Source organism: Pseudomonas sp. HLMP, from assembly GCF_046365545.1.
In the GTDB taxonomy this organism is placed as follows: domain Bacteria; phylum Pseudomonadota; class Gammaproteobacteria; order Pseudomonadales; family Pseudomonadaceae; genus Aquipseudomonas; species Aquipseudomonas guariconensis_B.
Map to the genome: position 1 here is coordinate 4,723,763 of NZ_JBDLLR010000001.1, position 56,233 is coordinate 4,779,995.

General features: G+C 56.8%; 54 protein-coding genes and 3 pseudogenes (1 of these 57 only partly in view). 34 read left to right on the top strand and 23 right to left on the bottom strand.

Features of this window, described 5'->3' with window-relative positions:
• Positions 1-138: 138 nt before the first annotated feature.
• Positions 139-392 (bottom strand): annotated as a pseudogene (locus ABFA30_RS21825) (transposase); the annotation flags it as partial.
• 368 nt (positions 393-760) lie between these two features.
• On the opposite strand from ABFA30_RS21825, the gene ABFA30_RS21830 reads away from it, so the two are divergent.
• Positions 761-964: a hypothetical protein gene (locus ABFA30_RS21830; RefSeq protein WP_410045915.1), complete on the top strand. Its 204-nt coding sequence runs from the start codon at positions 761-763 to the stop codon at positions 962-964.
• A gap of 255 nt (positions 965-1,219) precedes the next feature.
• Here ABFA30_RS21830 and ABFA30_RS21835 read toward each other — a convergent pair whose 3' ends face one another.
• Complete coding sequence (locus ABFA30_RS21835; RefSeq protein ID WP_410045916.1) at positions 1,220-2,113, bottom strand: NAD(P)-dependent oxidoreductase; 894 nt, start codon at positions 2,111-2,113, stop codon at positions 1,220-1,222.
• A gap of 397 nt (positions 2,114-2,510) precedes the next feature.
• On the opposite strand from ABFA30_RS21835, the gene ABFA30_RS21840 reads away from it, so the two are divergent.
• Entirely contained in the window at positions 2,511-2,825 is a 315-nt protein-coding gene (locus ABFA30_RS21840) for a c-type cytochrome (protein WP_410045917.1), read from the top strand.
• A gap of 327 nt (positions 2,826-3,152) precedes the next feature.
• Here the strand turns inward: ABFA30_RS21840 and ABFA30_RS21845 are convergent, their stop codons facing one another.
• Both ABFA30_RS21845 and ABFA30_RS21850 read right to left on the bottom strand, forming a co-directional pair.
• Positions 3,153-4,088, bottom strand: a complete 936-nt coding sequence (locus ABFA30_RS21845; protein ID WP_283725569.1) for an AraC family transcriptional regulator — start codon at positions 4,086-4,088, stop codon at positions 3,153-3,155.
• Between the two features lie 137 nt (positions 4,089-4,225).
• The gene (locus tag ABFA30_RS21850) at positions 4,226-4,603 is read right to left on the bottom strand and encodes a PaaI family thioesterase (RefSeq protein WP_410045918.1); all 378 of its coding nucleotides are present in this window, start codon (positions 4,601-4,603) and stop codon (positions 4,226-4,228) included.
• A 484-nt stretch (positions 4,604-5,087) separates the two neighbouring features.
• Here ABFA30_RS21850 and ABFA30_RS21855 point away from each other — a divergent pair, with 484 nt between their 5' ends.
• The 13 genes from ABFA30_RS21855 to ABFA30_RS21915 all read left to right on the top strand — a co-directional run bounded on the left by ABFA30_RS21855 (position 5,088) and on the right by ABFA30_RS21915 (position 18,985).
• A complete protein-coding gene (locus tag ABFA30_RS21855) occupies positions 5,088-6,155 on the top strand; it encodes an NAD(P)-dependent alcohol dehydrogenase (protein WP_283725567.1) in 1,068 nt (355 codons plus the stop codon).
• 83 nt (positions 6,156-6,238) lie between these two features.
• Positions 6,239-6,760: a nuclear transport factor 2 family protein gene (locus ABFA30_RS21860; protein ID WP_283725566.1), complete on the top strand. Its 522-nt coding sequence runs from the start codon at positions 6,239-6,241 to the stop codon at positions 6,758-6,760.
• Positions 6,761-6,815: 55 nt separating this feature from the next.
• Complete coding sequence (locus tag ABFA30_RS21865; RefSeq protein ID WP_283725565.1) at positions 6,816-7,652, top strand: oxidoreductase; 837 nt, start codon at positions 6,816-6,818, stop codon at positions 7,650-7,652.
• 90 nt (positions 7,653-7,742) lie between these two features.
• Positions 7,743-8,675, top strand: coding sequence for a DMT family transporter (locus tag ABFA30_RS21870; protein ID WP_283725564.1), 933 nt, complete (start codon positions 7,743-7,745; stop codon positions 8,673-8,675).
• A gap of 377 nt (positions 8,676-9,052) precedes the next feature.
• Entirely contained in the window at positions 9,053-10,273 is a 1,221-nt protein-coding gene (locus ABFA30_RS21875; protein ID WP_283725578.1) for an OprD family porin, read from the top strand.
• A 313-nt stretch (positions 10,274-10,586) separates the two neighbouring features.
• Positions 10,587-11,492, top strand: coding sequence for a LysR substrate-binding domain-containing protein (locus ABFA30_RS21880; RefSeq protein ID WP_410045919.1), 906 nt, complete (start codon positions 10,587-10,589; stop codon positions 11,490-11,492).
• 215 nt (positions 11,493-11,707) lie between these two features.
• Positions 11,708-12,193, top strand: a complete 486-nt coding sequence (locus ABFA30_RS21885) for a (2Fe-2S)-binding protein (protein ID WP_410045920.1) — start codon at positions 11,708-11,710, stop codon at positions 12,191-12,193.
• On the top strand, positions 12,190-14,379 hold the full coding sequence (locus ABFA30_RS21890; protein WP_410045921.1) for a molybdopterin cofactor-binding domain-containing protein: 2,190 nt from the start codon (positions 12,190-12,192) through the stop codon (positions 14,377-14,379). Before ABFA30_RS21885 ends, ABFA30_RS21890 begins: the two co-directional genes overlap by 4 nt.
• A 247-nt stretch (positions 14,380-14,626) precedes the next feature.
• Positions 14,627-14,977 carry a Zn-ribbon domain-containing OB-fold protein gene (locus ABFA30_RS21895; RefSeq protein WP_410045922.1) on the top strand — a complete coding sequence of 117 codons (351 nt, stop codon included), beginning with the start codon at positions 14,627-14,629 and terminating at the stop codon, positions 14,975-14,977.
• Positions 14,974-16,119 carry a thiolase family protein gene (locus ABFA30_RS21900; RefSeq protein WP_410045923.1) on the top strand — a complete coding sequence of 382 codons (1,146 nt, stop codon included), beginning with the start codon at positions 14,974-14,976 and terminating at the stop codon, positions 16,117-16,119. The genes ABFA30_RS21895 and ABFA30_RS21900 overlap by 4 nt, the downstream gene beginning before the upstream one ends.
• 1 nt (position 16,120) lies before the next feature.
• Positions 16,121-16,885, top strand: coding sequence for an SDR family NAD(P)-dependent oxidoreductase (locus tag ABFA30_RS21905; protein WP_410045924.1), 765 nt, complete (start codon positions 16,121-16,123; stop codon positions 16,883-16,885).
• Between the two features lie 11 nt (positions 16,886-16,896).
• Positions 16,897-17,703, top strand: a complete 807-nt coding sequence (locus ABFA30_RS21910; RefSeq protein ID WP_410045925.1) for an enoyl-CoA hydratase/isomerase family protein — start codon at positions 16,897-16,899, stop codon at positions 17,701-17,703.
• Between the two features lie 61 nt (positions 17,704-17,764).
• Complete coding sequence (locus ABFA30_RS21915; protein WP_410045926.1) at positions 17,765-18,985, top strand: CaiB/BaiF CoA transferase family protein; 1,221 nt, start codon at positions 17,765-17,767, stop codon at positions 18,983-18,985.
• 30 nt (positions 18,986-19,015) lie between these two features.
• Here ABFA30_RS21915 and gcvA read toward each other — a convergent pair whose 3' ends face one another.
• Positions 19,016-19,924, bottom strand: a complete 909-nt coding sequence (gcvA, locus tag ABFA30_RS21920; RefSeq protein WP_283725555.1) for a transcriptional regulator GcvA — start codon at positions 19,922-19,924, stop codon at positions 19,016-19,018.
• 136 nt (positions 19,925-20,060) lie between these two features.
• Positions 20,061-21,494 carry an aldehyde dehydrogenase family protein gene (locus tag ABFA30_RS21925; protein ID WP_410045927.1) on the bottom strand — a complete coding sequence of 478 codons (1,434 nt, stop codon included), beginning with the start codon at positions 21,492-21,494 and terminating at the stop codon, positions 20,061-20,063.
• A 333-nt stretch (positions 21,495-21,827) separates the two neighbouring features.
• Between ABFA30_RS21925 and ABFA30_RS21930 the strand changes: the two genes are divergently transcribed.
• Together ABFA30_RS21930 and ABFA30_RS21935 are read left to right on the top strand one after the other, a co-directional pair.
• On the top strand, positions 21,828-23,135 hold the full coding sequence (locus ABFA30_RS21930) for an MFS transporter (protein ID WP_410046065.1): 1,308 nt from the start codon (positions 21,828-21,830) through the stop codon (positions 23,133-23,135).
• 286 nt (positions 23,136-23,421) lie between these two features.
• Positions 23,422-25,131, top strand: a complete 1,710-nt coding sequence (locus ABFA30_RS21935) for an ABC transporter ATP-binding protein (protein WP_410045928.1) — start codon at positions 23,422-23,424, stop codon at positions 25,129-25,131.
• Between the two features lie 7 nt (positions 25,132-25,138).
• On the opposite strand, the gene ABFA30_RS21940 is transcribed toward ABFA30_RS21935, so the two are convergent.
• Both ABFA30_RS21940 and ABFA30_RS21945 read right to left on the bottom strand, forming a co-directional pair.
• Positions 25,139-26,062, bottom strand: coding sequence for a LysR family transcriptional regulator (locus tag ABFA30_RS21940; RefSeq protein WP_410045929.1), 924 nt, complete (start codon positions 26,060-26,062; stop codon positions 25,139-25,141).
• Positions 26,063-26,193: 131 nt separating this feature from the next.
• Entirely contained in the window at positions 26,194-27,093 is a 900-nt protein-coding gene (locus ABFA30_RS21945) for a LysR family transcriptional regulator (RefSeq protein WP_410045930.1), read from the bottom strand.
• 131 nt (positions 27,094-27,224) lie between these two features.
• Here ABFA30_RS21945 and ABFA30_RS21950 point away from each other — a divergent pair, with 131 nt between their 5' ends.
• The gene (locus ABFA30_RS21950) at positions 27,225-28,055 is read left to right on the top strand and encodes an oxidoreductase (RefSeq protein WP_410045931.1); all 831 of its coding nucleotides are present in this window, start codon (positions 27,225-27,227) and stop codon (positions 28,053-28,055) included.
• A gap of 32 nt (positions 28,056-28,087) precedes the next feature.
• Positions 28,088-28,372, top strand: a complete 285-nt coding sequence (locus tag ABFA30_RS21955) for a DUF2790 domain-containing protein (protein ID WP_283725612.1) — start codon at positions 28,088-28,090, stop codon at positions 28,370-28,372.
• A gap of 311 nt (positions 28,373-28,683) precedes the next feature.
• Here the strand turns inward: ABFA30_RS21955 and ABFA30_RS21960 are convergent, their stop codons facing one another.
• Together ABFA30_RS21960 and ABFA30_RS21965 are read right to left on the bottom strand one after the other, a co-directional pair.
• Entirely contained in the window at positions 28,684-29,061 is a 378-nt protein-coding gene (locus ABFA30_RS21960; RefSeq protein WP_410045932.1) for a hypothetical protein, read from the bottom strand.
• 100 nt (positions 29,062-29,161) lie between these two features.
• A complete protein-coding gene (locus ABFA30_RS21965; RefSeq protein WP_410045933.1) occupies positions 29,162-30,130 on the bottom strand; it encodes a toll/interleukin-1 receptor domain-containing protein in 969 nt (322 codons plus the stop codon).
• Between the two features lie 345 nt (positions 30,131-30,475).
• On the opposite strand from ABFA30_RS21965, the gene ABFA30_RS21970 reads away from it, so the two are divergent.
• Complete coding sequence (locus ABFA30_RS21970) at positions 30,476-31,306, top strand: oxidoreductase (RefSeq protein WP_410045934.1); 831 nt, start codon at positions 30,476-30,478, stop codon at positions 31,304-31,306.
• 163 nt (positions 31,307-31,469) lie between these two features.
• Complete coding sequence (locus tag ABFA30_RS21975) at positions 31,470-32,504, top strand: phenylacetaldoxime dehydratase family protein (RefSeq protein ID WP_410045935.1); 1,035 nt, start codon at positions 31,470-31,472, stop codon at positions 32,502-32,504.
• Between the two features lie 60 nt (positions 32,505-32,564).
• On the opposite strand, the pseudogene ABFA30_RS21980 reads toward ABFA30_RS21975, so the two are convergent.
• The 5 genes and pseudogenes from ABFA30_RS21980 to metC all read right to left on the bottom strand — a co-directional run.
• Positions 32,565-32,849 (bottom strand): annotated as a pseudogene (locus ABFA30_RS21980) (alcohol dehydrogenase); the annotation flags it as partial.
• A gap of 132 nt (positions 32,850-32,981) precedes the next feature.
• The gene (locus ABFA30_RS21985) at positions 32,982-33,740 is read right to left on the bottom strand and encodes an amino acid ABC transporter ATP-binding protein (RefSeq protein ID WP_283724213.1); all 759 of its coding nucleotides are present in this window, start codon (positions 33,738-33,740) and stop codon (positions 32,982-32,984) included.
• Positions 33,737-34,387, bottom strand: coding sequence for an amino acid ABC transporter permease (locus tag ABFA30_RS21990; RefSeq protein ID WP_410045936.1), 651 nt, complete (start codon positions 34,385-34,387; stop codon positions 33,737-33,739). The genes ABFA30_RS21985 and ABFA30_RS21990 overlap by 4 nt, the downstream gene beginning before the upstream one ends.
• A 3-nt stretch (positions 34,388-34,390) precedes the next feature.
• Positions 34,391-35,212 carry a transporter substrate-binding domain-containing protein gene (locus ABFA30_RS21995; protein ID WP_283724211.1) on the bottom strand — a complete coding sequence of 274 codons (822 nt, stop codon included), beginning with the start codon at positions 35,210-35,212 and terminating at the stop codon, positions 34,391-34,393.
• Positions 35,213-35,321: 109 nt separating this feature from the next.
• Complete coding sequence (gene metC / locus ABFA30_RS22000) at positions 35,322-36,488, bottom strand: cystathionine beta-lyase (RefSeq protein WP_410045937.1); 1,167 nt, start codon at positions 36,486-36,488, stop codon at positions 35,322-35,324.
• Positions 36,489-36,606: 118 nt separating this feature from the next.
• Here metC and ABFA30_RS22005 point away from each other — a divergent pair, with 118 nt between their 5' ends.
• Entirely contained in the window at positions 36,607-37,518 is a 912-nt protein-coding gene (locus ABFA30_RS22005) for a LysR substrate-binding domain-containing protein (protein ID WP_410045938.1), read from the top strand.
• A gap of 314 nt (positions 37,519-37,832) precedes the next feature.
• Positions 37,833-38,390 carry a hypothetical protein gene (locus ABFA30_RS22010; RefSeq protein ID WP_410045939.1) on the top strand — a complete coding sequence of 186 codons (558 nt, stop codon included), beginning with the start codon at positions 37,833-37,835 and terminating at the stop codon, positions 38,388-38,390.
• Positions 38,391-38,565: 175 nt separating this feature from the next.
• Here the strand turns inward: ABFA30_RS22010 and ABFA30_RS22015 are convergent, their stop codons facing one another.
• Complete coding sequence (locus ABFA30_RS22015; RefSeq protein WP_283724207.1) at positions 38,566-39,714, bottom strand: XdhC/CoxI family protein; 1,149 nt, start codon at positions 39,712-39,714, stop codon at positions 38,566-38,568.
• A 125-nt stretch (positions 39,715-39,839) separates the two neighbouring features.
• Positions 39,840-40,580 (bottom strand): annotated as a pseudogene (locus ABFA30_RS22020) (methyl-accepting chemotaxis protein); the annotation flags it as partial.
• 90 nt (positions 40,581-40,670) lie between these two features.
• Between ABFA30_RS22020 and ABFA30_RS22025 the strand changes: the two are divergent.
• Positions 40,671-41,177 carry a hypothetical protein gene (locus ABFA30_RS22025; RefSeq protein ID WP_410045940.1) on the top strand — a complete coding sequence of 169 codons (507 nt, stop codon included), beginning with the start codon at positions 40,671-40,673 and terminating at the stop codon, positions 41,175-41,177.
• A gap of 19 nt (positions 41,178-41,196) precedes the next feature.
• Here ABFA30_RS22025 and ABFA30_RS22030 read toward each other — a convergent pair whose 3' ends face one another.
• Positions 41,197-41,559 (bottom strand): hypothetical protein, encoded by a 363-nt coding sequence (locus tag ABFA30_RS22030; protein WP_410045941.1) that lies wholly within the window; start codon positions 41,557-41,559, stop codon positions 41,197-41,199.
• A 1,091-nt stretch (positions 41,560-42,650) separates the two neighbouring features.
• Here ABFA30_RS22030 and ABFA30_RS22035 point away from each other — a divergent pair.
• The gene (locus tag ABFA30_RS22035; RefSeq protein WP_410045942.1) at positions 42,651-42,890 is read left to right on the top strand and encodes an antitoxin Xre/MbcA/ParS toxin-binding domain-containing protein; all 240 of its coding nucleotides are present in this window, start codon (positions 42,651-42,653) and stop codon (positions 42,888-42,890) included.
• A gap of 319 nt (positions 42,891-43,209) precedes the next feature.
• Entirely contained in the window at positions 43,210-43,770 is a 561-nt protein-coding gene (locus ABFA30_RS22040; RefSeq protein WP_410045943.1) for a hypothetical protein, read from the top strand.
• Positions 43,771-44,240: 470 nt separating this feature from the next.
• Here ABFA30_RS22040 and ABFA30_RS22045 read toward each other — a convergent pair whose 3' ends face one another.
• Complete coding sequence (locus ABFA30_RS22045) at positions 44,241-45,779, bottom strand: hypothetical protein (RefSeq protein WP_410045944.1); 1,539 nt, start codon at positions 45,777-45,779, stop codon at positions 44,241-44,243.
• A 365-nt stretch (positions 45,780-46,144) separates the two neighbouring features.
• Positions 46,145-46,660 (bottom strand): serine hydrolase, encoded by a 516-nt coding sequence (locus ABFA30_RS22050; protein WP_410045945.1) that lies wholly within the window; start codon positions 46,658-46,660, stop codon positions 46,145-46,147.
• Between ABFA30_RS22050 and ABFA30_RS22055 the strand changes: the two genes are divergently transcribed.
• Entirely contained in the window at positions 46,589-47,353 is a 765-nt protein-coding gene (locus tag ABFA30_RS22055) for a LysR substrate-binding domain-containing protein (protein ID WP_410045946.1), read from the top strand. The genes ABFA30_RS22050 and ABFA30_RS22055 overlap by 72 nt on opposite strands.
• A gap of 77 nt (positions 47,354-47,430) precedes the next feature.
• Here the strand turns inward: ABFA30_RS22055 and ABFA30_RS22060 are convergent, their stop codons facing one another.
• The 3 genes from ABFA30_RS22060 to paaY all read right to left on the bottom strand — a co-directional run bounded on the left by ABFA30_RS22060 (position 47,431) and on the right by paaY (position 49,228).
• Entirely contained in the window at positions 47,431-47,631 is a 201-nt protein-coding gene (locus ABFA30_RS22060; RefSeq protein ID WP_225787970.1) for an aldehyde dehydrogenase family protein, read from the bottom strand.
• Positions 47,628-48,551: a phenylacetic acid degradation operon negative regulatory protein PaaX gene (paaX, locus tag ABFA30_RS22065; RefSeq protein WP_225787971.1), complete on the bottom strand. Its 924-nt coding sequence runs from the start codon at positions 48,549-48,551 to the stop codon at positions 47,628-47,630. The genes ABFA30_RS22060 and paaX overlap by 4 nt, the downstream gene beginning before the upstream one ends.
• Before the next feature lie 77 nt (positions 48,552-48,628).
• On the bottom strand, positions 48,629-49,228 hold the full coding sequence (gene paaY, locus ABFA30_RS22070; RefSeq protein WP_225787800.1) for a phenylacetic acid degradation protein PaaY: 600 nt from the start codon (positions 49,226-49,228) through the stop codon (positions 48,629-48,631).
• Positions 49,229-49,587: 359 nt separating this feature from the next.
• Between paaY and paaF the strand changes: the two genes are divergently transcribed.
• The 7 genes from paaF to paaA form a co-directional block, all read left to right on the top strand.
• Positions 49,588-50,361 (top strand): 2,3-dehydroadipyl-CoA hydratase PaaF, encoded by a 774-nt coding sequence (paaF, locus tag ABFA30_RS22075; RefSeq protein ID WP_253080117.1) that lies wholly within the window; start codon positions 49,588-49,590, stop codon positions 50,359-50,361.
• Between the two features lie 37 nt (positions 50,362-50,398).
• Positions 50,399-51,190, top strand: a complete 792-nt coding sequence (gene paaG, locus ABFA30_RS22080) for a 2-(1,2-epoxy-1,2-dihydrophenyl)acetyl-CoA isomerase PaaG (RefSeq protein ID WP_410045947.1) — start codon at positions 50,399-50,401, stop codon at positions 51,188-51,190.
• A gap of 2 nt (positions 51,191-51,192) precedes the next feature.
• The gene (paaH, locus tag ABFA30_RS22085; protein ID WP_410045948.1) at positions 51,193-52,710 is read left to right on the top strand and encodes a 3-hydroxyacyl-CoA dehydrogenase PaaH; all 1,518 of its coding nucleotides are present in this window, start codon (positions 51,193-51,195) and stop codon (positions 52,708-52,710) included.
• Positions 52,703-53,158, top strand: a complete 456-nt coding sequence (gene paaI, locus ABFA30_RS22090; protein ID WP_225787804.1) for a hydroxyphenylacetyl-CoA thioesterase PaaI — start codon at positions 52,703-52,705, stop codon at positions 53,156-53,158. The genes paaH and paaI overlap by 8 nt, the downstream gene beginning before the upstream one ends.
• Positions 53,151-54,371, top strand: coding sequence for a 3-oxoadipyl-CoA thiolase (gene pcaF / locus ABFA30_RS22095; protein WP_253101457.1), 1,221 nt, complete (start codon positions 53,151-53,153; stop codon positions 54,369-54,371). Before paaI ends, pcaF begins: the two co-directional genes overlap by 8 nt.
• A 96-nt stretch (positions 54,372-54,467) precedes the next feature.
• On the top strand, positions 54,468-55,787 hold the full coding sequence (gene paaK, locus ABFA30_RS22100) for a phenylacetate--CoA ligase PaaK (RefSeq protein ID WP_225787806.1): 1,320 nt from the start codon (positions 54,468-54,470) through the stop codon (positions 55,785-55,787).
• Positions 55,788-56,089: 302 nt separating this feature from the next.
• A protein-coding gene (gene paaA / locus ABFA30_RS22105; protein WP_410045949.1) for a 1,2-phenylacetyl-CoA epoxidase subunit PaaA crosses the window boundary here: on the top strand, positions 56,090-56,233 show its 5' portion. It continues 846 nt past the right edge of the window; the window shows 144 of its 990 coding nt (coding positions 1-144); the start codon lies at positions 56,090-56,092; the stop codon falls past the right edge of the window.

Consider the following 56,233-nt stretch of genomic DNA (forward strand, 5'->3'; position numbering starts at 1 on the left):
TCATCTGACTCATGGGATGGAGGGCTTGTAGAGGGTAGTTGGACGGAGGGCTATTTCAGCACAGGTCAGACGGCCTGTGGTGACTTGATCGGAGAATCCTTAGGAATCTGGCGCTGAACGTCAGCCGCGCAGGTGGCACATCGAGGTGATCTCGTCCAACGCCTCTTCCATCGCTGGAGCGCTCAGTGCAAACCTTTTCTGCAGCAAGAGAATGCGCAGCATCGTTAACCAATGGATGAGGCTTACGACCGCCACAGGCATTTGGAAACTGCGACTCGATACGTGACCAACCCGCTTCATGGCACGACCTGCTCCATCCTGGCAAGGAAACGCCCCGGGGGGAGGGCTTACGTACTGGCGTACTCGAAATTGGAAAAGCTCATCTGACTCATGGGCAAGGCTCGTGGAGGTTGGTTGAGCAGAAGCCAATCTCAGCAGACCTGTGTTGACTTGATCGGAGCCCCCTAACAGCCGTCTCATCGCTTGGTCATGGTTCAGGTATTTAGACACGGCATCAATTTGCCGTTTCCAACCAACTGTCGATAGCGTGTGATGGTCAAATCCGATGATGTAGGCATCAATCGGAGTAAAGTACGCACAAACAGAATCAGGCAAATCGAGAGCAGTACTCGACTAACCCCGGTAAAGACCCCAAACGTACTCTGAACTCATGCAGAAACACACCTGCAACGGGTTCACCAGATGATGCTGATCTGAACGACCCGGCCCTAAATCCTTGATCAAGACCGGAGTCAAAACCATGAAATCTATCAGCCAGCTGATCGCCGCCGCCATCTTTGCTCTGAGCGCCACAGCCTTCGCAGTACCGAGCAACCAAGAGGTTCACATCCACACGCAAGCTTTCGAACCACAGACAGTTGCCGAAGGTGGCTCGGATCGCACCCCAGGCTTCAAGGTTGCTGAAGGTGGTTCGGATCGCACCCTGGGCCGACGTCAGGCATAACAAAAAATGTATTGAAATTAAGTTTAAATATAAAAACCCTACAAGTTTAATTTGTAGGGTTTTTTTGTTGCAGCTAAAAACATTTTTAAGGGTTTATTTTTTAAATTGCCACGCATAATAACTCAGTGGTTACTGGTAGAAGGTGGCTGTACAGTGTTGCAGCAAGGAAAGGCGATGACTTACGATATTATCGTAAGTCATCGCCAGCTAACCACACTCCTTCCTTATGAAGCGAATTTTAATGTGTCTCGACATTTAGCCCTGAATTTTTACTCCCGCCAACCCCTCTAGCACCTCCACAACGTGGCTCATGTCGCGTGCCTTATCGCCCTGGCTCATGGCTTGATCATAGAACTGTTTGACCACAGCGGAGGTGAAGGCAGGCGAACCGTTTTTTTCAGCCTCAGCGAGAAACAGGCGAATGTCCTTGTGCATCAAGTCCAAGCGGAATCCGAAGTCGAATTCTCGACTCAACACTGAGTTCGCGATCAAAGCTTCGCTAGTGAAGCTACGAGCCGTACTTGCGTTGAGGATGTCGAGCATCTGCTTAGGGTCTAAACCGGAGTTGATACCGAATAGCAATGCTTCAGAAGTCCCGACGAGTGTGGAGGCGACGATCATGTTATTGACTAGCTTCAAGGTCTGCCCGAGACCTGGCCGATCGCCAATGTGCTCAATCTTTCGACCGAATGCACCGAATACTGGCAGGCATTGCAAGTAGGCTGACTTATCGCCCCCGACCATTACCGACAAGGTGCCAGCTTTGGCTCCAATGACGCCGCCAGCAAGCGGTGCATCAAGAGCAATAATGTCTTTAGTCGCCAAGACTTGGTGTATGTGCCGGGCCATGCTCGGCCCTGTGGTGGAATGATCTACGACGATCTTCACCGCTTTGCCTTCAATCACCCCATCCACGCCGAGAATCACCTGGTCTACGACTTCTGGAGTAGGGACGCAAGCCAAGACAATTTGAGCTGCATCGGCAACTTCTTTTGGAGAAGCATGGCTGCGTGCACCGCACTCGACCAAGGGTACCACGGCGTTGGGATTGGGATCGTAAACGTTGAGATCGAAACCGTTGACGATTAGATGCATGGCCATTTTTTGACCCATTGCACCAAGTCCGATGAAGCCAATTTGTTCGCTCATTATTGTTGTCCTTATGCGATGTCGGGAATGCCCCAGAAATAGCCAAAGCACGGGGCCGGAATTACGTGCGACTCTGTACATCGCGCCCATGGCCCTGTCCAGTTCCGATCCTAGGCAGGACACCAGGGCGGAGACAACGCACTTATTCTCGCGACTGAGTTGAGAAAAGATCAAACAGGTTCCAGTATCATGACTGAAAGTCCCGCGACTGCTTATTCAAAATCATTGGTTGCAACAGAGTTGCGAGTGGTTATCAATAAGCCAACATTATTTCTGCTTGGCATAAACCATTAATTATTTATAATCATTGCTTTTCACTCATGGTTACAAAAAAATAATCCGACACTTTAGTTCGCAACTAATATCAGCTAGTCAGTTCTGCACTGGAGCAAGGGCCATGAAAAAAATCACATCCGGGATTGCGGTTTTCCTTTCGTTTGCAGGGCAGGGCGTACATGCACAGGATGTACCCAATCTCCTGCAAACTAACGCTTGCACTGCATGTCACCAGGCAACGACCCGCACCGTGGGGCCAGCGTGGAAGGAAATCGCTGATCGTTATCGTGATGGGAGTAAGACCGCGGTTCAGCTCAGCGAGAGCATAAAAAATGGGGGGGCAGGTGCGTGGGGGCAGGTTCCAATGCCACCCCAGGCTCAGCTGAGCGAGGCGGATCGTATCAGCATTGCCAAGTGGATCCTGACCAGCAACTAAATTCTTCGTAAGTAAGCGAAAGAGGTATAGCTAAATCTTGTCGCTCTGATTAGGGACAATGGAAATTTGACTGGCCCTCTGCGCGCACGCTTCAGAACCCTTGGCATTAATAGCTATTCCCAGGTTGGCGCCGGTGCGATAGGGAATCGTTGTTGCGTTAGTAAGCTGCTGTTCGATAATGAGGATCTAGGCCCGGGGCGTTTAGTTCGTCATCGTCTGGTTTATCTCTCGCAGATACGTCATCGGATGGGCTACGGCCAAGTAGGCACCGAAGTTAATCGATAGCTGCTCTCGAATAGCCTAGTAATGTTTATATGCAAAGCGGATCTATCCCGCTTGCGCCTTTAATCGGGCCATGTCCTTGCTCGGTGAAGCGCCGAATAGACGACTATACTCGCGGCTGAACTGCGAAAGGCTTTCATAGCCCATTTTATAGCCGATCGATGAGACATCACTCTGTTCAGCGAGCAAAAGGCGCCGTGCCTCCTGGAGTCGCAATTGCTTCTGGTACTGCAGTGGGCTCATAGCTGTCACCGCTTTGAAACGGTGATGCAAGGCTGAGGTACTAAGATTGATCAACTGTGCCAGGTTCTCGATGCTTAAGGGCTCTGCGTAGTGGTTGTTGAGCCATTCGATTGCGCGATTGACACGATGGGTCTGAGAGTCGGGAATGGCTATTTCGTGTAAGCGTTGCCCTTGCTGCCCCCGCAAAAGTCGATAGTAAATTTCCTGCACTGCAAAAGGGGCGAGGGCTGCAATGTCATCTGGCGTTTCTAACAGACGTAGTAACCGCAGAACAGCGTCCAATAGCGATACATCAGTACGCTCAAGAAATAGCCCTCGCTCGCCATGGCGCGGAACGGGCACTCCGATTGGGCTTACATCTGCGATCAAGCGGCAAAGCTGAGCCGTATCGATATCCAGACGTATGCAGAGATAAGGCTGCTCAGCGCTGGCCTCGATAACCTTGCCTACGATAGGCAGGGTCACCGATACCACCAAATAGTTGAGCGGGTCGTAAATGTAGGTTTCGTTGGCCAACCGCACCTCTTTGCGCCCATCGATGACTACGCATAGTGCAGGCTTGTGTACTTGGTGGAGGTCTTGAGTAGGGTGATCACTGCGGATCAGGTGCAGATCCTTGATCGCGGTCTGGTGAATGCCAAAGCCTGTGGCGAATTTCTTGATTAAGGCCGCCAGTTCGGCCCGTCTCAGATCAATGCCATCCGGAAGCTGCAGATCAGCTGAGGTAGAGTAAGACATACTGGTCACTCTCCGAGGCCTTGGTTGTATCGCATCAGTAAAGCCGATTATGGAGGCGTCGGCTAGTACAGCTGTGTCACACGATCTTGCAAAATCCACCCGTGCTGAGCGTTCGTTCTCTCGGTTACTGAGCCGGCTCATCGACGCTTGAATGTCCCTTGGGCAGTCGCCAGCAGTTCTCCTTGGTTAGATGTAAGCGTGCCCTGGACGAAGTAGAGGCTGCGGCCGCTCCGCGTCACTTTCCCTTTGGCAATCACGGTACCTTCACGAGCTGCACTCAAGTAGGAAATGTTCAGCATGACCGTCACGCCATGAATTTCCTCCTCATGCTCCGATGCGTGAAGGCCGGCATAACCACAAGCTGCATCCAGCAATGTAGCGACCAGTCCACCGTGCAGCATGCCTTGCCGGTTAAGGTGTTGGGCCTGAATGGGCATGTGAAATTCGGCTTCCCCATCAACCCAGGTAACCAATTCGACACCCAGGCCTTGCAAAAAAGGGTTGTTCAACTGCATCCGCTCTTCCTCGTCTAAATGGAACCGATCAGCTATTCAATCAGGAGGGGAGCGTTTGCTTTGCCCTCAAAGTTCTGAAAATACTGTTGAGTCTGAAAAGCCTTGGCAAGTGATATAAACAGCGCTTCGCTTGAGCAAATCTGATGCTGGCTTTCATGCGCGGCTTCAAGGTGACACCCTTGGGAAGGGAAACGCAGCGACCTCAACATGGCCATTGTGAAGTTTTCCTTCAAGCCCCATGTTTGAAAACGCGCCAATTAACTGCGCGAAGGCGTTTTTATTAATAATTTCAACTATTTTCACGTGTTATCTAGTGATTCAGATCACGCTTCGCTCGTTTGGCCGGACAAAATGTACTGTGCTAGACCTTCAAGCTCACGTGCATTTGCAGTGGGTACAGGGAGTCCATGAGGCTACCTTGTTCTGTCGCCTATCACCCCACCACCATGTGCACCCGCTTGCCTACAGACGGTGGAGATTGGTTATGAAAATGCGTGCAGCCCGAATGCACGGCTACAAACAACCGCTTGTCATCGAGGAAGTTGACGTACCGGATATCCTTCCAACAGAAGTACTTGTTCGTGTCGAAGCAGCAGGGATGTGTAGAACAGACTTTCAATTGGTCGATGGCTACTTCACAGCGCTGAATCTTCCTTTCCCAGCAACTCCAGGTCATGAAATTGCGGGCTCCATTGCAGCCGTAGGTACTGGTGTGCCTGCAGCTTCCGGCCTTGCTAAAGGTGATCAGGTCGTGGTGGTCGGTGGCTGGGGCTGCGGAGAATGCGACCAGTGCCGTGTAGGTAACCACCAGATCTGCGGTAATGGACGCTGGCCAGGCTTCGGTCTTTATGGCGGTTATGGCGAATATGTTCCGGTGCCCTACCAGTGGCTGATCCGACTGGGCAGTGAGAACAACCTAAAGCCAGAGGAGTTGGCGCCGCTGACCGATGCCGGTCTGACGCCGTACCGTGGCATCAAGAAACTACAGCAGGCTGGGGTGTTGGGCCCCAACAGCATCCTTGCGGTCAACGGCCTCGGCGGCCTTGGAATGTACGCGGTTCAGTACGCAAAACTGCTGTCTGGTGGCTCCGTTGTGGTGGCCTTGGCACGCAGCGATGAGAAATTGGCAATCGCCAAGGAGTTTGGCGCCGATGTGATCATCAACGTCAGAGGGAAGAGCCTGGATCAGGTTCGTAAAGATCTGATACGGGAGACTGGGCGGGGCGAGTTCAATGCCGTCATCGACTGCTCTGGGGCAGAGGAAAGTATTCGCCTTGGCACCGGCATGCTCGCTACCAGCGGGGCGTATTGTTCAGTGGGGCTAGTTGGCAATCGCATCGACATTCCGCTGTTTCCGCTCGTGGCACGCGAGTACACCTACTACGGCTCATTCTGGGGTAACTACGTTGATCTCAGCGAGGTGATAGAGCTTGCCAAGAAGGGCCAGATCAAACACCAAATCAACATCGTGAAGTTCGAAGATGTAAACGACTGTCTGGATCGACTGCGAGATTCTGACTTCGTGGGCAGGGCCGTCCTGACGTACAAGTGAGGCGATGATACCGGACGCTGACGAGCAACGTGCTAGGCAGCGTCTGAGTGTATTTACCAGAATGACACGACGAGGACTGAGAGATGAAATCCATGACGTGTTCCTTTCGAAAGGAGCTCCTGGTTGTTCCCTGGGCTGTGGTTGGTCTGTTGTTCGTGAACTCGATCAACGTGGTGCAGGCGCAGCAGTCCGGGCTGGACAAGTCAAACAATACGGCCCTGATTCAACAAGCCTTCAATGCATGGGCTGCTGGCACTGGTGGGCCCTATGACTTGCTTGCGGATGATGCTACCTGGACGATCACTGGCAACTCCCTCGCGTCGAAAACTTACAAAAATCGGGAAGCATTCATGAGCGAAGTCATTCGCCCCTTCAATGCGCGGATGGGCGAACGGCTCAAACCAAAAATTACCCGGATCTACGAAGACAAAGGGACAGTGATCGTCCTCTTTGATGCAAACGGTACTGCCAAAGACGGGAAACCTTACTCCAACACCTATGCCTGGTTCCTCGACATGCGCGAGGGAAAAATTGTGAAGTCGACCGCCTTCTTTGATTCCGTGGCATTCAATGAATTGTGGCGTCGGGTTCAACCAACCCCATAGCCCAAGGCTTCGAGCTTTCCAATCGGCATGAGAAAACGCCTTCAAGGGGAAGACGATGAAAACTTGGTTTATCACCGGTGCATCCCGCGGCTTTGGAGCCAGGGTCGCTGAGCTCGCACTTGAGAAGGGCGAGAATGTCGTTGCCACCGCGCGTAACACGGCTGCCTTGATCAAACGGCTGGGCATTCGCCCGAATTTGCTGTCACTCCCGCTAGATGTCACGGACGAAGCTCAGGCACGAGCGGCGGCAGAGCATGCTGTTCACAGGTTTGGTCGCATTGATGTCCTGTTGAACAACGCCGGGTTTGGGCTGGTCGGTGCCGTGGAGGAGGCAACAACGGATGAGGTGGAACGGCTTTTTCGAACCAATGTGTTCGGCGTACTTTGGGTCACCCAGGCAGTGTTGCCTTACATGCGCGCTCAGCGCTCCGGGCGCATTCTGAACATTTCGTCGGTTGGAGGGTATCGAGGTGGAGCCGGTTTCGGTGTCTACTGCGCCTCGAAGTTTGCAGTGGAAGGGCTGACGGAAGCGCTGTACCAAGAGCTGGCTCCGTTGGGTATCCATGCAACCGTGATCGAGCCTGGATATTTCAGAACTGACTTCCTCGACTCGATATCGCTCGCAATGAGCCGTGCGCACATCGAAGACTACGCCAGTACTGTCGGGGCTGTTCGCAACCGCGCCGCTAATATGAACCACATACAACCGGGTGATCCAGATCGCCTCGCACAGGTGATTGTGGAATTCTCTGACGCCCCCAATCCTCCAGTTCGCTTGCCCTTGGGCAGCGATACTGTTTCTGCAATTGAAACCAAAAATGCTGCAGTTGCAGACATTCTGGCCCGCTGGCGGCATGTGTCAGTGTCGACAGATTTCCCGAAATCCGATTGAGACCCACTGGGATCCCCCGGCGCCCGTCGGCCCGTGAGGGAAGCACCAGTGCAAGACAACTTCCCGGCGCTCAGCGTCATTGAGGGGAACATGAAAGCTGACGTGGTGGCGCACTCATCGCAGGCCAGGCGTGAGCGCTATGGGCTTGCTTTCGGGATGATCGCTGCCGTGATTTGGGGCGGCTACCTGGCCGTAACGCGGCAAGGCATATCGGCTGGCCTGACAGCTGAAGACCTATCCTTTCTCCGCTATTCGACGGCAGGCATCATCATGTTGCCATGGATTTGTCGCCATCAGCCCTTGCAGCTTGCCGGCATTGGCTGGGTTAAGGGCTCAGTCCTTGCGCTACTTGCAGGCCCGCCGTTTGTGCTGGTCGGAGCGTCTGGATTTAATTATGCGCCGCTTGCGCATAGTGCAGTGATCCAGCTTGGGACGTTGACGCTGATGGGGATCGCCTTGTCGGTGATCATCACCCGCGAGCGAACTTCGAAGCGACGTCTAGCGGGGGTGGCGATCATCATCACAGGTCTTGCCGTGACCGCAGGGCCCGCATTGTTAGATGGCAGCTCAGACGCGTGGAAGGGGGATTTGCTGTTCGCAACGGCGGGCAGCATGTGGGCGTTATTTACCGTGCTTCAACTGCGTTGGAGGATTGCCCCCATGGCTGCTACAGCAGTTCTTTCGGTGCTTTCGGGGTTGATCTACTCGCCGTTTTATCTAGCCACACATGGGCTTTTCAACCTGATGCGGGTCGATACCTCAATGCTGATCCAGCAAGCGTTCGTACTAGGTGTCTTGTCGGGTGTTGTGGCGTTGTTCACGTTCTCTCGGACGGTCGAATACTTAGGCGCTGCGCGAGCCTCGTTGTTTCCAGCATTTGCTCCAGCGATAGCCATTTTGATTGGCATCCCTCTCACCAAGGAAATTCCGACGCTTTGGCAGATGGTCGGCCTGGTGATTCTCTCGGCAGGCCTGCTGTTGGCGATCCAGGTTACTCATGCGGCCCGCCACACTCCTGACTGAACGAAGACGCTGGAAATGACCTGCTTCTAGTACCTGTATTGCGTCACAGCAATAGGGGGTAACGCCAGCCTGAGGGCTTTGGATTTCGCGCTCTGATACCGGTGGCGACCCTCAGTAGGCGTTCGCCGTAGGGTCGCATTGATAAAAACTCAGCCGTGACGACCCTTTTAATCGATTGTCACTGGGTTTGGCCGGTTTCTACGATCAGCTCCGCACAATGCGATCCGGTAATCGCTCCGGACACAACAAGAATAAGAGAGCTCCTCATGAAATTGTCCCATTCGATCGACCAGATCAACGAATCCTCGTGCCCGCACCTCCCGGTTTTTAAAACTCGTCATCCTGCTCCACACGCCTGGTCACTCCTAATCTGCAGCATGGTAGCGGGGGCTCCGTTCAGCGCCAGCGCAGACTTTATCGGTGACAGCAAGGCCAGCCTGGAAACCCGGAACTACTACTTCAACCGCGACTTTAGGCAAGTAGGCGCAGCGCAAAACAAGGCTGAAGAATGGGCACAAGGCCTGATCTTGCGCTATGAGTCGGGGTACACGCGAGGGCTGGTAGGAGTCGGTGTCGATGCCATAGGCTTGTTGGGCATCAAGCTAGACTCCAGCCCTGATCGCACGGGCACTGGGCTACTCAAATCTGACCGGGAGGCGCCGCACCGGGCACAGGACGAGTACGGTGAAGTAGGCGTGACAGGAAAAATTAAGGTGTCCGACAACACCTTGAAGGTCGGTACATTGATCCCGAAATTGCCGGTGGCATTCTCCAATGACAGTCGACTGTTGCCACAGACATTTCGGGGCGGCTGGTTGAACAGCACGGAAATCGACAATCTGTCTGTGGATCTGGGGAAGCTTGACCGAGTAAACCTGCGCAACTCTTCTGATTACGAGCCGATGGCTGTCTACAACGGGGTGTCACGCAACATTCGACTCGGACGGTATCTGGACAGCGAGAAGTTTAACTTCGGTGGTGCCACCTACAAGTGGTCACCCGACCTGAGCACCAGCTACTACTACGGTGGGCTGGAGGACATCTACAAGCAGCATTACCTGACCCTAAACCACGTGTGGAACGTAACGAAAGGTCAGGCATTGAAGTCGGATGTACGCTTTGCACGCAGTGTCGACGATGGCGAAAGCAACGTCGATAACCGAGCACTGCAGGCGATGTTCACCTACAGCCTGGGAGGCCATGCATTCGGTCTTGGATACCAGCGAATGGATGGTGACACCGGCTTCGCCAATATCAACGGTACTGACGCGTATCTGGTCAACCTAGTACAGATCAACGACTTTGGCAATCAGGACGAGAAGTCGTGGCAGGCCCGCTATGACTACAACTTCGCAGCCCTGGGCATCCCAGGGTTGACGTTCATGACGCGCTACATCTCGGGCGATGACGTCGTGGTGCGGGGCAGGAGTGGGGCAGGTAAGGAATGGGAGCGAGACAGCGAGTTGGGCTATGTGATTCAGAGCGGCCCCCTGAAGAACCTTGGTATACGCTGGAAGAACGCCAGTATGCGAAGTAATTTCACCAGCGACATCGACGAGAACCGCCTGATTCTGACCTACACCGTGGCGTTGTGGTGATGACTTCACCACGGTAAGTGCGCGGCCAGCTCGGCCCACTCAGTGTTACTTGGGGGCGTCAGAGCACGTCGACGTCCTTCTACCTCAACAGGCATACCGTTGCCTGAGTAAAGGCCGCCTCTGGGCGGCCTTTATCTTATTGGGCGCGCCGAAGCCACCTCATCTGTGAAGTCAATGGGTTGAGTATTTCTAAGGTCAGTCGTCCATTTTCTTCGCTTGTCGGGCAGGTGCTCAAGACGGATCTTTGCAATCAAAAGCCTTCTTGGTTCCTAAGTTGAGCTGCAGTCGACAGCAAGGCGTTCGGAGAGCGGTTATGCGCCAAGATCAACTTGATGGTCTGGTGACCTTTGTACAGGTAGCGCGGCAGCGGAGTTTCACTTCGGCTTCACACCAATTGGGTGTATCGCCGTCGGCTGTCAGCCAGGTGGTGAGAGGCCTCGAGCACAGGCTTGGGGTGGTGTTGTTCAAACGCACGACCCGTAGTGTCAGATTGACCGAGGCGGGGGGACGCTTTCTCAAGCAGATCGAGCCCTTGGTGGAGGAGCTAGTAAAAGCGTCACAAGATATTGCAGACAGCGCCAGCGTGCCTTCCGGAGAACTGCGTTTGGTCGCGACAACATCGGCTTACATGACCATCCTGCGACCTGCACTTGGCAGCTTTCTTGAGCAGTATCCTGCCATTGAGGTTGAGGTCATTTTGCATGAATCCAGGATCGATTTGGTTCTGGAGGGCTTTGACGCTGGCTTTGGTTTGCACACCCAAGTCGAACGGGATCTTGTCGCCGTGAGCGTCGGTTCCTCCCTGAGGATGGGTGCCTTTGCGTCACCAGCTTACCTATCTCGTCGACCTGCGCCAGATCACCCGGATGACCTGCATCGTCATGAATGCATTGGCTATCGCCAATCTGAAAGCGGCGCCCTAGAGCGTTGGGCATTCGACAATGGCCAGGAAACCATTCAAGTAAGGGTCAAAAGCCGCTTGATTTACAGTAATCCCATTGCCTTGACACAGGCTGCGGTGGACGGTTTTGGCATTGCCTACATGGCTGACGGTCATTTGGACGCGCTACTGCAAGAAGGGAAGTTGGCACGTGTATTAGCCGACTGGAGCCTGCCAGCTTCACCCTATATGTTGTACTTCCCTGACCGGAGAAGCATCTCCAAGCGACTACGCCTACTCATTGATCATTTGCGTCGAAGCGATGCCATAGGGAACTAACCGACCAGTTACCTTTGGTGCCGGACGCCTTGTCCACTTCGTCAGTTTTCAGTTTTCCTTCAAGGGCTATGCAGTAAAACGCGCCAATTCTGAAGAGCAAACTCTCTACGCTTGGGAGGGGAGAATTGCCCGGAGGCTTTGGTGCGACTTAAAGGATGTTATCTCGGTCGCCCTCCCGCACAGATGGTTCACTACTGAATGGGTCAGGAGGTCGCATGAGCCAAACTCTCAACATCAATGGTATCGCTCATGAAGTGGACGTCGACCCCGACACGCCGCTGTTGTGGGTGTTGCGCGATGTTCTTGGAATGACAGGTACCAAGTTCGGGTGTGGGATGGCGCTCTGTGGGGCCTGCACCGTCCATATGAACGGCACAGCCATACGCTCATGCATGATGCCTGTCAGCGCCTTGGTATCAGCACAGATCACCACAATTGAGGGGGTAGGTGCGACCGAGGTCGGGAAGCGCGTACAGGCGGCCTGGCTGGCTCAAGAAGTGGTTCAATGTGGGTACTGCCAGTCAGGGCAGATCATGTCTGCCACTGCATTGCTGACCAGCAACCCAAAGCCGGACGACCAGACCATTGATGGTGCGATGGCGGGGAATATTTGCCGCTGTGGCACCTACGTGCGAATTCGTGAAGCGATCAAGGTTGCGTCTGGTCAATCTGGACAGAACACAACGGAGCAGCGCTCATGAACACGCCCGCCTCCTTATCGCCACAAGACCCTTCACAGGAATCTGTTGGGCTTAGCCGGCGCAGCTTCATCATGGCAGGCGCTGCCCTCGGCGGTGGCTTGTTGATCAGTTTCTCGCTGCCAATTTCGATGAGGGGCGCGTTCGCGCAGGGCGCAGAATTCTCTCCTAATGCCTATATCCGAGTTGATCGCGAGGGGCGAGTTTTCCTGACCATTCAACCGGTCGAAATGGGGCAGGGTACCTACACCTCCATGCCGGCGCTGATTGCTGAAGAGCTCGAGGTCGGTCTCGATCAGGTCGTGATAGAGCATGCGCCCGCTGACGATAAGCGCTACGCCAACCCGATGTTGGGGTTCCAGGTAACGGGCGGTTCCACGTCGGTACCTGCAAACTGGAAGCCGCTCCGCGAAGCGGGGGCGACCGCCCGGACTCTCCTAATCACCGCTGCGGCGAATCAATGGGGCGTTCCAGCCAGCAGTTGCAAGGCTGATAAGGGCGTCGTCTCGCATCTAGAGAGCGGGAAGCGCGCCGGATATGGAGAGTTGGCAGATGCAGCGGCGCGGCTGCCAATGCCAGAGACTGTCGCGTTAAAGGATCCGCGGGAGTTCAAGCTGATTGGGACACCCGCTAAGCGTACTGACACGCCTGACAAGGTCAACGGGAAAGCTGTCTTCGGCATCGATGCTCGCCCGGAAGGTGTGAAGGTGGCAGCGGTGATGCTGTGTCCCATCGTAGGAGGAACGCTGGACTCTGTTGACCCTGCACCAGCGATGGCGGTGAAGGGAGTTCGCCAGGTTTTGCGCACCGATAATTCAGTGGCAGTGGTTGCCGACCATATGGGTGCTGCGCGTAAGGCCTTGGCGATGCTTCAGGTCAAATGGAATGGCGGCGAAAATGCCAACGTCTCGAGCGAGTCGATGCTCAAGAACATCATGGCAGCGTCAATGGAACCTGGACTTGAAGTGAAGAACGAAGGCAATGCCAAAGAGGCGCTTGCCAAATCGGCCAAAAAAATCGAGGCGGTCTATCAGGTACCGTTTCTTGCCCACGCGTGCCTGGAGCCTGTCAACTGTACGGTGCACGTTCGCAAGGATGGCTGTGACCTGTGGTTGGGCATACAGGTACCGGCGAGGGCGAAGGCCGTAGCCGCGAAAATCACCGGGCTGCCGGAAGAGTCTGTACAGGTGCATAACCACCTTATTGGCGGAGGTTTCGGCAGACGACTGGAGGTCGATTTCGTCGAGGATGCAGTGAAGCTCGCTCGCCAGGTTGATTATCCCTTGAAAGTCATTTGGTCTCGTGAGGAAGACACGCGACATAGCACGCTACGACCGTTCCACTACAACCACCTCAGTGCAGGCTTGGACGACAAGGGAAAACCAATTGCCTGGACGCACAAAGTGACTGGCGGCTCGATCCTTGCGCGCTGGTTGCCGGCTGCTTTTACCGATGGTATTGACCGCGATGCCGTTCGTGATGCCAGCGGCCCGTACGCATTCCCCGCGCTCAGCGTGCACTACGTTCGCCACGAGCCTCCGAAGGGAATTACGCCAGCGTTTTGGCGCGGGGTTGGGCACACTCAAAACGCATTCATGGTCGAGGGACTGCTTGATGAATTGATACAGCTCAGTGGCTCTGACCCGTTTGAGTATCGCTATCCGCTTCTTCAGCATCATCCTCGGGCAGTCAAGGTGCTGCAGATGCTGAGGGAAAAGTCTGGGTGGGATACGCCTGTCCCCCCTGGACATGGCCGTGGTCTCGCCTTGACCTCATGCTTCAGTACTTATGCCGCCCAGGTAGCGGAAGTCAGCGTCAGTCCCGGTGGTGAGGTACGCGTGCACAAGATCTCAACTGTGGTGGATTGTGGCATTGCAATCAACCCTGATAGCGTTGTTGCGCAGGTTCAGGGCGGGACGATTTTCGGCTTGAGCGCTGTGCTATTTGGCAACATCACGTTTAAGGATGGAAAGGTCGAGCAAGGTAACTTCGACACTTACCGTGTCTTGCGCATCAATGAAACGCCCCAAATCGAAACATGGCGAGTTGAAAGTGATGAGTCTCCCGGTGGTTTGGGAGAAGTGTCGACGGTAACCATCGCGCCGGCTGTGGTGAATGCAATTTATGCCGCTACTGGCAAACGACTGCGCTCCTTACCAATTGATCCTGCAGCTCTGAAAGAGGCTTGAGAAAGACGACTGGATGCCCGCCACTCCAGCATCGGCGGGCTCCAGGCAGGCGATAAGCACAGAGCTCCTCACATGCTCTTATGGTAGTGGCTGTGCGAATTTATTAGGTTCGGGTCTCGTTACGACACGAGGTTTGAATTTTTCTCAAACCAAAGGCGTCTTTATATCGTTTGTCGTGCTCCTCCGGACTGTTGAACATGGCCTCCACGACGCCGCGATCGCGGCATCTGTTACTGGAGGTCGAACAATGAATACATCCCTTTGGAGCAGCCAAGCACCTTCGAGGTTGCTCGCATCCCGTCATCGTGTATCGGGTGATCTGGTTTTCCCGCCTGTCTCTGCCCATTCCCCGCTGTCTGAACAGTACGACGCGGTCGTCCTGGCCGGCGAAGGTTGGATTTACAGCTACACCATCATCAATCCAAGCCCCAAGAGCGGGCTGCAGCCGTTTGCCCTTGGTTATGTGGACATGCCTGGCCCAGTGCGGTTGTTCGGTCGCGTGAACGGCCCACGACGCCCTGAGATCGGCGATGTTTGCCGGGTGTTGCCGGACGAAACCTTTGGCTATGTGTTTGAGTTGGTGGAGGATGCGCAATGACAGCCATGCACGTTATGGGCGGGGCGATGACCCGCTTTGGTAAGCACCCAGGGGTGAAAGCCCCGGAGCTTGCTCAGCAGGCGATTCTGGCTGCCGTAGCCGATGCCGGTATTGAGCTCAAGGATGTTCAGGCAATCTATTGCGCCAACGTTCTCGGTGGAATGATTCTGGGTCAAGTGATCCTGCGTGACCTCGGTTTGGCAGGTATCCCGGTTTATAACATCGAGAATGCCTGCGCCAGTGGTGCCACCGCTGTACACCTTGCGCGCCACGCACTGATCGCTGAGCAGTACGACACTGTTCTGGTATTTGGTATCGAGCAGCTGACCCAACTGGGTGGCGGCACCATTCCAATGCAACGCAATGACGAAAAAACCGACCTGTTTGCCCAGGCCGGCATGGTGCTTCCAGCGGTGTACGCGATGCGGGCCACTCGCTTCCTGCACGAGCGTGATGCTCAGCCAGCTGACCTTGCTGCGATTGCCGTGAAGAACCGCTACCACGGCTCACTCAATGAGTTTGCTCAGCAACAAACCACGGTGACCCTGGAAGAAGTACTGGCTTCGCGCATGATTGCCGACCCACTGACGCTGCTGCAGTGCTGCCCGTCTCAAGTAGACGGCGCCGCTGCATTGGTGCTGAGCAAGCGCGCCGGCCCTCACGCCAAGGACGTGCGTGTCCTGGGCTCCACCGTCGTCTCCGGGCTGGTAGAAGGTGCCCGCGACGACATCCTCGATGCTGAAATCACTGCGCGCGCCGCCCGCCAAGCCTACGAACAAGCTGGCATCGAACCTCGCGATATCGGCGTAGTCGAGTTGCATGACGCCTTCACCATCGCCGAATTGCTGTACTACGAAGCCCTGGGTCTGGCACCGCACGGTGAAGCCGTAGCTCTGCTGAAGTCCGGCGCTACTCAAATCGGTGGACGTGTTCCAGTCAATCCAAGCGGCGGTTTGCTTGCTAAGGGTCACCCACTGGGCGCCACGGGTGTAGCGCAAATGGTCGAGCTGATGTGGCAACTGCAAGGTCGTGCCGGTAAACGCCAAGCCAACTCTCCGCGTATCGGCGTTGCGCAATGCACCGGTGGCGGGATTGCCGGGGTTGACCATGCGGCGTCGTCCGTCCACGTTCTGGGGGTGTGATATGTCTGCACAACGTTTTCACAGCGGCCAGGTAGCGGTTATCACAGGTGCGGCTCGGGGTATTGGGTTACGGATCGCGGCAAGGTTGGCTGAATCAGGTGTAATTACTTATCTGTTGGATCGAGATGAGAAGGCACTCGATGAGGCAATTGAGCGTCTCTCAGCAGAAGGATTGCAAGCAAACGGGATCGCTCTGGATCTGACTGAGTCGGCGGCAGTCAATAGTGTCTTCGCTGAAATTGGTGATGCCCATGGTGCATTGGACTTTTTAGTAAACAATGCCGGCGTGGTGCGCGACAAAAGATTCCTTAACATGACCGAAGAAGACTGGGATCTAGTACTGAATACCAACCTGCGTGCGCAATTCCTGTGCTGTAAAGCTGCGGTGCCACTGATGCTGCAACGTGGGTTTGGACGTATCGTCAATATGTCCTCGCGCGCCTGGCTTGGCGGCTTCGGACAGGCAAACTATTCAGCTGCTAAGGGGGGGGTAGTGAGCCTGACCCGTAGCCTGGCCATCGAGTTCGCTGCCAAGGGCATCACAGTCAACACCATTGCCCCTGGGATTGTCGATACGCCGCTGTTCCAAAGCTTTGACGAGGCAGTTCAAGTGCGGCTGAAGGACACCGTCCCGGTCAAGCGTATCGGTACTCCTGACGACATCGCCAACGCAGTGGAATTCTTCCTCGACCCGGCAAGTAGCTACATTACCGGTCAAACCTTGTATGTCTGCGGTGGACGAAGCCTGTCTTCGGCCAGCGTCTGAAGGAGGTTTCCATGCCTGTAACTTTGGAACTCCACGGTGCGGTAGCGAAAATTACGCTGGATCGCCCCGACGCCTTGAACGCACTGAACCTGGACGCCTTGCGCGAACTGCGTACGCACCTGGCAGAGGTGCGCGACCGCCGCGAAATTCGAACTGCGATTATCACCGGCAGCGGTGACCGAGCCTTTTGCGTCGGTGCTGATCTGAAGAGCACACGCGAGTCGTCAGCGTCGTACGCCGAGGCCCTGTTTTTGGAGAACGAGGCAGCGGCCGATTCTGGCCTCTACATCCGGTTGATGGATCTGACTGACCTCGATCTCAGAAAGCCGCTGATCGCTGCCGTAAACGGCCACTGCCTCGGTGGTGGGTTGGAGCTGGCATTGCAATGCAGCCTGCGTATCGCTTCGGGCAATGCCAGTTTCGGCTTGCCTGAAGCGGTGGTTGGCTCCATTCCGGCAGTTTCCGGGCTTCATCGCTTGCTGCGGGCTGTCCCTTCGGCCCATGCGATGCAGATGGCACTGACTGGACAGCGTATTGATGCCGTTCACGCGTCGATGATTGGCCTCGTATCGGAGGTTGTCGACACTCAGGAGCAGCTCGCGGAACGCGCCTTTGCATTGGCTGAGCGCATTGCAGCAGCAGCGCCGCTGGCTATTCAGGCGCTGCAATCTCTGTCGACCCAAACTGCTCATCTGTCCGACCGCGACGCTCAGCGATTGACCGAGCTGTACTGGGGTGTATTGCGTGATACCGAGGATCGCCTTGAGGGTCGCGCTGCGTTTGCCGAGAAACGCTCACCGCAGTATCTGGGCCGTTAGGATCTGGAGGGCATCATGACAATAAAAAATCCCTGCACCTTCAACCCAGGAGGGCGATGCTATGTTGCGTGACGCTTTGAAGGGGCTGACCGTTCTGGACTTCACCCAGATCGCAGCGGGGCCGACCTGCACCATGTTGTTGGCGGACATGGGGGCGCAGGTGATCAAGATTGAGCCACCAGAAGGTGAGTTGGGCCGTACCCTCGGCCCAGCTTGGGTCGGTGAATCCAGTGCACTGTATCATGGCTTTAATCGTGGGAAATTGGGTGTATGCCTGGATCTCAAGCACCCGGAGAGCCTAGCAGTTGTCATGCGCATGGTGGCCGAAGCTGACGTGCTGATCGAAAGCATGCGTCCCGGTGTGATGGCTCGTTTGGGGCTGGGCTATGAGGCAGTGGCTGAGGTCAACCCAAAGCTGATTTACTGCTCGATCTCTGCCTATGGGCAGCATGGCCCGTACGCCGAGCGTGCAGGTGTTGATGGCATTCTCCAGGCGGACTCTGGATTGATGAGCCTGATCGGATTGCCACACTCGCCACCCTGCAAAGTACAGGCGCCTATCGTTGATGTGGTCACCGGCTACATGGCCAGCATGTCAATTCTTGCCAAGCTGCAGGCGCGCCATGTGACTGGATTGGGAGGGCACCTGGACGTCAGCTTGATGAACAGTGCCTTGGCGTTGCAGCAGTCTTCAATCACCAGCTTCCTCCGGGATGGGCAGTTGCCTACGCCGATTGGAAGTGCAGCACCGTATGCGGCACCTAACGAAGCCTTCCGCACGTCGGATGGCTGGATCATGGTGGCCGCGTACAACGGCAATCGCTGGGAACGTCTCTGCACTGTGCTTGGACGTGAAGAGTGGATAAATGATCCGCGCTTCGACAGCTCTAGTAATCGGGTAAGCAATCGGGGAGTGATGCAGGCCTCGCTTGATTCGATCTTCGTCACCCGTCCGACAGACTATTGGCTCGGAGTGTTACGCGAGGCGGATATCCTGTGTGCGAAAGTCGCGGACTACAGTGACTTGCTCAAGCATCCTCAACTAGCCGAGAACGGAATGTTGGCCAGTGTTGAGCATCCCCGGTTTGGTACGCTGCGAACTGTAGGCTTCCCGGTCAACAGTGCGGCTGCGGCGGCCGAGCCCTATCAGCCGGCACCCGACCTGGGAGAGCACTCGCGCAAGGTATTGAGAGGGTTTGCGTTCGACGAAGCTGAGATAGACCGGCTGCTGCAAGGCGGTGCAATACGTGAAACCAAGGGGGCCACGCCCTTCGGTATTTAAGAGATGAATCCCGGCCCAGGCCGGGATTTTTCATTCTGTGGATCGGGTTATGCGCGCCTGCTCCAGAATCCACTGACGGAAGATCGTCATGTCTTCGCGCTCGGGGCGATGCTTGGGAGTCAGCAGATAGTAGGTGTATGCACCACGATCGACAGTTTGCTCGAATGGACGTACCAGCGTGCCTTCGCGAAGCTCCTTTCCGACCAAAAACAACTGGGCCATCGCAATACCTTGGCCACCGATAGCAGCTGCATAGACCATCGATGAGCTCTGGTAGATCATGCCGGCGCTGGCATCGACCTGGCCAATGACGCCTGTTGCCTCCAGCCAGTAGGCCCAGTCATCAGGACGGGCGATGGAATGCAGCATCGTGTACTCGGCGACGTCCGCCGGAGATTTCAGTCCAGGCTCCGTATTTAGCAAGGCGGGGCTGCACACTGGCGCAAGCAGGTTGTCACTCAGCGTATAGCTGTTGCAGTTGGGCCAGTCACCGGCGCCGAGGCGTATGGCTGCATCCAGGTCTTCCTTTTGAAAGTCCACCGGATCCAATGATGCTGTCAGCAACACCTCGATCTTGGGATTCTCTTGATGAAAGCTGGCTAGGCGCGGGATGAGCCATTGCATGGCGAAGGTGGTGTAGGCGCGTACCTTGATCTGCCGGCGCTTGGTCGGTCGCTTCAAGTGGCGTGTTGCACTGCGCAACTCTTCAATGAAGCGTGCCACCGCATTGAAGTACTGCTCTCCAGCGGGTGTCAGGCTGACCTGCCGATGACCGCGGGTAAACAACGGCTGCTCCATGAAATCTTCCAGCGTACGGATCTGTCGCGAAACAGCACCAGGGGTGACGTTCAGCTCTTCGGCAGCCAAAGTAATACTCAGGTGACGAGCAACCGCTTCGAAGGCGCGGACGGCATTGAGCGGCGGCAGTTTGTCCTTCATGGGGATCTTCTTGTAGTGTATAGATGATCGTATTTTTAGCATGACAAAAGCTCAAGCAAAACACTTTGTCAAACGACAGCACCCCGCCGTGATTCAATCACGGAAGGGTGTCGGCTTTCGCGGAAGAGGAGAGGCGTCAGAGGCGGATGATGACTGACTTAAGCTGGGTGTAGTGGGACAGCGCATCAATACCCTGTTCGCGCCCGTAGCCGCTTTGTTTGAAGCCGCCACAAGGGGTCTGTACGAATCCGCCACTGTACTCGTTGACGACGATCCGGCCGGCGTCGAGGCCTGCAGCAACCCGGTGGACGCGACCAATATCGCGACTCCAGATACCGGCGCCCAGGCCAAAGTCGCTGTCGTTGGCAATGCGCAGGGCGTCTGCTTCATCCTTGAATGGAATGACGCAGACGATCGGCCCGAAAATCTCTTCCCTGGCCAGGGTCATGTCGTTGTGCACACCGGTGTAAACGGTCGGTTCAATGTACCAGCCATTGCCCAGGTGTTCGCCGGTTGCAACTTTGCCACCGATAGCTGGTTTGAGACCTTCACGTTCGGCCACTTCGAAGTAGCTTTGGATTTTCTTGAACTGGGCTTCGGTGGTGATCGGCCCGGAGGTAGAGTCAAAGTCCGGCCCGACATTCAGCGCGGCAACTTCAGCGATGAACTTCTCAACGAACTGATCGTGGATGTCTTCTTGTACCAGCAGGCGAGTACCAGCGGCACACCACTGGCCGCTGTTCCAGGTGAATGCGCGGGTAGCGCCTTTGGCGGCAGCGGCCAGGTCAGCGTCGTTGAATACGATGTTGGCAGATTTACCGCCCAGCTCCAGCGTCAGTGGCAGGATGCGCTCTGCAGCAATGCGTCCTAGCTCCTGTCCAGCAGTCAGGCCACCGGTGAAGGAGATCTTCCGCATCAATGGATGGCGCGCCATGACAGGGCCAATGACGCTGCCTTTGCCTACAACGACGTTGAACACGCCTGGCGGCAGACCGGCTTCTTCCACGGCGATACGCGCGAGCTCAACCAGCGACGCAGAGGTGTGCTCAGAAGGCTTGGCAACTACGGTGTTGCCGGTCGCCAGCGCAGGCGCGATGGCGCGGGCGGCCTGATGCAGTGGAGCGTTCCAAGGCAGGATTACACCGATGACGCCGAAAGGATCGCGACGGGTATAGACGTGATAGTTCGGGCCTTGGTTGATGACTTCACCATCCATGACGTTGACCAGACCCGCGTAGTACTCAAAGTACTGGGCAGTCAGATCCATCAGTCCGGGCATTTCTTGGCCAGGCTTACCCGTTTCGGCGCTCTCCAGAGCACCAATACGACCTACGCTCTGGCGCACGATGCGTGCCAGCTCGATAAGGATGCGACCACGCTCCGAGGGGCGCATATCACGCCAGGCAGGTACCGCCTTGTTAGCGTTTTCGATGGCAAACTCAACATCTTGCGGGCCGCTGTTGGCGACTTCGCCCATTTTTTTGCCGCTGCGAGGGTCAATCTTCTCTACGAAGCAGCCGGTGCAAGGTGGCAGGGTAGCGCCGGCGATGTAACTCTCAACTTTTAACATCGGGTGTCTCCTCGGCCCACGCGACAGGCAGTGTCAGCGGGCCTCTTGTTGTTTGAGCTTTGATGACTGGCAGCAGATTCGACCTTTGTGCACGTGTTGTTCAAGGGAATTTTCAGCGGCCTTCGGTTGAGAAAAACTCAGTTACGTGTTCTGCACTAGTCAGAGCCGACCAGTTACATTTAGTCCCAAATTGATTTGATCAAACTTCAACTGAGTACGGCATTAAACTCGCTTCACCACGATGGCTAGCGATGCCATCGTTCCCGTCACAACAAGAAATGTGCTCACGGGAGCCAAGCCATGACTAACGACAAAGACGCGGTTTTTGACCGCATGCCTAACATTGAAACTGCAGCACCAAGCCAAGGTAGGACACTCAACAAAACAGAACGTAAAGCCATCGTCGCGGCCACGTTGGGCACGATCGTCGAGTACACTGACTGGGTGATCTACGCGACATTCTCCTCAATTTTAGCTCGCCAATTCTTCCCGGCAGGTGACAGCCTTACTGCACTACTGTCAGTGCTCGCGGTGTTTGCCGTAGGCTTCCTGATGCGCCCGATCGGTGGCGCAGTACTTGGTGTCTTCGCTGACCGTTATGGACGGAAGAAGGGGCTGACCCTCTCCATTCTGTTGATGTCAGTGGCTTCCTTGGTCATCGGTATCTGCCCAAACTATGAAAGCATCGGCATTGCCGCACCAATCATCCTGGTTCTCGCTCGTTTGACCCAAGGCTTCTCGGCCGGCGGCGAGTTTGGTTCCGCCTCGGCTTTCCTGATCGAATCGGCGCCGTCTGATCGTCGAGCCTTTGCTGGCTCCTGGCAGTGGTTTGCCATCAACGCTGGTACCCTGGTGTCGTTCCTGCTGGGCTATGTATTGGCTTCGATCGGCAGCGACACCGCGCTGGAAGAGTGGGGCTGGCGTGTGGCGTTTGTGATCGCTGCATTGATGGGGCTGCTGACCCTGTGGATTCGTCTGTCGGTGCGTGAGACCGAAGTGTTCCAGTCGCGCGTGAAAAAGAAGGTGGTCGAGAAGAGCCCCCTGCGTGACATCTTTACTAAACACCGGAAAGACGTATTCCGGGTAATCGGTGTGGCAATGGCCGGCAACCTGCTGAATTACGTGTGGATGGTGAGCTACCCGTCACAAGTACATCTGATTACTGGGATGCCAATCCGTGACACTCTGCTGGCTGGCTCCGTAGCGGTTGGTGTATCGCTGCTGCTGATGCCCTTCGCCGGCATGCTTGCCGACCGTATCGGTCGTCGCCCAGTGCTCATCGCCTTTGCGCTTTGCTCTGCTCTTTGGGCTTGGCCAAGCTTCGGGCTGTTGCACCAAGGCATCAGCCTAGTTGAAGTGACCATTTTGCAAACGATCTCAATGGTAATCATGACCGGCTTTGGTGCCGCTTCGGCAGTCACTATGGCCGAGCAATTCCCCGCTGAGGTTCGTGTTACCGGGATTGCCTTGCCTTATGCACTTTCTGTCACGCTGTTTGGTGGTACTTCGCCCTACATCATGACGGCAATGACAGGCTCGGGTTATGGACACTTGTTCTGGATCTACCTGGTAGTGATCAGCCTGATCAGTGCGGTAGTTTACATGCGCATGCCAGAAATGAAGGGGCAGCCGTTGCGTTAAACGTATAGGTGCTCCCAAAGGCCGCCCTAATCGGGCGGCCTTTTCGTTTCAGGAGGTAATTGCTCGGATTGATAAGTGGGGCTTCAAAGGGTGAAGGGCTAAGTCACCTTGTTCATTGGAGCTGAGAAATCCACCATACATCCATCACTACTGAAGGTAATAACGCCCGACAACTGCTAGCTCTGGAGACGACCATGCACCTGATCCCACGCTTCGAGTTCTTCCTCATTACGACGCTGCGCAAGATCATCCATGCCGAGAATGGCGTGAAAGTGAAGGTGCTGTAATGAACGAGCATTTCCGTCCCTATCCATACCGCCAGGTGCTCGGTTTTGTGGCCAGCATGTGGATGCGTCGACGCGGGTATTTCTTCTCCGGAATTTTGCTGACGCTTGCTGCGACGGGCTTTGATCTGTTGTTGCCTTGGGCGTCAGCCAAATTGATCGAAAGCGTTGCCAAGACTGCACATGCAAATGCCGTTTGGCAGAACTGGGTTATGCTTCTCGGTGCCTTCGCAGGATTCACCGTTAGTCGCAACCTTGCTCATCGCTTGTGGATTCCGCTGGCGTCGCGAAATATGCAGGCAGTGCTGTTGCAGAGCTTCGAACATGTGCTGGCGGCTCCAGCTCACTGGCATGCGGTGCAGTCGTCCGGTGACACATTGCGCCGCTTGCGCCGATCAATGTCCGGGTATGACAAGGTCACTGACGCGGTCACGGTGCATCTGGGGCCCGCCCTGATGGTGTTGCTGGGCCTTGTCGTGATGATTGGTTGGCGTGAGCCGTTGGCCGGCGCCTTTGCATTGCTGGTGGCGATTGCCTTCGTGGTCAGTAACCTGATCGTGGGCATGCAGTGGATCCGTCCCGCGCACCTGAACGCCAATTTGAATGATGGGCAATTGAGCGGCCTGGCCGCTGACGTGCTGGCAGCTGCGACCACTATCAAGAGCTTCAGGGCAGAGACCCGTGAGCACGCTCGTATGGAGCAGGTTGCCCAAGAATGGGGGCAGGCTTCCTCGAAGGCATGGCGCCGTGTAGTGGACTTGGGCCTGATGCAGAACTTGCTGCTGCTTCTGTTGCTCGCTGGGTTGAGTGGAGTGGCGTTGCTTGCTTGGTCAAAGGGGGCTACCCGTCCTGGTGACGTAGCGTTCGCAGTGACTTCGTTCCTGCTGATGGCGGGTTATCTGCGCGGCTTTGGCGAGAACCTCCGGACAGCTCAGTCGGGACTGGAGGATGCAGCCGATGCGTTGTTTTTGACGGGGTTGCCGCGGGAGGAGTCCGGTTCCAGCGATTCCTTGCCGAGCGTCGAAAAGCGGCGCGGTGAGGTGATTTTCGAAGGCATCGGATTTACTTACCCGGGCGCAGGTTCAGCCGTACTCGAAAGCTTGAATCTGCACGTACAATCCGGTGAGACCGTGGCCATTGCGGGCGCTAGCGGATCGGGTAAGTCAACCGTATCCAAGTTGCTGCAGCGTTTCTACAACCCTGACAGTGGACAGATCTTGCTGGATGGACGTGACATCTCGACGTTGCCTTTGGATGAACTTCGTCGCACCGTCTCAATGGTTGGACAGGACGCGGTGCTGTTGAGCCGTTCCATCCGGGACAACATCAGCTATTCGCGACCCAATGCAAGCATCGAAGAAATCGTGGCCGCGGCAACTGCCGCCTGTGCCCATGAATTCATCATGTCTCTCCCTGACGGCTATGACACGCATGTGGGTAGCTACGGAGCATTACTGTCAGGCGGACAACGGCAGCGGATTGCATTGGCTCGGGCACTGCTGGCGGACGCTTCAGTGTTGGTACTCGATGAGGCGACTTCAGCCTTGGATTCTCAGACTGAAGCAAGTGTCTTGGCGGGTATTGTGGCGTTCCGTCCTCAGCAAACACGTATCGTGATTGCCCACCGTCCAGCTGCCATCCTTTCTGCGGACAGAGTGGTCTGGCTGGAAGAGGGTGCAGCGCTCGAAACACTGGCCAGCCAGGCGATCTGATATGGGGTTAGAGTATGAGTTCCTCTGTTTGGGACTCTGAGGGTTCGTTTCGCAGAAAGTCTATGAACGCCCGCAATTTCGCTGGGACGCGGCGTCGATCGGGATAGTAGAGGTGGAGGGGGGGGATTGCTGGGCTCCACTCCTCCAGGATCCGTAATAGACGCCCCTGCTTGATGAAGGGCTCAATGTATCCATTGATCATGTAGGCGATGCCAAGTCCGTCTAGTGCTGAGCGAACCAATATTTCGGAGTCGTTGAGGATCAACCGGCCCTTTATCTGGAGATCGATTTTCTCCTGGCCGTTGTCGAACTCCCAGCGCTCGATCTGCCCGCTACTGGAATGCCGGAAGCTGATGCAGTCATGCTGCAACAAGTCACGCGGATGTTCTGGTTGGCCAAACTGCGTGATGTACTCGGGGGAAGCAATAATTTGCGCCTTGAGGGGAGGGCCGATTGCTACAGCGACCATGTCTTTTTCAACCGCGTTACCGAAGCGGATGCCGGCATCGAATCCCTGTCCGACAATGTCCACCAAGTGATTTTCGGCACGGATTTCCAGATTGATTTCTGGGTAAGCGGCCATGAAGCGACGCAAGATCGGCTGCAGAACTATTAAGTAGGCGGCCCGCGGCACATTGACCCGTAGAAGCCCTGCAGGATGATTGGCCTCCCGGCCGAGCTCCTGTGACGCATTGGACAATTGCTCAAGTGCCGGCTGTACCCTTTCCAGGTAGCGCTCCCCTATTTCTGTCAGGCAAACGCTACGGGTTGTGCGGTTGAACAGCACCAACCCTAGCCGTTGCTCCAGCACTCGGATGCTCTGGCTTACCGCTGAAGGTGAAATGCCTAATTTCACTGCAGCATTGGAAAAGCCCTTTTCCTCCGCCACCGCCATGAAGGTTACCAATCCATCCAGGTGATCCTGACGCATGGTTATACTCCGCCACGATGGGGTGTGGTTTCACTGAAGCTTTAGCACCTACCAAATGAGCTTGCACAGGCAACCTTTGGCACATTCGTACCGAAAGATTTCATAGTATTCCATGAGCATGCTCAACTCATTTACTTCTTTGGACGAGCCGCACGGGCAAACTCGATGAATGCCTTGAGTGGCGCTGGTACATGGCGACGGCTGGGGTAGTAAAGGTGCAGGCCAGGATAAAAGGGGCACCAGTCCGGCAACACTTGAATCAATCGCCCGTCGGCCACATGCTCGCTGACCATTTCTTCGAAAACATAGGCTAGACCAATCCCTTGTAGTGCAGGGCCCACCATCAGACTCACGTCACCCAGGGTCAATGGGCCGCTGACTTCAATTTCCTGGGCGATCCCTCCGCGCTCGAATTCCCATCGGTACAGTGAACCACTGGGGAAACGATGCCGAATACAAGGTAAACCGTGTAGATCCTCTGGTTTCTGCGGGATCGCATAACGCTCGAAGAAAGCCGGCGTGCCTACGACCACCGAGCGCATGTTTGGGCCTATTGGCAGTGACACCATGTCGGCTTCCAGGCGGTTGCCAAACCGAACACCGGCGTCAAAACCTCCCGCCACTACGTCCACCAACGCATCGTTTTCGACCACCTCCAATCTGATGTCCGGATATTCCTGCAGGTACTGGCTGACAATCGGTAACAGCACGAGTTCGCATGCCTGGCGACCAGCAGTGATGCGCAAGTTGCCTGAGGGCTTGTCTCGAAAATTATTGAGGTCTTCGAGTGCATCATCAATGTCCCGAAAAGCCGGTTTCAAGCGTGTGTAGAGTCGCTCCCCAGCTTCTGTCAGGGCGACACTTCGAGTGGTTCGGTTGAATAAACGTACGCCTAGGCGGTTTTCCAGGGCGCGCAGAGAGTGACTTAGGGCTGAAGGTGACAGACCCAGTTCGACCGCTGCACGGCTGAAATTCAGGTGCTGCGCGATGGATAGGAATATCGTCAGGTCAGCAGTGCTAGGAGCCTTCATTTATGAATGCCTTTCACTAAGTCATGCAAAATAAATGGGATTATCACATAAGTACCACGACTTTAAAGTGGCATCAACTCATCGAGAAGACCCGCCAATAACGCTCGGGTCGCTGACAGGAGGAGTTGAAAATGCGTACTTGGTTCATTACTGGAGCTTCCCGTGGTTTTGGCACCCTCATCGCAGAACACGCCCTGCGTGCCGGCGACGCTGTGATTGCCACCGCACGTAAACCGCAAGACATTACTGACCGGCTGGGTGCTCACCCGAACCTCCTGGCCGTGCGCCTGGACGTGACCAGCGAAGAAGAATCGCATCAGGCTGTCGCGGAAGGCATCAAGCGTTTTGGCCGTATCGATGTCGTCATCAACAATGCCGGTTTCGGTGTACTGGGTGCGGTGGAAGAAACCAGCGCCAGCGAAACCGAGCGACTGTTCGCTACCAACGTGTTCGGTGTCCTGAACGTAACCCGCGCTGTCCTGCCGCACATGCGTCGCCAGCGTAGCGGGCACATCGTCAACATCTCCTCGATCGGCGGCTACCAGGCTTACATGGGCTGGGGTGTATACGGCTCCACCAAGTTCGCAGTGGAAGGGATCACCGAAGCGCTGCACCAGGAGCTGGCACCCCTGGGCATCCACGCAACGGTCGTTGCTCCGGGCTTCTTCCGCACGGACTTCCTGGACGAACAGTCGCTGATCAAGACCGCCCTGGAACTGCCGGACTATGACGGCACCGTCGGTAAGATGCGCCAGTTCGCCGAGGCGGCTAACCATGCACAACCCGGTGACCCCGTAAAGTTCGCCGAGGCCATCCTGGCTCTGGTGAATGCACCGAAACCGCCACAGCGTCTGGCGCTGGGCAGCGATACCGTCGCACGTATCGGCGAGAAGCATAGCTTCGTTGAAGCGGAACTCAGCGAGTGGAAAGATCTGGCGCTCTCTACTGACTTCAAAGACTAAGACGAACGCTACAAACTTGGAGAAAATGAGCTATGAAAAGTGCTCTGATTTCACTGCTGGGTGTTGGGGGGGCACTGCTGGGTGTACTTATGGTGTCTTCGGCGTTAGCTGCGCAATTAAATTCAACGGCCACAACAGCAACCACATTTACTGATTATCACTATGAGCAACGCTTGGATATTGCTCGGGTGCTGTCGCACACTGAAGTTCCACCTGTGTGTTATGTCGTACCGGTGGAAATGACCTATGAAGACTCGCAGGGAAATCAGCACACGATTCGCTACCACGCTATGGGCACTGGCTGCCTCAGTGGTTGATCTCCACACGCTTACAAAGACCGGGCTAGCCCGGTCTTTGTGCTGGTAGGTACTCTGAGTGGCCCACGTTGCTGCGCGACGTTGAACGGGCGTAAACGTCTGGCAGTAAGCAAGGATGGTCACTACGTATCGTTCCGTGCCAAAAATGGTCGGTGAGCGTCCGAAGCCTACAGCCGCGACAATATTGGCATGTAAGCCTCCTTTTTGACCTTTAAACTGAAATATTTTACGAGTCAAAAATGAGGCTTATAAAATTTGAGCCCTGTCGGTCGGATGAATGATCCTGCTGCCCAGCTCTGCATTTATGCGAGTTAGGTAGTCTGCCGACAAGAGACAAACGGTCTGACATCTCTGTCGTCTACTGCCTGAAGCACGAAGTACTGCCCATTCGCCTTCAGCGCGTGGATGATGCGACATTGGACATAGGCGGTGCTGTATGAGGGGCTCGTGCCTTGGATGTTGAGCACCAATTCTCCTCCGTAGCTGCTCACGTACCTCAAGTCCTTCAAGGCCCCCGCCGTTTCACCATTGGCCTCTGCGATTTCGATTATCAAATTCCGTAAGGTCGATTGATCTGTGTCTGCCACTTCAGCGGAAAACCTGGCCTGCCGCTGACTTTGAAAACCTCCTTCACGACTGGCTGAGCCCAGACGATTGAATGTGATATGAGCGAGCAGGACTACTTCCATGGTCTGAGCCTTCTGTGTAGGTCTTACTTCTCGGTAGCAGGGGGCATTTTATGCAACGCACGGTGCCCCGTGTTCTGGCTTGTTCATATCCGGCAATGACTCACCGATTGCGTTGTAACGGTTCGATGAGAAGGCTCCAAAGCGTCTCCGCACCGCCTTCTTGGGAAAGTTTTTGGTACTGTCGAGTGTGGAGCGCCATGCCAAAAGTTTTGAGGTACAAGGATTGGTCGTCTGTATCTACAGTGAGTGCCTCGTTGTACGAGCCCCCGCCAAACGAATCGCCATGGCTGTAATAGATACCGGCGCCTAGCTGGCCACCGGTGAACAGAGTCGCTTTGGCAACGTTATTGCCGTCCTTGTAAATACTCGCAGAAAAGCGATTGGCATCTATACGACGAAATGCGCCTTCGTACCCTGGGTTGCGTGACTGGAGCTCCAGCAATGAGTTCTCGAAATAGCGGGCAATGTACTCGAAGCTATCGAGCAGAAAGCGGTCTCTGTCAAGCTGGGTGAAGCTCTTGGCCATCCGAAGGTTGCTTGAGCGCGGGCCAGTTGGGGGCATAGGAGCGGGCGCTAAACTGCTATCGAAATTGGTACGCTCAGATCGAGGTAGCGTGCTCGGTTGGTTGCGGCTGCATCGATTGGCGGCCTTCCGCACTTCCTTCGCGACTTGCAAGAATGCTTCGTCTCGATCCGGCCAAAGTGTCACTGGCTTACCATCTTGAGGGGTGCCAAGGAGCTTGCCAAACGGTGCGTAGTGCCAATCGCATGGGCGAAGAATCACAGGTATGACGATCGCTTCCCCTGCAGCATGGCGCTCCATTGCTCGGGCCATCTCGATGTTGTAGCAGTAATCGGAAGCGATGAAGTCAGGGCTCACCAGCAATAGGATGATTTCGTCGCTGTTGATGTGATCATCAATTGCCGCATCGATGACTTGGCCCGCACCGATTCTGCGATCGTGCCATGTGTCAATGACGCCCTGGCGTTTGAGCATGGAAAGCTGCTTTTCGAGCTGATCGCGCAGGGCCTCGTCTGCATGGCAGTAAGAGAAAAACACGTTAGGCAAAATGGTTACTCCCTCTCAGGTAGGTGCTGCTCTGATCATATGATCTGCTCACCGTAGAAGTACAGGTCGCAGGATCGAAGCTCGAACTCGATGACCAGATCGAAGAGAGCTAAATCACGGGTTTTCTCCGCGCTATGAATAGCTTTCCACGTGCGTTCGCATTGTCGTGGTGAAATGATGCGTATATGAAAGCATCAAAAGAAGGGAACAGCTATTTATGAGCACGGCTCACTAAGTCTTGCTAAATCCATGGGATTATCACATGGATGATTCACCTTTAAAGTCGCATCAACTCATCGAGAAGGCCCGGCAATAAAGCTCGGGTCGCTGACAGGAGGAGTTGATATGCGTACTTGGTTCATTACTGGAGCTTCCCGTGGTTTTGGTACCCTCATCGCAGAACACGCCCTGCGTGCCGGCGACGCTGTGATTGCCACCGCACGTAAACCGCAAGACATTACTGACCGGCTGGGTGCTCACCCGAACCTCCTGGCCGTGCGCCTGGACGTGACCAGCGAAGAAGAATCGCATCAGGCTGTCGCGGAAGGCATCAAGCGTTTTGGCCGTATCGATGTCGTCATCAACAATGCCGGTTTCGGTGTACTGGGTGCGGTGGAAGAAACCAGCGCCAGCGAAACCGAGCGACTGTTCGCTACCAACGTGTTCGGTGTCCTGAACGTAACCCGCGCTGTCCTGCCGCACATGCGTCGCCAGCGTAGCGGGCACATCGTCAACATCTCCTCGATCGGCGGCTACCAGGCTTACATGGGCTGGGGTGTATACGGCTCCACCAAGTTCGCAGTGGAAGGGATCACCGAAGCGCTGCACCAGGAGCTGGCACCCCTGGGCATCCACGCAACGGTCGTTGCTCCGGGCTTCTTCCGCACGGACTTCCTGGACGAACAGTCGCTGATCAAGACCGCTCTGGAGCTGTCGGACTACGACGAAACCGTCGGCAAAATGCGTCAATTCGCCGAAGCGGCCAACCATGCACAACCGGGTGATCCGGTGAAGTTTGCCGAAGCCATCCTGGCCCTGGTGAACGCTTCGAAGCCGCCACAGCGGTTGGCCCTGGGCAGCGACACCGTGGCGCGCATCGGTGAGAAGCACAGCTTTGTCGAGGCAGAGCTGAGCGAGTGGAAAGAGCTGGCGCTTTCTACCGACTTCGCGGTGTAAGTCGACCACAAGCGTAAATAAGACACAGAAACCGGGCTTGCCCGGTTTTTGTGTTTCTGGAGGGCGGAATGTCTTGAGGTAACCGCTTACTAAATAGGGAGCTGGAAAGGGAAGCTATAGTGAAAGGATCCAGCCCCGTCTTTACGCCTGTTGGAGACGCATCATGGAATCGGCAATCCCTCCGTATCTGCGTACTGAGCGCACCCAACCTTCCACCATGCCTCCCAGTCATGTTCCTCCATTTCCCGCCTGGGCAGCGCGATTTGATCCACTGGTGGGGCAAGTGGTCATGGCTTACTTCGGCGTGCAATCAACAGCTGAGCTCAGCATTGAAGATTTGAAGCCGATCACCCATCGCTTCGTGTCTTCCAGTGGCCCGAAACACTGGGATCTAGCGCACTGTAAAGACGCAGCAGGCTTCCATAACCTCATCGCCATTGCCTACTGGTCAGCACCTGCTGACTTCCTGAGGTGGCGCCAGCAGAGTGGTTTCGATGTTTGGTGGAACGACCCACAACGCGCTGGGGAGACGGTGGGATGGTTCATTGAAATAGTAAGCCCTACCGCGGATCGCTTTGAAACCCTCCAGGCATCGCTCGGCGCACCAGAAGGAGTCGCCCACCTGGCCGAGTCTTTAAGTGACACCGTCCAGGAGCATGGATATTGGGGCAGCGTACGGGATCGGTTTGCACTTGCTCAGACTGATCCGCTTAGAGGCACTAAGCCTGAAGCAAATCCCAGCCAACAAGGCTCGCCACGTACCCACCTGTCAGGTAGGCAAAATCTTTGTTTGATCCGCTCTGGCCAAGATTGGGGGGCTACTCGTGATAAAGAACGAAACTTGTACCTACACGACATTCAGCCTGTACTGGAGGAGGGCATGACCTACCTTCGTGATCAAGGTGGGCCACTCGGCTGCCTTTCATGCCGTTTCATGAGGGTACTGAACACCACTACCGGCGAACCGCTGGAAAAAAGTTTTGGGCTCGCGCATTTCGATGAGCTGGCGAATTTAGAGGCTTGGGCTAAGACCCATCCGACGCATCTGGCCATTTTCGGTGGATTCATGCGCTATGTGCGAGCATTAGATTTCCAGGTGGCGCTGCGACTTTACCATGAGGTTTCTGTAATCCCGGCCGACTCTCAATGCTTTGAGTACATCAATTGCCATCCAGGCAGCGGATTGTTGGGCTCGTGAAATCATCAGGACACCCGCTAGGCCATGCACAACAAACAATCATGGCCGAGCGGTGGTGAGTCAATTGTTGGCATCCAGCACGACACGGTACCGTGCCTTACCGCTTCGCAGGTGATCGATTGCCTCATTAACTCTGCTCCTGGGGAAATATTCAACCTGCGGAACGATCTGATGGCGATCACAAAACTCCAGCATGGTTGCCGTGGTACTTGGAGACCCGACCGGAGAGGCGGACAAGATCTTTTGTTGGGGGATCAAGTCGGACACATGCACCGGAATAGCAATGGGAACGATGCCAACGAAGTTCGGACGGCCCTTGGCACGAAGTGTGCCAATCATCGCCGATGACGAACACGTGTAGTGGCTCGCCGCCGTGGAGAGGCGTAAAGCCAACATCGAAACCTGACGCTTGAGTCGGAGGGGGGAAATGAGCCTACCGACTCGAGCGCCAGTCCCGGTGCATCAGATCATTGTGGCTTAGTAACGCCTCAAGAAATGTTGGACTCGCTCCCCGCTATCAACCCCGAAAAAGTCGCTTGCGTAGGCGTTTTTCACGATGTTGCCACCCTCCATGAAAATCACACGATCCGCTACCTCCTGGGCGAAGCGCATCTCGTGGGTTACCACTAGCATTGTCATTCCCGCATCAGCAAGATTTCGCATGACTAGAAGCACCTCATCTCGCAACTCAGGGTCGAGAGCGGACGTAGGCTCGTCAAAGAAGATCACCTCAGGATCCATGGACAAGCCCCGGGCTATGGCCACACGTTGCTTTTGACCACCAGATAGCCGGGCAGGGTAAAAGTCTGCTTTAGCAGCCAGGCCAACCTGTTCCAGTAAATCCATTCCTTTTTTTACTGCTTCCTGCTTTGGGACTTTCTTGACGCTGACAAGTCCTTCGATAACGTTCTCAAGGGCCGTGAGGTGTGGAAAGAGATTGAAGGACTGAAACACCATGGCTGTCTTCTGGCGCAGCTGAGCAAGTTCATGCTTGTCTGCGCGACTCATGCGTTTCCCGGCAATCAGGTCAATCCGATGTCCGCAAATCTCCAGAATCCCGCTATCGGGCTGCTCCAGAAAATTCAGTGAGCGCAACAGCGTGGTTTTCCCTGAGCCTGATGGCCCCAGAATTACCACTACCTCGCCAGCCTCTACTCTCAAGTCCACTTTGTTCAGAACAACATTGTCACCGAAGGACTTGGAGACGGCAGTGACCTTGATTTTAGTGTTGCTCATCGGTAGCGCCTCGTCATACGCCCTTCAAGATAGGTTTGAATTAACGTCAGAATCTGGTTGATGAGCCAGTAGACCAGACCAATCATCAGGAACATTTCCATGTAGCGGAACGTCGACGCACCTACCTGTTCTGCTACACGGGTCATCTCAACAACAGTGATGGTTGACGCGAGAGAAGTGTCTTTGATCAGGGCAATCAAACGGCTTCCTACGGGTGGCAGTGCAATGCGAGTGGCCTGGGGAAAGATGATTCGACGAAGGCACGTCCAGTAACCCATCCCCATAGCCTGCGAAGCCTCCCACTGACCAGGATCCACGGCATTGATACCTGAGCGAAAGTTCTCGCTCAGGTAAGCGGCGGAGAACAGTGTCAGTGCCAGCAGGGCCGAAGGGATCGGCGTCATCGTAATGCCATAATGAGGCAGGCCGAAGTAGATCAACAGAAGCTGAACCAGCAACGGTGTCCCACGGAAAATCGACACATACATGAACGCAACTGACCGCAAGATTGCGAGGTTGGAGTTGCGCATAAGCGCAACGCATATACCGAGCAAACTGCCCAATACAAAAGCGCCCAACCCTAGTCCAAGCGTGACCAGTACAGCCTGCTGAAGCAGTGGCCAAGCGCGCAGGAATAATTCCAGCATCAATCACTCCTCAGCCAGGGCTTTCTTGATACCCGAGAGCATTTGGTAGTCCGCACCAACGTAATGCTTGGAGTAGGCTTCCACGGTGCCATCGGCAATCATTTCACTAATCGCCTTGTTGACCGCTGTTTTCAGACTTTCGCTGCCCTTGCGCATTGCCGCGGCAGACACCTGGTAGGTGAGGGGGGCGCCTACTGCCTTCAACGGCAGCTTGTTGACCACACGGTAGTTTTCACCGCTGAACCACGACGCGATCACCACGTCGACGCGACCGTTGGCCAGGTCATTGAACACCAGCCCGCCGTTGTCATAAGTGCGAATAACCGACTGGGTCAGATTCTTATGAGACCACGACTCATTACTGGAGCCCGCCGTAACCCCCACTGATTTACCGGCCAGATCTGCTCGCTCATGGATATCGGTGTTCTTGGCGAGGAGGAAAATACGAAACTCTTCCACGCCGTATGGATCGGAGAAATCGACTTGCAGCGCCCGCTCTTTAGTGGGAGTGAGATCGTTCATCACCAAGTCGTACTTGTCAGCTTTGAGGCCTTCTACGAAGTTTTTGTAGGTATCGGCAATGAAAACGACTTTTGGGACACCGATACGCTTGGCCACTTCCTTCGCCATGGCCACGTCGTAACCTGACGGTTTGTTTTCCGCGTCGATGAAGCTCCAGGGGGGACTGGTCTGTGTGTTGGCAATACGAATCTCGCCAGCCTCCTTGATACGCTGCAGAGAGTCATCCGCGCTTGCGGAATTGACGCCCAGGGTTGCCAATGCGAGCAAAGAAATTGCAAATCGAATGCCGGTGATTGTTTTCATAATCCATCCTTAATTTATTGATCACCGCCCCAAGATTGGGCGGCGAAAGGCGGCAGCACTTCGAAGGAAAAGGGCGGCGAAATCTTGCGCTTCACCTACCCCGTGGGTGTTACACGATTGCGTGCTCAAGACGGGCTTGTTCGTAGCACTTCAATGCATTGTCGAGATCGCCGATCAGCACCTCTGGGTCTTCAAGACCTATGGAAACCCGAACGATTGGCTGGTTGGTAGGCGGGTATTGGCGCGCCTGCTGCTGACTGGTAGGGTAGTAAGCAACTAGACTGTGCGTCCCTCCCCAGCTTGCGCCTATTGGGAAATGCCGGAGCGCATTGAAGAAAGCACTGAAGGCCGCCTCACGAGCTGGCTGGAGAATGAACGAGAACAGGCAGCCATTGCCTTCAAACTGTTTCTTCCATAGCGCAAACCCAGCATTGGACTCCAGTGCGGGGAACATCACCTCGCCAACCATGGGGTGGGCATCCAGCCAGCGGGCAACTTTTAACGTGTTTTTGCTCTGCTCCTTCATCCGTACCTGAAGCGTGTCCATTCCTCGCATGACCAGAAAACAATCATCGGGGCTGACCGCCTGGCCGAGAATACTTTGAGTCTCACGCAAGCACTCGTAGTACGACGTGTTGAGCATACTGATACTGCCCATGAGCACATCCGAGTGACCACCAAATACTTTGGTGACCGCTTCAACCGATAGGTCGATACCATGCTCAAGGGGGCGGAAATACAGCGGGCTTGCCCAAGTGTTGTCCATCATGGTCATGACACCATGACGTTTGGCGACCGCCGCAATACCGACGATGTCCTGCATTTCCATCGTGATTGTGCCTGGCGCCTCCAGACAGATCATCTTTGTGCTTGGTTTAATCAAGCGCTCAATATTGGAGTCGATAGTGGGAGGGTAGAACTCCACCTCTACACCTAAATTCGCCAGCCAGTTTCGAGCGAAGGTTTTTAAGGCACCATAGCAAGCATCTGAGATCAAGATGTGATCACCGCTACGCACGAACCCCATCACGGCAGTGATAAGGGCAGATGCACCAGATGGAGTAACCACGCAGTGACTGGCGCCTTCCAGTTGCGCAATCCTGTGCTCCAGGCTCCGTGCTGTTGGTGTGCCGGTAATACCGTAGCTGTAGCCATCAGGCTGACGAGATTTGCGCGCGACAAAATCTTCGAAGGTATCAAAAACTACGGTCGAACCGCGCCATACAGCAGGTGACAAGCTGGCAAAGGGGTTGTCCGCGTGATCGGTGAAGCTCATTGTGAAGGTGCCCCCAGAGGCAGTTGGTTATGGCCTGATTCTAGGGGTATGAAAATCTTGCGAGCAAGACGGTGAATTATTTACTCTATAAGTTCAGGTTATAGCTTAGAGAGACTTCATGGGCATTCGAGAAATTGAAATGTTTCGCGCCGTAATGACCTCCGGCACGACCAGTAAAGCAGCAACGATGCTGGGTGTATCGCAACCGGCAGTCAGCCAGGCGATTAGGAAGCTGGAGGTCAGTGCGGGGCTACAGCTGTTTGTACGCTCTCGCAGCAGACTGGTACCCACCCAAGAAGCGGTTGCGCTGATGGCGGACGTAGATCGCTTCTTCATGGGCTTTGAAGCCATCGAGCATCGACTGAAAAGCCTTCGCGATCTGGGCATAGGGCGTTTGAACATTGCCGTGCACCCGGCGCTTGGCGTGTCGTTTCTTCCCCGGGTGCTGGCGGATCTAGACCTCGCCAAGCGCGACATGCAGGTGTCGTTGCGAGTATTGAGTTCGAAAGAGGTGCACCAACAAGTATCTTCCGGGCAATGTGATTTTGGACTGATGGCTGATGAGATGCCTGTCGCTGGGCTTGAGCACTCAGCGTTTCTCGATAGCAATGGTGTGATTGTCATGCACGCCAGCCATCCACTGGCTAAGCAATCGATTATCACGCCTCGTGACCTAGGTGATGTGGATTTCCTTGCATTGAATCCCGAGGACAGCAGCCGTCACCGATTGGAGGCAGCGATGCGGGAGGAGGGCGTTGAATTGAAAATTCGGGTCGAAACACCGTACGCCCACACCCTGTGTGAGCTGGCCATGCTTGGCCTAGGGGTGGGGTTTGTGAACCCGGTGGCGGCGCGCGACTTCCTTGATCGAGGGCTTGTTGTCAAACCCTTCAGTATTGATGTCCATTTTGCCAGCCTTTTGGTATTCCGCCCTGGTAAACCTTTACCCGAGAACGCACGGCAGTTCATACGCGTTCTGAGAATCCGCCTTGAAAAAGACCTGAAGCAGCTCAGAACCAAGCTTGGGTAAGTGTAAGCAGGATTTTGCGGTGTTCTACTGCATACAACCCCGCAGGAACGGCGTCGCCTGGTGGAAGCGTTGAGACCTGCTCTCGAACCTGTGCATGAAGCTGTGTCAGACGCCTTGCGAATCGTTAGTCATGCCCAGGATGCCATTAACAGCAAGCAGAATCAGGCAAATCGAGAGCAGTACTCGACTAACTTCAGTACCGCACCGAGCCGTAGTCTGAACCCATGCAGAAACACACCTGCAACGGGTTAACCAGACGATGCTGATCTGAACGACCCGGCCCTAAATCCTTGATTACGACCGGAGTCACCGCCATGAAAACCATTAGCCAACTTATCGCTGCTGTTACCTTCGCTCTGAGCGCCACCGCATTCGCTGTACCGAGCAACCAAGAAGTTCGAGTCTACTCCCAAACTGCCAAAGAGCAGCAGACTGTCGCTGAAGACGGCTCGGATCGCACTCCAGGCTTCAAAGTCGCTGAAGGCGGCTCGGATCGCACCCCAGGTTTCAAAGTCGCTGAAGGCGGCTCGGATCGCACCCCAGGTTTCAAAGTCGCTGAAGGCGGCTCGGATCGCACCCCGGGCTTCAAAGTCGCCGAAGGCGGCTCGGATCGCACCCCGGGCTTCAAGGTTGCTGAAGGTGGCTCGGATCGCACCCCAGGTTTCAAAGTCGCTGAAGGCGGCTCGGATCGCACCCCAGGTTTCAAAGTCGCTGAAGGTGGCTCGGATCGCACCCCAGGCATCAAGGTTGCCGAAGGTGGCTCGGATCGCACCCCAGGTTTCAAAGTCGCTGAAGGCGGCTCGGATCGCACCCCGGGCTTCAAAGTCGCCGAAGGTGGTTCAGATCGTACCCTCGGCCGTCGCCAAGCATAAACTAATGTGGCAACCCACATCGGACGGGGACAGAATAGTGAAAAAGCCCTACAGGCTGAACCCTGTAGGGCTTTTGGTTTCGTAGGGAGGAGAATGTGGCTGCCAGGTTGGTATTGGTTCAAACGTCTAATCCAGTTGCCGTTGCAAGCTACCGGGGCAGGGCGCGTACACGTTTCTAGTGTTGCGTCACGGGCTCTGCATCATGAATGGGGGCTTCACGGGCCTTCAGCATTCCACCTTTACGACCGTTGAAGTGAGCGGTTATCTCTGCCAAAAGAGACAACGCTATAACCTCAGGGGTATCCCCACCTATATCCAACCCCATCGGATAGTGAAGTTGCTCGAATGCCGGTTGTGAGTGACTGTTGGGTATCTCAGCGAGCATTCGCTCTGTGCGGCTACGTGGCCCCAACTGACCTACATAAGAGGGGCCCTGATTTAGGCTCTGAGCCAGCCAGTGACGATCTTGTAAGTAACTGTGAGACATGATGACCACAGCAGCATTCGTTATCAGCTCGCTAGGAACCTGACCAAATTCCAGCGATAAATGCATAACTTGGTCTGCGTTTGGGAAACGTTCACGCCTGATGAAGTGACTTCTTGCGTCGATCACAGTCACTTGCCAGCCCTGTTGCTTCGCCATGGCGACCAGCGGTTGAGCATCGTGCCCCGCGCCAAAAATGACCAGCTTTCGCGGTGGTGCCAGATACTCAAGGAGAACCTCGATTTGTTCCGCTCCCATCTTGTAGCGATGCAGGGCGGTTTTTTTGTATTCAAATGCAGCCTGCAGGTCGTCCATTAGCAGTCCTACCAACACTGCGGGGCTTCCATTTTGAAGTAGGGTTCCTGATGGCGATACCGCAGCTCTGGCGCCAATCAATGCAGCTGCTTCCCCGGTGCCAGAAATAACCGTCGCCAGCGCGGCGGGGCGTTGCTCCCTGATGACCTGCCGCAACAACTGCGCAGGTAAAAAAGGCTGTCCGACTCGCACCCGCTCTAGCAGAATATGGACTGTGCCATTGCAGCCCAGTCCAAAAGCTAGCTCCTCTTCTTCACCAGGCTCATCTCCTGGAATGCCCGTGCTGTAGGTGCGAATCACCGGTTGCGTGTGCTCTGTTAACCACCAAGCTTTCTTGGCTAGATCGCTTTCGAGGCAACCTCCGCTGACCGTACCCACAGCGCTGCCGACCTGAGAGATCAGCATTCGAGCACCAGGGCGCCGGTAGGCTGAACCCTCAACCTTTACGACTGTGGCCAGCACCGCTTCCTGTTCCTGGGTGGCTAGCTCCTCCAGAGCGTCCAGTAATTTGTCAATGTCGCTCATGGGCTGCAGTCCCGTTTCGCTCCGACTGGATATCAGATTAGTCCTGTCTCCCGGCTTATCCACAAAATCACCTACAAGACTGTTTACCGAATGCTTCAGCTCTCGCCTGGCAAACGGTGTATCTGTCAGATGCGGAAGTTGCCCACCAGTTGCTGCAAGCGTGCGGCTTGATGATCGAGGTCAGCGCAGGCGCGAAGTGTAGCGTGGAGATTTTCCACTCCCTCCTGATTGAGGGTATTGATCTCTGTGATGTCCATGTTAAGGCATTCGACGACAGCCGTCTGTTCTTCGGTGGCGGTTGCCACTGACTGGTTCATGCTGTCAATTTCGCCAATGCGCTGAGTGACACTACCCAAACGCTCGCCTGCCTGGTTAGCGATTGCGACACTCTGTTCGCTGTAGCGTTGGCTCTCGGTCATAGTGGTGACCGCTTCGCGAGCTCCTACCTGTAACTCTTCAATCATGTGGTGGATCTCCTGAGCGGACTGCTGCGTGCGATGAGCGAGGCTGCGTACTTCATCCGCGACAACAGCGAAACCACGACCAGCTTCCCCAGCGCGTGCAGCCTCAATCGCCGCGTTGAGTGCTAGCAGGTTGGTTTGCTCGGAGATGCCTTTAATCACCTCAAGGATCTGACCAATATTCACTGTCTTGCTGTTGAGCGCCTCAATGTTGCCGCAGGAGACGCGAATCTTAGTGGACAGTTCGTTTATCGCATTGATCGTTGTTTCCACCACTCTGCGGCCGTCCTCGGCCTGGCTGCGCGCGGAAGAGGCTTGCTGCGACGCGTCTGCGGCACTGCGGGCAATTTCTTCGGCAGCGGCGCCTAGCTCGTTGATCGCCGTGGCGACACTGTTGGTGCGGCTCAGGGCGAAGAGCTTAAGACCACTCAATCCACCTTACAGTCAGAGATCACACGCAACGCCCGGATCAGCCAAAGCTGCACCGATCTGGAAGTGCGCGTACAAGAGAAAGATCAACAGATCCGTTCACTGGAAGAAAAACACACGCATGCCCGGGATGCCCTCGAGCACTACCGAACTGCAGCGAAAGACCAACGTGACCAGGATGAGCGCCGGCACGAGTCTCAGCTTCATCAGGTACAGCAAGAGCTCACGCTGCTGCAGCAGACTTTGATAGTAAAACAGGACGAGCTGACTCGAATGATTCGGGATAACGAGCGTTTGATCGGAGAAAGCCGCCAGCAAGCTCGGGAAGGGGCACAGCACCGAGATACCATCGAACGTCTGAGGGCAGATATCGGCATCGCCAATGCCGCTACCGCACGTGCCGAGGGCGCTCGAGAATTGCTCCAACAGCAGATGTCGACACTTGCCACTGCCTCCGACGAGTTGCGCGCAACCATCACATCCCTGGAGATCCGTGACAAGCAAACGGCACAGCTGCTCGATCAGGCCAAGGCTGAGAATGAAGCGCTACGCACCGCGGCGTCAGCTCAGTAGCGCGAAGGGAAGAGGAGAATTAGGCGGGCGACACGAAGCGCTCAATTGCTTCTTCGAAGTCAAACAATTCGCCCCCGCCGCCTGAAGAGACAAATTCAATTACTCGACCGCTTGGGCCCATGCGAACCTTAAACTGCACGTCCTGATCGGCACCACCGGCAGCCCCCATCAGCAGCCTTAGTTTCTCTATGGCCAACGGGTGAGTGATCCAGCCAAGCGGCGCCACATTTACAAACGCTGCCAATTTATCTTTGAGCTCCGTGCGGGACGCATAGCTGTGCGGGTCAAGCTTGAAGGACACTTCTTGACCTATGGCACCGACGCTTTCCGTTGCGCGATACAACTCTTGTATCTCGCGGTGCTCGTAGGTGCGATTCCACACCCTGAGACCTTCTACGTGACGTTCGAGAAAGGGTCATCAAGAAGCTTGCTCCCTCGCGATCAGATCCCAGGCGCCGTGGATTCTGGGAGCTAGTGCTTCCACTGGATTGGCGTGATCAGATTGTGTACCTCTCAACCGGTAAGGTGACGCTTTCCATCCGGGAGCATCCAGACTATGGATGCCAAAAAACCTGGTCGGATAGCAAAACCTGCCGGCTCGAGGGCAAGCTCCAGTCGCTGGCGCCGGCGGCCACCGCGTAGATGAAGCTTTGCAGGGCATCGTTGATGCTCTTCCATCATGAGCGCTTCACGACGAATTCTGTCTTCCTCCATAAACTCCCGCTGCTGCGCCTCATCGCTCAATCTGACAGCCCTAATCCAGCTGATTAGCTTGATGGATCCCTCGACGAGCAGGTGGAGTAAAGAGCAGCAGTGCCGGGTTGGTGAGTGGGCAAAGTGGGCGAGGACGCAGTTAGATTCAATTGACCCTGAGCACAGCGGCTGTGCTTAGACACAAAGAGTACAAATGTACTCATCACGCGGCGGAGGTACTCGACGACCAGTTCATGATGCCTGGTTGGGCTTCTCATGACAGGTGCACATGCCGTGTGCCTAACGCCTGCGCTATCTCGTGCATTTTTCAGCTTACGATGCGGAACCTAAATCTCGCTTATCCCCGAAGAGGCTGTCCTCCGCGATGGATCACTTCACGCTGGCCGCAACCTGCATCAGTGATGCCAGTTAGCGCCGCGTAGACAAATACTCCTCCCTAGAAGACCATGCGGGTGATGTGGAAGCCGGCGGGTGCGCCCGGGCACTCCAGGCCTAGGCACATCGGTGCGTCTGAGGTGCGAGGCGGTTATGCTTTTCTCAAGGTCAGTCAGCCATACCTGCTGTTGCTGGCGAGCGCGGATCTACATTGCAGCGAACGCCCCGTTGAGTGAGCATTCGCGGTCAACCGCATGATCCATTCTTGTTCACGTTTGCTTGGTTCCATCTTATGCCTTATAGTCAAATGAGTGGAACTTAGCGGGATTGCTTTGCTTTCACAGTCGATAAACCGGCTCGTTGCGTAGGCGTGGGGAGCTCGCAATGATTGAGACACCGAATACTCACCTTTCGTGCGTCACCGGAGCAGCAATGAAATTTGAGGAGCTGATTCAACGTCAGGCCAAGCAGGTGTTTGGTAGCAAAGCCAAGGCGGATGTTTGGTTGGCTCGGCCTCGGCTCGAATTCGGTGGTTCAACTGCTCTGGAGAGTGTACGCGATGAGGCTGAATATCTGAGGGTGAAGACTTTGCTCGACCGGATTGATCACGGGTATGGCAGCTGATGGATACGATGCTTTTGGGCTAATTGATCCGCGGGGCTCAGAGTCACGCGATGATTCAATTACGAAGTAACGCTTCCACGGATTGAAATATACGCAGACGAGGTCAGCCGAATTGCCTAATGAGCCAACTATTGAACCTGGCCTTGTTACGCTTTCTCACGACCAGGACAGGGCTAGAAGCCATGAGTGGGCCCGATTTTGCTTGCGCCATCGGGGAGTTGAAGAAACCTTCGATATTGGCTGTACCCATGCTGAGCTTCCCCAAGTTGATGGGGTTACGCAAATCCGGATAGCGGTCAGTTTCACTGGCGGCAAGCAAATGCGTTGCACGCTGTTTTTCGTACCTCCGGGCGAGGCCGCCCCCCTCCCTGTGACATTTTCCGAGAGCAAGACAATTGCAGATTTGAGGGGAGGGCATTGCTTGCTAGTTCCTGTATCTGATGATGTGGCGTGGACAGACAGTGTATGGCCCAAGTCAATTCAAGAATTAGATGCATTTATTTCTCATTCGACCGGATCCCCGCGATTCTTTGAGGATTGGGTTGAGGAGAGGAGCCGCGAATCCAATAAATTGCTGATGGTCGTGGCAATTAGAAACAATTGTTGTTATGGATACCTGCTAGGTTCTCCAAGAATTGCTGGGTTCAGTGAGACCCGGGTAATTCCCATTTTCTTTGATCGTATTGGTGAGCTGGCACTAGACTTCCCCGTGCCGTTCGAGCTGGCACTCAGTAGCAAAAATCTCGAGGCGCTTCTCAAGCATGCGCGTAGCTTCCAGCCTCATTCTGGAGACATGCAGGGAGATCTCCAATTACGCCAAGCCCTCGATGAGCTGGCTAATGCTTTGGAAAAGGGTGCGAGTCGATCTCATCAGGTTTGATATCTGCGTGGTAACTCGGCCCGTCTATAGCTTGGCGCGACAGTGTTACCCGAGCGGGTTACGGTTTTCTAACCTGTAATAGGTCAATGTCAATCGTTGCGTCACTTTTACAGGCGGAGGCACCATCGTATTCTTAAGTAAAAGAACAATAAAAAGGGTCGCCCAATGTCCGAGTTAAAAACTCTCATCGAAGCAGTCGGTGGCAAGCTGAATGTTCGGCACACTATTGAGAAACTCGACAGTGAAGAGCTCTCCAAATTTCAGGCTTTAGGTCTTCTCTAGCACTTGATTGATTCAGTCGCTGAGCTCAAGCTGGGGCTCGAACATTCAGCGGCTCTGCTTGTCCGAGAAATTTTCGACAGGGAAGGATGGGCGGAGGAAATCATTGAGCGCTTACTAGCAGCCCGGACATGGGAGAACCGGATGCCAGGAAGGCGGCACGCTCGTCCTACTGCTGAGGAGGGTCATGTCTAATGAAGCCTTAAGCTCGCTAACTCCTTTGAAATAGAGGCGAAACCATTGCTCTTTATTTTCGCATCATCAATAAGGTCTTGAAAGACCGCACTGCACCAACACGCTATATGCGCAGCCCGCAAGTGCGCTGCCTCAATATTTTTTGCTTTTCTGAAGGGGTACCATTCACTTACCCCCAGTTCTGAATTAAATTTTCGGGATGGCGCATTGGAACACCAAGCAGCTGGAGGCTCAGCGCAAAAGGCGAGGAAATCTATAACATTCTCGTGTTTTATGCTTGCAATTTCAGTTGGCTTGATAAATATGCACCAGCTTGTGAGCTTTTCCAAAGCTTTGACCGTGTATCGATTACGCCGCCCTAGGGCGCTGTTAGCATAATAGATAAATAGCTCCAGATTTTTAATATCAGTGACCGAAAGATTGCCTAGAATGCCCCTAACTCTTGCCAACGCTTCAGTAATATCCGCATGCATAAATGATCTGTTTTTTCCTGAGCCAAATGTGCAGAGCGGTGGAGGTAAGGCATTGCTTCTATACGATAACGAACTTTTTGTGGGTGCGGCCATTATGCTAGGTGCGACGCGAATTATTCGCCTGGATCGTCTATGGTATTGTGACTCGCGTGATAAGCGCTTCTTTCCTGATGAATGTTGGTTTCTTTGCTCTCGGATAAGCTCTCGCAAATACGATCCGATTGGAGCCGTCATAAAATCAAAAATTGGCAATGAATTCCAGACATGGCGCAAGGCATAGGGAGATCGAAAGATAGGCTGCACCTCATCGTCCGATGTATAAGAAAAGCAGGCCATAGAAAAAAACTGAGTACTGCGAACTAATAGCGAAAAAGGAATACGCAAGAGAAAGCAGGTGGCGAACACAAAAACTTGCTTTTCTTTAGAAGCGCGGCCATGTCTTGGCCTGCCACTACAAGCTTCACCATCTTCCAACGCTTGAAGATATCTTTTCAGCACATCTAAGGCTTTCGTAGCATTCACGCTTGAGTGTTGCTTGCCCAATGTTGGACTTCTTCTCGCCACGACGTCACTTAAACCTTGGCTTTTGAGGTGATCATAAAAGAAACGAAGGGCGCTTCGTTCCCGAGCATCACTCAGAACATGGCTCGGTCGCACCAAAAAGGGCCTCCATTGAGGATTAACGCAGACTTCATCTGATACAAGGATGAAGCGTTTGCAATAGCTTTTTGATCGCGACATTTCTTTGGGCGGTTGGCGACAAATGCTAAAAAAATCCTCTAAATCTGCAGGATCTAGGGATAAAGGTGAGAGCCGGCGTATAAAAAAGCACCAAATCAGCAACTTTTCCAATATTGACGCGAATTCTTTTATGCGCTGATTTGCGTAGGTATAGCGCTTTAGCGCGATCAGGGCGCGAACGCTGGCATAAGCCTCAGGCGCCTGTAGGGAGCTATCCAGACTCGACAGCGCGTGATGAATTAATGCGCTTTCGTCAGCACTGGATGATGGTACATCTGATCTGGGATCCCAAGAGTTACCAAACAGTGGAATCAAATTCATAGCCTTTCGAGAGAGGTCACCACGAGTGGAGACAAGGCTACTCCAAGAGAGCGTGTTGTCAATTTTGGTAGAAAAAAGCGGTTTTTTGCCAATCAATTAACGAAAGAAAATGGCTCAAAAAGGGCCGGTTAAATTTCGCAGAGATCTAGCGCTTGGGATGGGAGGTGCACTGTAGGCCGCGAAAATCGAGGGTGGCTGGGTCTGGGGGATGGGCCGATTAATTTTCAACGCTTACATTGGGGGTAAGTGACTGGCGACTGCTCATATCAGCGATTACGTAATTTAACATAATATACATTATGCGAATGTTTATATAAGCCGCTGGCTCCGGTTAACAACAACCGAAGCCACACCACCAGCCCTTGCTACTGACCCAATGCCTGGCTCACCGCATTCACGAACACCGCCTGCTCGTCATACAGCGAGCTCGGTGTCTCAGCGTTCTTCCATGTCGACCACTGCACTACCACCAGATGCTCAACGGGATTGATCGCGATCGTCTGTCCGAAGATGCCCAGCGCCCAGAAGGTCTTGTCGCTGCTTGCTGTTTTCCTCGGTTCGGCCTCGGCGTCCGGCGCTGGTGCGTTGTACCACCATTGATAACCGTACTGGCCGTTGGGCGCCGCAGCGGTTACCGAGCCCTTGGCCTGGGTCCAGTGCGTGGAGCTTGCGATCCAGTCGTCCGGCAACAGTTTCTCGCCGTCAGGCAGTTGGCCACCGTCGAGCACGAATTGACCGAAACGACCCCAGTCGCGCAGCGTGGCATTGAAGCCGTGGCCGCCCATGTCCACCTTGCCCGGGACCAGCGCATGCCAGACGCCATCCTGTTGCATGCCGTAGCGGCTCCAGATGCGGCTCTCCAGGTATTTGGCGATGGTCATGCCTGTGGCGTTTTCCAGCACACGGCCCACCAACCAGGCACCTCCAATGAACGCTGGCTGCGTATCCTCTGCGTACCGGCCTTCGCCTCGCGTTGGCTGACACCGCGCATCGAGACCTTGCGTAGCCTGCGGCCCGACCTGAAGATCGCCATCGAACCCAACGCCACCTTCACCGCCGTGGATGCCCGCCAGGCCGACCTGGGCATCGCCTACGGCTTGCCGGGCGAGCTATCGGGCGTGCGTGAGGTGCTCATCCGCCCTGAAGTGTTCCCGGTCTGCTCGCCAGGCTACCTGGCGCGCTTGCCTTCGGATCTGGCTGCGGAAAACCTGCCAGCCTGCAGATTGATCCACGTCGACGATGGCACCTGGTGGAACAGTTGGTTCGCGGCCAACGGGCTGCGCCTTCGGGTCAAGGCCGACACGTCGCACATGAGCAACGACATTGCCCTCAATCTGGCCCAGCGCGGCCACGGCATCGCCTTGGCCACCGAGGTGCTGGTCGCTCGCGAGCTGCAGGACGGCGCACTGGTACGCTGCGTCGAACAGGCGGTGCCGTTGGAGAGTTACCAGTTGCTGATACCTGCACAGCAACAGCTCAGCGCCGACGCGCTGTGGTTCATGGAGTGGCTGGGGCGAAGCCTGCGGGAGGCATTTCCAGGAGCCAGGGTTGAACCGGCAGCCGCTCTCCCCTAAAGTGACCGCCCTGCTTCTTTATAAAGATTATTGATAACTCGACTAAATGAATATTTAGTCGAGTTATTTTTTATGAGTCAGGAAACCTCGGCGACCTTGATCAACTCGTTGATGTACACCGTGGCTGAATCGATACGTGCCGTGACCTGCCTGGCGTGCTGGGTATCAGCGTCGAAGAGGTAGCCGCTCAGGCCGAACGGGGCGGCGTTGGCCAGCTCGATCCCCTCCTCTTCGCTGTCGACGACATGGGGTGGCGCTGACCATAACCGCTGACTCAGGCCAACCCACCAAACCGCCGATAGAAGCTCTCACTGGCATCGGGCAATGGCCCATCCGCCGTCTCCAGCGCCTCGCCCAACAGGGCCTCGGCCCCGGCATACACCAGCCGGTAAAGGTTGCGACACAACTGCCGCGCGGCCCTGCCCTCCCAATCACCGGGCAGCAGTTCCTCCGGCAGTTGCGGATCGCGCAGCAGCAACTTGCGATATTCATGGATCAACAAGGTCCGGGCCAGGAAGCAGTCCTGGGCGCTCGGCGCCTCCTGTTCCTTCATGGCCTGCCACAGCGGGCGGAACAGGCGGATGAACTCGCTGTAGTGCTGCCCCAGCTCCTCGATCCGCCAGCTTTCGCGAACCTGGGCGCGCATGGCCTTGGAGGCCAAAACTTCCTGGGCATGGGTCTCGAAGATGATGCTGTCGTCGCTGGCATCCAGCTCGCGCAGGGTGGCGGCAAGATCCGCGCGATCGGCGCGTGGACAGCCCAGCACGTTCGGAGCGATGACGCCAAAGCCCTGCCACTCCAGCTCTTCGCGTACCGCCTTGCGCCGGGCGGCATCCAGCTGCGACAGCAGGACCAGCGTCCAGGCCCCGTCCCAGGCCGGCAAGCTGGCGCTGTAGACCCGCTTGAAGGCCTTCTCGAAGCGCCGGCGGCCGGTACCGGTCAGGCTGTAGTAGCTGCGCCGCCCGACCTTCTCGGCGGTCAGCCAGCCTTCCTTGGTCAGGCGGAAGATCGAGGTACGGATCAGCCGCTCGTTGATACCGATCGGCTCGAGCAGGTTGATCAGGCTGCCCAGCCAGACGGTACCGCCATGGGGCTCGATGGCATCGCCGTACAGGGTGATGATCAGCGAGCTGGCGCGGATCGGCGTCTGCTCCTGGAAACGGGTGATCAGGTTGTTCAAGGGTGCAAGGCTGCTCATGACGGCACTGGAAGCGGACAAAGCCCCGACTATACCTGTACGCCGGGCGGCCTGGCCATTGCGGCGCAGTGTGACATTCATGCGCCCGCCTCCCCCTTGGGCCTGAAGCCCGAGTCGCCCATGCGCGGGCGCGCCGGTTCGACCTCGGCCAGCGGCGGGCATTCCACCAGCGCCGTCATGCAGCGTTGGGCCAGGGCCTGGTACTCGGCCGTGCCGCGTTGCTTCCAGGCGACCTCCTGCTCCGTGAGTGGGCGTTTGACCACGGCGGGCGATCCGACCACCAGGCTTTGCTCGGCACACATGAAACCCGCCTTGACGAACGCCGTGGCCGCGACGATGCAGCGTGGCGCGATGTGCGCGCCATCCATGACCACGGCATTCATGCCGACCAGGGCATCCTCGCCCACCCGGCAACCATGCAGGACCGCCCCATGGCCGACATGGCCGTTGCGCTCGACCACCGTGTCACCACCCGGGAAGCCGTGCATCACGCACGTGTCCTGAAGGTTCGCACCCGCTTCCAGGACGATGCGCCCGAAATCTCCGCGCAAGGAGGCCAGCGGCCCTACATAGCAGCGAGGACCGACGATCACGTCGCCAATCAGTACCGCGCTCGGATGCACGTAGGCGCTTGGGTGGACCACGGGAGTCAGGCCGTCCAGGCGGTAGCAGGGCATGTCGCATCTCCAAAGTGATTCAGGAACTGAGCAAATCATGTATCACGATGATCGCGATCGTCAATTGCCAATCATTCTGTATCGCTTTCCTGGGGACTAGAAAATATTCCAAAAAATGAATAATAAAGCAGAAAAAACCCACGAAAATACAAAAAATAGGTAGTTTTTCAGCAGGAAAACCTCAGGCAAAGAAACAGAATGGACACATAAATACAATTTTGATGTTGATGTTTTGTATCGCAATAGGCATATACTGGATCGCACCTGGGCATGACCGGCGCCAAGCCCCCTGCCCCTGCAGACAATTCCAAGATATGCCGGCCATGACAGTGCCGTGCGTGCAGCCTGAGGAACCCAGCATGCCTCGTTACCTCGTTGTACAGGCGCCCGAGGACGGCGTCCGCCTCATCACCTTGCAACGGCCGGAAGCCCTCAACGCCCTCTGCACCGAGCTGCTGGCCGAACTTGCGGCAACGTTGGACGAGGCCGAGCGCGACGCCGAGACTCGCGCCGTGGTGCTCACTGGCAGCCGCAAGGCCTTCGCCGCCGGCGCAGATATCCGCGAGATGGCCGAGCGTGACCTGGTCGGCATCCTCAACGACCCCCGCGTGGCCCACTGGCAGCGCATCGCCGCGTTTCCCAAACCCCTGGTCGCCGCCGTGAACGGCTTCGCCCTCGGCGGCGGCTGCGAGCTGGTCATGTGCGCCGACATCGTCATCGCCGGCGAGGATGCCCGCTTCGGCCAACCCGAGATCAACCTCGGCATCATCCCCGGTGCCGGCGGCACCCAACGCCTGCTGCGCGCGGTCGGCAAGCCGCTGGCCATGCAGATGGTGCTCGGCGGCGAGGCCATCACCGCCCGCCATGCCCTGCAGGCCGGCCTGGTCAGCGAGGTCACCCAGCCGGAACTGGCGGTCGAGCGCGCCCTGCAGGTGGCCCGCACCATCGCCCGCCAGGCGCCACTGGCGGTGCGCCTGGCCAAGGAGGCCCTGCTCAAGGCCCAGGACACCGACCTGGCCACGGGCCTGCGCTTCGAACGCCACGCCTTCACCCTGCTGGCCGGCACCGCCGACCGCGACGAAGGCATCCGCGCCTTCCAGGAAAAACGCCCGGCCCACTTCCAGGGGCATTGATCCACCTATTCCCACCGACTGACGGAGCGAGTCTGTCATGACTTTCGAGCACATCCTGTTTTCCATCGAGGACGGCATCGCCCTCCTCTCGCTGAATCGGCCGGAGCAGCTGAACAGCTTCAATACCCAGATGCACCTGGAGGTGCGCGAGGCGCTCAAGCAGGTACGCCAGAGCGAACAGGCCCGGGTCCTGCTGCTGACCGGCGAAGGCCGTGGCTTCTGCGCCGGCCAGGACCTGTCCGACCGCAACGTGGCACCCGGTGCGCAAATGCCCGACCTGGGCGAGTCCATCGAACGGTTCTACAACCCCCTGGTGCGCACCCTGCGCGACCTGCCGCTGCCGGTAATCTGCGCGGTCAACGGCGTGGCCGCCGGCGCCGGGGCGAACCTCCCGCTGGCCTGCGACCTGGTGCTTGCCGCGCGTTCGGCCAGCTTCATCCAGGCATTCTGCAAGATCGGCCTGGTCCCGGACTCCGGCGGCACCTGGTTGTTGCCACGGCTGGTCGGCATGGCACGGGCCAAGGCCCTGGCCATGCTCGGCGAGCGCTTGAGCGCCGAGCAGGCCGAGCAATGGGGGCTGATCCACCGCGTGGTGGACGATACCGACCTGCGCGACGAGGCACTCAAGCTCGCACGCCACCTGGCGACCCAACCAACCTACGGCCTGGCACTCATCAAACGTGGCCTCAATGCCAGCTTCGATAACCGTTTCGACGAACAACTGGAGTTGGAGCGCGACCTGCAACGCCTGGCCGGGCGCAGCGCAGACTACCGCGAAGGCGTCAGCGCCTTCATGGACAAGCGCGCCCCCGCGTTCAAGGGGTGCTGACCATGGCCGCCCTCCCGAGCAATGCCCAGGTGGCCGTGATCGGCGCCGGCGCCATGGGTGCCGGCATCGCCCAGGTCGCTGCCCAGGCCGGTCACCCGGTCATGCTGTATGACAATCGCCCCGGCGCCGCGAGCCAAGCCGTGCAAGGCATCGATCGCCAGCTCGGCCGCCTGGTGGAAAAAGACCGGCTCGATGCCAGCGCGCGCGAGGCGATCACGGCCCGCCTGCAGCCGGTCGAAACCCTCGATGCACTGGGCGAGGCACACCTGGTGATCGAGGCGATCGTCGAGAACCTGCAGGTCAAGCAGGACCTGTTGCGCCAGCTCGAAGCGCTGTGCACCGTAGATTGCATCCTGGCCAGCAATACCTCGTCGTTGTCGATCACCAGCCTGGCCGCCGGCCTGTGCCGGCCACAGCGGGTGATCGGCATGCACTTCTTCAACCCCGCCCCCTTGATGGCCCTGGTGGAGATCGTCTCGGGCCTGGCCACCGACCCTGCCCTGGCCGCCACCCTGTACGACACGGCCAAGGCCTGGGGCAAGCAGCCCGTGCATACCCGCTCCACGCCCGGGTTCATCGTCAACCGCGTGGCGCGGCCGTTCTACGCCGAAAGCCTGCGCCTGCTGCAGGAAGGTGCCGCCGACTGCGCCAGCCTCGACGCCCTGTTGCGCGAGGCCGGTGGTTTTCGCATGGGCGCCTTCGAGCTCACCGACCTGATCGGCCACGACGTCAACTATGCCGTCACCTGCTCGGTCTTCGATGCTTTCCACGGCGATTTCCGCTTCCAGCCTTCGCTGGTGCAAAAGGAGCTGGTCGACGCCGGACGCCTCGGCCGCAAGAGCGGCCAGGGCTTCTACGACTACGCCGCGGGTGCCGAACGCCCGCAGGCAGCCGAGCTGCACAGCCAGGCCCGTGTCGAACGCTGCGTGGTCGAGGGCCAGCCCGGCCCCTTGCACGCGCTGCTGCCACGCCTGCGGGCCAGCGGCATCGGTGTGACCGAGCGGGCCGGCAGCGGACTGCTGCGGGTCGGCGACGCCACCCTGGCGCTGTCCGATGGCCGCCTGGCCAGCCAGCGTGCCCAGGAGGACGGCCTGCGCAACCTGGTGCTGCTCGACCTGGCCCTGGACTACGCCAGCGCCTCGCGTATCGCCATCAGTTGGTCCGCCGACACCACCGCCCAGGCCCGCGACCAAGCAGTGGCCCTGCTACGCCAGGCTGGTCTGCAGGTGACCGCTGTCGCCGACCTGCCCGGCCTGGTGGTGCTGCGCACCGTGGCCTGCCTGGCCAACGAGGCCGCCGACGCCATGTTGCAGGGCGTCGGCACGCCGGGCGACATCGACCTGGCCATGTGCGCCGGGGTCAACTATCCCCAGGGGCCGCTGGCCTGGGCCGAGCAGCTCGGCGTCGGCTACACCCTGAAGGTGCTCGAACACCTGCAGCACAGCTACGGCGAGACCCGCTACCGCCCTTCTCTGCTGCTGCGTCGCATCCACGCCGAAGGAGGCCGCCTGCATGGCTGACCCGCACCGTACCCCCGAGGAACTGGCCCAGGCCTGCGCCGATGCCATGTTCTCCCGCGACCAGGCGACCCAGGCCATGGGCATTCGCCTGCTGGAGATCGGCCCCGGCCGTGCCCGCCTGGGCATGCCGGTGCGCGCCGACATGATCCAGGGCCACGGCACCTGCCACGGCGGCTACCTGTTCGCCTTGGCCGACTCGGCCTTCGCTTTCGCCTGCAATTCATACGACGAGGCCACCGTGGCCCTGGGGTGCAGCATCGACTACCTGGCGCCGGCATTGCGCGACGACCAGTTGACCGCCACTGCCAGCGAACTCAGCCGCAAGGGCCGTACCGGCCTGTACGACGTGCGGGTGGAGAACCAGCGCGGCGAGCTGGTGGCCCTGTTCCACGGTAAATCCTACAAAGTGCGCGGCACGGTGCTGGCGCAGGAGACGCAAGATGACTGAACCTACCCTCTGCGATGCCTTGATCATCGACGCCGTGCGCACGCCGATCGGCCGTTATGGCGGCGCCCTGAGCGCGGTGCGTGCCGACGACCTGGCGGCGGTGCCGATCAAGGCCCTGATCGAGCGCCACCCCGAGTTGGACTGGCGCGCCATCGACGACGTGATCCTCGGCTGCGCCAACCAGGCCGGCGAAGACAACCGCAACGTGGCCCGCATGGCCGCCCTGCTCGCCGGCCTGCCGACCGAGGTGCCGGGCACCACCCTCAACCGCCTGTGCGGTTCCGGGCTCGACGCCATCGGCAGCGCCGCCCGCGCCCTGCGCTGCGGCGAAGCCGGGCTGATGCTGGCCGGCGGCGTGGAATCCATGTCCCGCGCGCCGTTCGTCATGGGCAAGGCCGAGCAGGCGTTCGGGCGCACTGCCGAGCTGTACGACACCACCATCGGCTGGCGCTTCGTCAACACGCGGATGCAAGCGCAGTACGGCATCGACTCGATGCCCGAGACCGCCGAGAACGTTGCCGAGCAGTTTGGCATCTCGCGCCAGGACCAGGACGCCTTCGCCCTGCGCAGCCAGCAGAAGGCCGCTGCGGCCCAGGCCCGTGGGCGCCTGGCACGGGAGATCGTGGCGGTGCAGATCCCCCAGCGCAAAGGCCCGGCCAGGTGCGTGGAGCAGGACGAGCACCTGCGTGGCGACACCACCCTTGAACAATTGGCGCGCCTGGGCACGCCGTTTCGCGAAGGCGGCAGCGTCACCGCCGGCAATGCCTCGGGGGTCAACGACGGCGCCTGCGCCCTGTTGCTGGCCAGCAGCGCGGCAGCCCGGCGCCATGGTCTGAAGGCCCGCGGGCGGATCGTCGGCATGGCGGTGGCGGGCGTCGAGCCACGGATCATGGGCATCGGCCCGGCACCGGCGACGCGCAAGGTATTGGCGCTGACCGGCCTGTCGCTGGCCGACATGGACGTCATCGAGCTCAACGAAGCGTTCGCCGCCCAAGGGCTGGCGGTCCTACGCGAGCTGGGCCTGGCGGACGACGATGCACGCGTCAACCCCAACGGCGGCGCCATCGCCCTGGGCCACCCGCTGGGCATGAGCGGTGCCCGCCTGGTCACCACCGCCTTGCACGAACTGGAGGAGCGTGGCGGGCGCTATGCCCTGTGCACCATGTGCATCGGCGTCGGCCAGGGTATCGCCCTGGTCCTGGAGCGCCTCTGACCAATGGCCTGAGACCGAACACGACAAGGGCAGTATGCTGCCTTCCATGACACTCACCGCCCCTGGGCGGCGTACAAGAACAACTCGAGTGAAGCCATGAACATGTACCACGATGCCGAACGCGCCCTGCTTGACCCGATGGAAACCGCCAGCCTCGACGCGCTGCGCCAGCACCAGCTGGAGCGCCTGCGCTGGAGTCTGAAGCACGCCTACGCGCATGTGCCACTGTACCGCGAGCGCTTCGACGCGTGCGGCGCCCACCCCGACGACCTGAAGACGCTCGACGACCTGGCGAAATTCCCCTTCACCGGCAAGAACGATCTGCGCGACAACTACCCCTACGGCATGTTCGCCGTGCCCCAGGAGCAGGTCGTGCGCCTGCACGCCTCCAGCGGCACCACCGGCAAGCCGACGGTGGTCGGCTACACCCAGAACGACATCGACACCTGGGCCAACGTGGTCGCCCGTTCGATCCGTGCCGCCGGCGGGCGCAAGGGCGACAAGGTGCATGTCTCCTATGGCTACGGCCTGTTCACCGGCGGCCTGGGCGCCCACTACGGCGCCGAACGCCTGGGGTGCACGGTGATCCCCATGTCCGGCGGCCAGACCGAGAAGCAGGTGCAACTGATCCGTGACTTCCAGCCCGACATCATCATGGTCACGCCGTCATACATGCTCAACCTGGCCGACGAGATCGAACGCCAGGGCATCGATCCGCACGACCTCAAGCTGCGCCTGGGCATCTTCGGTGCCGAGCCCTGGACCGACGAACTGCGCCGCTCCATCGAGCAGCGCCTGGGGATCGACGCCCTGGACATCTACGGCCTGTCGGAAATCATGGGGCCTGGCGTGGCCATGGAGTGCCTCGAGACCAAGGATGGCCCGACCATCTGGGAAGACCATTTCTACCCCGAGATCATCGACCCGGTGACCGGCGAGGTGTTGCCGGACGGCCAACTGGGCGAGCTGGTGTTCACCTCGCTGAGCAAGGAAGCCCTGCCGATGGTGCGCTACCGCACCCGCGACCTGACCCGCCTGCTGCCTGGCACGGCGCGGCCGATGCGGCGCATCGGCAAGATCACCGGGCGCAGCGACGACATGCTGATCATCCGCGGGGTCAATGTGTTCCCGACGCAGATCGAGGAGCAGGTGCTGAAAATCAAACAATTTTCCGAGCTGTACGAGATTCATCTGTATCGTAATGGCAACCTCGACAGCGTCGAGGTGCACGTGGAGCTACGCGGTGAATGCCAGGTACTGGACGAGGCGCAGCGCAAGCAGTTGACCAGTGAGCTGAGCCGCCAGATCAAGACCTACATCGGCATCAGCACCCAGGTGGTGCTGCAGCCCTGCGGCACCCTCAGGCGCTCGGAGGGCAAGGCCTGCCACGTGTACGACAAACGGTTGGCCAGCTGACTCATCGGCTGCCTTTTTACGCCCCGGCCTGGTCCGGGGCTTTTTTTTTTGCGTAGGCCTTGCGACCGATTCGCGGGCAAGCCCGCCCCCACAAGGACCGAGTTGATCGTGGATGATGCAGCCTGCCGGGCCATGCGCGGTGGGCTTGCCGGGACGCCGGACCGCCGCGAATGGGCTGCAAAGCAGTCCTAGGAATGCGATACACAAATCTTATTCGATACATCAAAATGTGTTTGATGTTATGTTTTGTATCGCTTATAAATGACTCATGCCTTAACCAGCCCCAGGGCAGGAGTCGGAACATGTACGCACAGCTAGTGGAAACCGGTGTAAAGCGTGTCAAGTCGCTGGAAGAGATGTCGCCCGAGGAGCGCGCCTTCCAGGAGAAGATCGACGCGGAAATCAAGATCGAAGCCAAGAACTGGATGCCCGAGGCCTACCGCCAG

Coding starts and splice junctions, on each gene's coding strand:
- gcvA (WP_283725555.1), bottom strand. CDS start 19,924: ATGAAGGACAAACTGCCGCCGCTCAATGCCGTCCGCGCCTTCGAAGCG.
- ABFA30_RS22005 (WP_410045938.1), top strand. CDS start 36,607: ATGGGCATTCGAGAAATTGAAATGTTTCGCGCCGTAATGACCTCCGGC.
- ABFA30_RS21900 (WP_410045923.1), top strand. CDS start 14,974: ATGACAGCCATGCACGTTATGGGCGGGGCGATGACCCGCTTTGGTAAG.
- ABFA30_RS22035 (WP_410045942.1), top strand. CDS start 42,651: ATGATTGAGACACCGAATACTCACCTTTCGTGCGTCACCGGAGCAGCA.
- paaF (WP_253080117.1), top strand. CDS start 49,588: ATGCCTCGTTACCTCGTTGTACAGGCGCCCGAGGACGGCGTCCGCCTC.
- ABFA30_RS21960 (WP_410045932.1), bottom strand. CDS start 29,061: ATGGAAGTAGTCCTGCTCGCTCATATCACATTCAATCGTCTGGGCTCA.
- ABFA30_RS21910 (WP_410045925.1), top strand. CDS start 16,897: ATGCCTGTAACTTTGGAACTCCACGGTGCGGTAGCGAAAATTACGCTG.
- metC (WP_410045937.1), bottom strand. CDS start 36,488: ATGAGCTTCACCGATCACGCGGACAACCCCTTTGCCAGCTTGTCACCT.
- ABFA30_RS21940 (WP_410045929.1), bottom strand. CDS start 26,062: ATGCGTCAGGATCACCTGGATGGATTGGTAACCTTCATGGCGGTGGCG.
- paaK (WP_225787806.1), top strand. CDS start 54,468: ATGAACATGTACCACGATGCCGAACGCGCCCTGCTTGACCCGATGGAA.
- ABFA30_RS21970 (WP_410045934.1), top strand. CDS start 30,476: ATGCGTACTTGGTTCATTACTGGAGCTTCCCGTGGTTTTGGTACCCTC.
- ABFA30_RS21945 (WP_410045930.1), bottom strand. CDS start 27,093: ATGAAGGCTCCTAGCACTGCTGACCTGACGATATTCCTATCCATCGCG.
- ABFA30_RS21865 (WP_283725565.1), top strand. CDS start 6,816: ATGAAAACTTGGTTTATCACCGGTGCATCCCGCGGCTTTGGAGCCAGG.
- ABFA30_RS21840 (WP_410045917.1), top strand. CDS start 2,511: ATGAAAAAAATCACATCCGGGATTGCGGTTTTCCTTTCGTTTGCAGGG.
- ABFA30_RS22050 (WP_410045945.1), bottom strand. CDS start 46,660: ATGACCATCGCCAAATACCTGGAGAGCCGCATCTGGAGCCGCTACGGC.
- ABFA30_RS22040 (WP_410045943.1), top strand. CDS start 43,210: ATGCGTTGCACGCTGTTTTTCGTACCTCCGGGCGAGGCCGCCCCCCTC.
- ABFA30_RS22055 (WP_410045946.1), top strand. CDS start 46,589: ATGCCAGACGCCATCCTGTTGCATGCCGTAGCGGCTCCAGATGCGGCT.
- ABFA30_RS22010 (WP_410045939.1), top strand. CDS start 37,833: ATGAAAACCATTAGCCAACTTATCGCTGCTGTTACCTTCGCTCTGAGC.
- pcaF (WP_253101457.1), top strand. CDS start 53,151: ATGACTGAACCTACCCTCTGCGATGCCTTGATCATCGACGCCGTGCGC.
- paaI (WP_225787804.1), top strand. CDS start 52,703: ATGGCTGACCCGCACCGTACCCCCGAGGAACTGGCCCAGGCCTGCGCC.
- ABFA30_RS21955 (WP_283725612.1), top strand. CDS start 28,088: ATGAAAAGTGCTCTGATTTCACTGCTGGGTGTTGGGGGGGCACTGCTG.
- ABFA30_RS21855 (WP_283725567.1), top strand. CDS start 5,088: ATGAAAATGCGTGCAGCCCGAATGCACGGCTACAAACAACCGCTTGTC.
- ABFA30_RS21875 (WP_283725578.1), top strand. CDS start 9,053: ATGGTAGCGGGGGCTCCGTTCAGCGCCAGCGCAGACTTTATCGGTGAC.
- ABFA30_RS21975 (WP_410045935.1), top strand. CDS start 31,470: ATGGAATCGGCAATCCCTCCGTATCTGCGTACTGAGCGCACCCAACCT.
- ABFA30_RS21950 (WP_410045931.1), top strand. CDS start 27,225: ATGCGTACTTGGTTCATTACTGGAGCTTCCCGTGGTTTTGGCACCCTC.
- ABFA30_RS21935 (WP_410045928.1), top strand. CDS start 23,422: ATGAACGAGCATTTCCGTCCCTATCCATACCGCCAGGTGCTCGGTTTT.
- paaH (WP_410045948.1), top strand. CDS start 51,193: ATGGCCGCCCTCCCGAGCAATGCCCAGGTGGCCGTGATCGGCGCCGGC.
- ABFA30_RS21835 (WP_410045916.1), bottom strand. CDS start 2,113: ATGAGCGAACAAATTGGCTTCATCGGACTTGGTGCAATGGGTCAAAAA.
- ABFA30_RS22045 (WP_410045944.1), bottom strand. CDS start 45,779: ATGAATTTGATTCCACTGTTTGGTAACTCTTGGGATCCCAGATCAGAT.
- ABFA30_RS21890 (WP_410045921.1), top strand. CDS start 12,190: ATGAACACGCCCGCCTCCTTATCGCCACAAGACCCTTCACAGGAATCT.
- ABFA30_RS21985 (WP_283724213.1), bottom strand. CDS start 33,740: ATGAGCAACACTAAAATCAAGGTCACTGCCGTCTCCAAGTCCTTCGGT.
- ABFA30_RS21925 (WP_410045927.1), bottom strand. CDS start 21,494: ATGTTAAAAGTTGAGAGTTACATCGCCGGCGCTACCCTGCCACCTTGC.
- ABFA30_RS22015 (WP_283724207.1), bottom strand. CDS start 39,714: ATGAGCGACATTGACAAATTACTGGACGCTCTGGAGGAGCTAGCCACC.
- ABFA30_RS21830 (WP_410045915.1), top strand. CDS start 761: ATGAAATCTATCAGCCAGCTGATCGCCGCCGCCATCTTTGCTCTGAGC.
- paaY (WP_225787800.1), bottom strand. CDS start 49,228: ATGCCCTGCTACCGCCTGGACGGCCTGACTCCCGTGGTCCACCCAAGC.
- ABFA30_RS21895 (WP_410045922.1), top strand. CDS start 14,627: ATGAATACATCCCTTTGGAGCAGCCAAGCACCTTCGAGGTTGCTCGCA.
- ABFA30_RS21885 (WP_410045920.1), top strand. CDS start 11,708: ATGAGCCAAACTCTCAACATCAATGGTATCGCTCATGAAGTGGACGTC.
- ABFA30_RS21845 (WP_283725569.1), bottom strand. CDS start 4,088: ATGTCTTACTCTACCTCAGCTGATCTGCAGCTTCCGGATGGCATTGAT.
- ABFA30_RS21990 (WP_410045936.1), bottom strand. CDS start 34,387: ATGCTGGAATTATTCCTGCGCGCTTGGCCACTGCTTCAGCAGGCTGTA.
- ABFA30_RS21880 (WP_410045919.1), top strand. CDS start 10,587: ATGCGCCAAGATCAACTTGATGGTCTGGTGACCTTTGTACAGGTAGCG.
- ABFA30_RS21915 (WP_410045926.1), top strand. CDS start 17,765: ATGTTGCGTGACGCTTTGAAGGGGCTGACCGTTCTGGACTTCACCCAG.
- ABFA30_RS21930 (WP_410046065.1), top strand. CDS start 21,828: ATGCCTAACATTGAAACTGCAGCACCAAGCCAAGGTAGGACACTCAAC.
- paaG (WP_410045947.1), top strand. CDS start 50,399: ATGACTTTCGAGCACATCCTGTTTTCCATCGAGGACGGCATCGCCCTC.
- ABFA30_RS21995 (WP_283724211.1), bottom strand. CDS start 35,212: ATGAAAACAATCACCGGCATTCGATTTGCAATTTCTTTGCTCGCATTG.
- ABFA30_RS21870 (WP_283725564.1), top strand. CDS start 7,743: ATGAAAGCTGACGTGGTGGCGCACTCATCGCAGGCCAGGCGTGAGCGC.
- ABFA30_RS21860 (WP_283725566.1), top strand. CDS start 6,239: ATGAAATCCATGACGTGTTCCTTTCGAAAGGAGCTCCTGGTTGTTCCC.
- paaX (WP_225787971.1), bottom strand. CDS start 48,551: ATGAGCAGCCTTGCACCCTTGAACAACCTGATCACCCGTTTCCAGGAG.
- ABFA30_RS21850 (WP_410045918.1), bottom strand. CDS start 4,603: ATGCAGTTGAACAACCCTTTTTTGCAAGGCCTGGGTGTCGAATTGGTT.
- ABFA30_RS21905 (WP_410045924.1), top strand. CDS start 16,121: ATGTCTGCACAACGTTTTCACAGCGGCCAGGTAGCGGTTATCACAGGT.